Below are 57,671 nucleotides of genomic sequence, written 5' to 3' on the forward strand. Positions count from 1 at the left end.
ACGCTTCCAGCTCCGTGATGTAGCCATCGGCCAGCCGCACCACCGGCTGATAGTGCATCTGCAAGGCGTCGGTGGTGATCAGGCCGCGCCAGCGCTCGCGCACGAAAAACGGCAGCAGCTCGGCGCCGGGCCGCGGCGGGGCAAGGCGTGACAAGACCAGATCGAGCACGGTCTTGATCTGCTCGACAAAGGCCTGCTGATCCTCGCTCTGAAAGCCGCCGGGAAAGGCACCATAGATGGCCAGCACGGCCGCGGGCTTTCGCGGCGACGGGCACAGCGGAATCGCAACGCTGGAAACCAGGCCCATGGTCATGCCCAGGTCGCGCCAGCTCGTCATGCTGGGGTCGGTGGCGTAGTGCGTGCAGCGCTGCACGGTAGCGGTGCGCCACGCCCGGCCGCTGGGGCCGTTGCCTTCAGGGCGATCCGCGCTGACCAGAACCGGCGCCACTTTGCCGTTTTCCAGCGCCTGCAGATAGCGCGCAAAAACGTCACCGCACACCGCCTCATAGGTGAGTTTGCCGTTGGCATCCGGCCGGCCCACCGCGCTGGCAAGAATCTCCTCGTGCGCGGCCAGCGTGTGCACCACGCCTTCGATCAAATCCAGATAACTTTCCGCCGACCATGCCAGCGCATTGAGCTTGGCCAGCACGGCCACGCGGCGGCGCTGCAAGGTGCGCATGCTTTCCAGCTGCCACTGACGCTCCAGTCCCAGCCGCTGCAGCACGATGCTCAGCGGCCTCGCATCGCGTTCCACTCCGCCACCGAGCGTGGCAAGCAGAACCTCGCGCAGCCGGTCGATAACCTCCAGCAGCCACACCTCCTCGGCACCGCAGGCGGCATAGGTCAGGCCGGCACGTGTAGCGTTGGCGCGGTGTGCTTCCCACGTCAGCTCCGGCTGAAACAGCATGCGCACGTGGTCGGTCACGCGCCGCTTGAACTCGTTCAACTCATCGGGCGGCAGCACGACGAGCATGCCGGCCATGCCTTCGTGCAGCTGCAGTTCGGCATGGAAGTGCTCCATGACGCGCGGCAGCTTCGCTTCCACGGCGTCAACGCCGATCTTCAGCAGTTCCGCCGCCCCGGGCCCATAGGGCGATATGCCGTGCGCATCGAGCTCGGCCGGCAACACGGTAACCCGTTCGGATGACGTCGGTAACGACCACCAGCGGCTGCGTCCGCGCTTGTGCGCCTTGACCTGATACATCGCCTGATCGGCGCGCCGCAGCAGCTGTTCACCGTTGGCGTCGGCGTGCAGCGGAAACAGCGCCATGCCCAGGCTGGCCGACAGTTGAAACGCATTGCCGTCGATCACCATGGGCTGCTGCAGCGCGTCGCCCACGCGGTCGAGCAGGGCGTCGAGATCTTCCTCGTAGTCGAGCTGGTCGAACAGCAGCACAAACTCGTCACCGCCCAGGCGTGCCACGTAATCCTCGCTGCGCAGGGCGTGACGCAGGCGCGCGGCGATCCCGACCAGAATACGATCGCCGATGGCGTGACCGTAGCGGTCGTTGATCGGCTTCAGGTCGTCCATGTCGAGCAGGCCGAGCGCCACCAGATTGACCTCGCGCTTGGCCTTGGCCAGCACTTTTTCAAGCCGAAGGTCCAGCGCGCGGCGATTGGGCAAACCGGTGAGCGCGTCATGCAGGGCCAGATACGTCTGCCGCTGCTGCTCCTGATACAGCGAGCGCCGTTGGCTGTGCTGGCGCAGTGCGAGGCCCGCGGCGTCGGCGATCTCGTCCAGCAGCCGGCGCATCTCGTCGTCAAACGCATCGGCCTCCATAGTGACCAGAGCAATAACCGCCACCGGCACTGGTGCGCCGTGGACGTCGGACGCGGCCAACACCGGCCAGCAGCCGACCGCGCCTGTCTGCGAAAGCGGTGATTGTCGCCAGGGCGGCGACGCGCCGGGATAGTCGGACGGCCGAATCAGCACGACCGGCTGACCGTGCATGAACACGCGCGTGCGCGACGGCGCATCGGGATCAATGCTGTAGCGATCCGGCATCGGCAGCGCACGCATCGCCTCGGCCATCGGGCCTACCAGAGCCACGCGCTGCAGCGTGTCCTTCCCCTCTTCCGCTGCGTAGACATCCACCGCGGCGGCGCCGGCGATCTCGGCGAGCGCGTGCGCCAGCGTGTCATACACCGCATCGGGGCCGGGCTGATCCAGCAGCGCGCGCTGGATCGTGCGCTGCGCGTCGCGGTAGCGGCTCATGCGCATATTGCGCTCAAGCAGGCCCTGATGATCCCAGAACCGCGCCAGCTCCTCGACCAGTCGCTGGGCCCAGTCCAGCAGCTCGTCATTCAGCGCCGGGCCGTCGTTGCGGGAATACGCCGAAAGACTGATCTGGCCGCCGTCGCGGGTACTCGACACCGCCGTGATGACCGAGCCGAAACAACGACGCCGAGCGGCCTCGCGCCACGGCGCGAAGGCAGGCTCGTCAATGGACGTGATGCGCGCACCGCCCTGGCGATACGCCAAGGCGAGAGGACCGTTGCCGCCAGGATGGTTTTCGTCGGTACTGAGCCGAAGGTCGGACGCGTAATCGGCCTCTGGACCCGCCGCCGCCAGCATGTCGATGGTCAAACGGTCCGGCTCACGTCGCCCGATCCACACCAGTGGCAGGTCGATGATGGAGGAGAGGATGCGCGTGATCTCGACCATGGCCAGGCGGCGATCGTAACCAGGCGCGGTATGCAACAGCGTCAGGGTCTCCGCCACGCTTTGATAAAAGCGCTCGCGCAGCTCACCCCGTGCCTGTTCCAGACTCGACATCGCCTACCCCGAAACCACGTATGAGCCCATCGTGCCTGAATCGTGTCGCGAACGTCAGTGGCAGCGTCGTGAATAGTGCTCTGCGACCTCTTCCCGAGCGAGGCCGTCACATCGGCGTGTGAATTGCGGCCAACCGTTGACCCCGTATCGCCGATTGAGACCGAGATACCTTAGTCTTTGCCGATGACTTCGAACGCTGGCGGCTTGATCGTGCACCGCGGCAGCCGCACCGAGCGGCTGGCCGACACCCTGGCCGTGCTGCTCGAAGGGGAGCGGCCGGCCAATCCGCTGACAGCGCAAACCGTGGTGGTGGCGCATCCGGGCCTGAAACGCTGGCTGCTGGGCCGTTTCGCGCATCGACCCAGCCGGAACGGTGGCCACGGCATCGCGGCGAATATCGAGATGATTTTGCCGTGGCAGTGGTTCGAGCGCGTGGCGCGCCGCACGCTGGGGGACGAGGCGCTGATCGGTGGCGCGTACCGCAGCGACGTGCTGCGCTGGCGGCTGCTGATGGCGCTGCCGACGCTGGGATCAGCCGAAGTCAATGCGTACCTGGCCGGCGATGATTCCGCACGCCGCCGCTTTCAGCTCGCCGAATACCTGGCTGGCGTCTACACGCAATACCTCACCTACCGGCCCGACTGGATTCTCGACTGGGAGCAGCACCCCGGCCAGCACGCGCGCGACTGGCAGGCGGCGCTGTGGCGGCAGGTACAGCACGCCATCAACCGACCGCATCGCGCCCAGCGCAGCAGTGCCTTGCTCGATGCGCTGCAGGCCGAGCGCGCCCAGGACAGCACGCCGCTGCATGTGTTCGGCATCAGCCATCTGCCGCCGGACGTGCTTGCCGCACTGCAGGCCTGCGCGCTGCATCGCCCGGTGCATCTGTATTTCCCCGACCCGTGCCGCGAGCACTGGGTCTATCTGCGCCGGCAGCGTTTTCTGCTGGAGCGGCAGGACGATCCCGACGCGCTGTATTTCGAGGTCGGCCATCCCCTGCTGGTGGCGCTCGGTCGCATCGCCCAGGATTTCTGCCTCACCCTGGACGACTGCGACGCCGTCGACGAACGCGACCCGCTCGACGAGGCCGAACCGCTGCCCGGCGAAACCTCGCTGCTCGCCCAGCTGCAGTCCAGCATCCGCTGCCTGCAGCCGGAGCTGGTTGGTGAAGCGGTGCGCGAGTCGATAGACAGCGGCGAACGCGCCGAAGACGTGCTGCCCGCCCTGCGCGACGACGCCAGCCTGCGCGTACACGCCTGCCACACACGGCTGCGCGAACTGGAGGTGCTGAAAAACACCCTGCTGCGCGCGCTGGCCGACGAGCCGAGCCTGCAGCATCGCGACATCGTGGTGATGGCGCCGGACATCAGCGCCTACGCGCCTTACCTCGCCGCCGTGTTCGGCGAGCAGGCGCAGTACCGCAGCGACCCTACGCATATTCCCTGGCATCTGGCCGATGTCGGGCTGGCGCGCGCACATCCGTTGATGAGCGCCTTTGCACAGGCGTTCGATCTGGCCGAAAGTCGTTTCGCGGTTAGCGAGGTGATGGACTTTCTCGACGTGCCCGCCGTAGCCCGCCGCTTCGGCATCGACCGCGGCAGCCGCGACGCGTTGGAGCGCTGGCTGCAGCGCGCGCACGTGGCGTGGGGCCTGAATGCCGAGATGAAAGCCGAGGTGGGCGCAGCGGCCACCGACGCCAACTCCTGGCAGTTCGGACTGGACCGCCTGTATGCCGGACTGATCGTGGGACGCGACACCGACGTTTCGAATGACGCATTGGATAGCCGTCCAGACTGTCACATGTCGGACACGATTCTGCTGGACGACATCCTGCCACTGGACGGCGTGGCCGGCGGCGCGGTTGAGGCGATCGGCCAGCTCGACCGATTGCTCGGCGAACTGCGCGCCATGCGCCAGGCCTTCGGCTCGACGCGCTCACTGGCCGCATGGAGCCAGTGGCTGCTGGAACGCATCGACGCGCTGTTTCTCGCCGACATGCGCGACGAGTCCGAAAACAGCGCACTGGACACGCTGCGCCGCGTGGCTGCCAGCCTCGGCAGCCAGGCCAGCGAAACCGGCCTCGGCACGCCGCTGCCGTGGAGCGTGGTGCGCGAGGCAGTCGCCGGCGCGCTCGACGCCGTGCCCGAACGCCAGGCCTTTCTGCTGGGCGGCGTGACCTTCTGCGGACTCGTGCCGCAGCGCTCGATTCCCTTTCGCGTGGTCTGCCTGCTCGGCATGAATGAGGGCGAATTCCCGCGACCGAGCAAGGATGCCGGGCTCAACAAGATCATCCAGCAGCCGCGCCGCGGCGATCGCGACACGCGCAGCGAAGATCGCTACCTGTTTCTCGAAGCGATGATGTCAGCGCGCGACATGCTGCACATCAGCTACATTGGCGAGGGCGTGCGCGACGGCAAGCCGCGCAACCCGGCCGCTCCGCTGGCCGAGCTGCTGCAGTTTCTGGACGAGCAGCACGGCATCGCCGACGACGAGAAAGTGGATCGGCCCTGGCGCATCCGCCATCCGCTGCAGCCGTTCGACGCGCGCTACTACGAGCGCGATGCGCAGGGGCGACCACTGCACGATCCGCGGCTGTTCTCCTACGACGCGGCCTATCTCGCCGTGCAACCAGCTTCGAGCATGCCGCGCTTTTTGCAGGCATTCGACTTCATGGCGACGCCAGACGACCGAGAGCACGCAAGCAGCGCCGACGCTGTTCGCCGCGACGTTTCTTTAAGTTCGCTCAAGCGCTACTGGCGCGATCCGGTGAAAGACGCCCTGCTGCGCGGGCACGGCATCAGCCTGCAGGCACTGGAAAGCGCCAGCTGGCCCGATCGGGAGCCACTCGAAGCCGGGCTGGCCCGGATCGAGCGCATCGAACATCGGCTGCTGTTCGATGCACTGACCGCAGGCGCCGCGGAACTGCCCGCCGAGCCGCCGGCATGGCTATCGAGTTCCGGCATCCTGGCCAGCGGCGCGATCGGCGCCGAGGCCTATCAGCGGCAGCGCGCATCGCTGCAGCCCATGCTGCGACACGCGCAAGACAAATTCGCCGACGGCATGGCCAGGGCAGCAACGCAGGCGATCGATCTGGATCTCGGCGACGGCGTGCGCCTGATCGGTACGATCGACCGCGTGTTTCACGCGGCAGCCGGTGGGCTGATGCTGTTCGACGCCAAGCCCGTCGGCAGCGTCGGGCTGCGCGAGGCGCTGGCGATGTATATCGATTGGGCCGCATTGCGGTTGAGCTCGAACGAGCCGCTGCACGCCGTTCTGCTGACGAACACATCCAGTGGCAAGATCAACGAATCCACCCTGCTCGATCCCTTCGTCGCCAACGACACAAACACACTTCGGCAAGGGCTTCGACGCTTGATCGAACTCGCGCAATCGGCCGAGCATCGGCCCTTGCTGTTTTTCCCCAAGACGGCTCTCGCCTACGCCATCAGCGCGCCTGACGAACGAAACTACAGAGCCGCCATGGCCTGGGAAGGCAACGATTTTTCCGGCGCGGGCGAGCGCGACTATGCGCCCGGCTATGCGGCACTGATCAGCCGCGGTGTGGATCTGTTTGACGAAAGTGGTCCGGCATATCAGGCCTTCGTCGACGCCACGCGGGCCGTCTGCGAGGTGCTCGACCCTTCGCACAAGCTGTTGTTCAAATCTGTCGACGCCGTCAGCGGAGGCGATGTATGAGCCGCGTCGACGACGTAAGGATCAACGTGATGCCGGCGCTCGAATGGCAGCGCATGCCGCTGCACGGGCGTATGCTGATCGAAGCCAGCGCGGGCACCGGCAAGACCTGGAATATCGGCGTGATCTATCTGCGCCTGCTGCTGGAGCGCGATCTGCGGGTGGAACAGATTCTGGTCACCACGTTTACCGACGCGGCGGCACAGGAACTGCGCGAACGGCTGCGCCGACGGCTTATCGAGGCCGAGCGCTGGCTGCTCGGCACGGCATCGACCAACGCCGAGTCGACCGACGAACACTCGCTGGAAAGCTATCTTGCGTCGCTCTGTGTTGACGACGACAGCCAGCGTCGCGCGCTGCGCAAGATCCAGCTGGCCCGCGCCGATCTGGATCGTGCACCGATCTCGACCATCCACGCGCTGTGCCAGCGCATTCAGCGCGACTTTCCGCTGGAAAGCGGCGCGTCGTTCGCCAGCGACAAGCTGTTCGACGAAAAGCAGCTGCTGCGCGAATGCGTCGAGGACTTCTGGCGCCGCCGCTATCTGATGGACGACGTCGACCCGCGCGAGGCCTCACTGCTGCTGAAGGACGGCCCGGAAAAACTGCTGTGGGATCTTTCCGTCGTCGCCAACAGTCCGGATGCACGCATCGAATCCGGCGGGCTGCACGATCTGCAGGAGCGTATCGCCGCGCTACGCACGGAAGCAACCATCACCGAGCTGCAGCGACTGGCCGGCGACAAGAAACTTTACGGCCCACGCAAGACGGCGCTGTCCAAGCGGCTCGAACGCGTTGCCGCCGCGTTGCGCGACGAGTCCGGCATCGCGCTGGAAGAAGCGCTGAAAAAAGAGCTAGACAACAAATTCGATCCGGAGAGCGTGCTCGAACAAGAGGCTGCTCACTCCAGCGGCACATTCAACGCGCATCCGCTGATCCGCCAACTGCAGACCCTGCGCACGCTGCTGCCCCTGCGCACGATCTTCACCCGCGGCGCCGTGCTGGCGGATGCCGCGCTGGCCTGTCGCGATGAGCTCCCGCGTCGCGCGCAGCAACGGCACGTGCTGACCTTCTCCATGCTGATCGATGCGGTGTATCGGCGGCTGTGCGCCGAGCCGTCGGACAACATCCTTGCCGACCGCCTGTTCGAAGCGTTCCCCGTCGCCTTGATTGACGAATTCCAGGACACCGACCAGCGCCAGTTTGCAATCTTTGACCGCATCTATCGCGAACGCGGCACGCTGGTGATGATCGGCGACCCCAAGCAGGCGATCTACAGTTTTCGCGGCGGCGATATAGCCGCCTACCTGCGCGCCAGCGCGCAGGCTAGCCAGCGCTTCTCGCTGGCGACGAACTACCGCTCCAGCCCCGCCCTGGTCGAGGCGATGAACGCGCTGTATGGCCACACCGACGGCGGCTTCGATCATCCAGAGATTCACTATCAACCGGTGAGCGCGGCGGGCAGGACGGATAAAAAGCCGTACACGGTAAACGGCGCACGGATCGCGCGACCGCTGGTGATTCACGACTTTCGCGGCGACGCTGTCGACAGCAAAGGTCAGCCGCTGAGCAGTGTTACCGCACTCGAGGCACTCGCCCTTGACGACTGCGCTAACCGCATCGTCGAGTTGCTCAACGATCCGCAGCGGCAGATCGGTGGCGGGCGCGTGACACCGGGCGATATCGCCGTACTACTGTCGTTCAATACGCAAATTGTGGCGGTGCGCGCTCGGCTGATTGCGCGCGGCGTGCCGTGCGTGGGCAGCGGGCGCGGCAATATTTTTGCGGGTGACGTGGCGCGCGATCTCGAACTGATCCTCTACGCCGTGCTGCACGCCGACGACGATACCGCCGTGCGCGGCGCCCTGGCGACCAGCCTGCTCGGCGCCACGCTGGAGCAGTTCAACGCATGGCGGATCGATGCACCGGCGTTTGAACGCGAGCTCGAGCGCTTCGAAGCCTGGCGCGCGCTGGTGCGCAGCCGCGGCGTGTTGGCACTCATCGAAGCGCTGTTGGCCCAACGCGGCACCGCGCTGCTGGCCTTGCCCGAGGGCGAACGGGTGGTCACCGACCTGCGTCATCTCGGCGAACTGCTGGCCGCAGAAGAAAGTGCCCTGCAGGGGCTGGACGGACTTTACGCATGGCTGGTCGAGATGCGCCAGGAAGGCAGCGACGGCGATGCCGAGGCTGCCGACGAGCGCCAGCTGCGCATCGAAAGCGACGCCCGACGCGTGCAGCTGCTGACCATCCACGCCAGCAAGGGGCTGGAATTCCCCATCGTCTTCCTGCCGCTGATCTGGCGCGTCGGCGATCGCAGCGGCGCGCGCGCGCCGGGCGTGTTGCGCTATCACGATGCCGAAGGCGGTCGCTGTACCGACCTGGGTTCGCCCGACTTTATCGATCACCTGGGCCTGCACTTTCGCGAAGATCTGCAGGAGCGATTGCGCCTGCTCTACGTGGCCCTGACTCGCGCCGTCCACGCCGTGCACGTGTACTGGGTCGATCGCGGCCGCCGGCCCAGCACGGATCAGCTGGCGTGGCAGGTCGCCGCCATCGATCCGCTGATCGCGCAGGCGCAGCGCCAGCTCGGACTGGACGAGGGCGAGACGTCGCTGCCGCTTATGTCCGACAGGCTGTCCGGTATCGCGCTGATGCCGCGGTTCGACGGCACGCCTCGGCGCTATCAAAAGCCCGCCGAGCCGAACGCTGCGCGCGCCACGCAGGCGCCTCTGCCATACATGCGGGCGTTCCAGTGGCTGCACAGCTTCAGCGGCCTCACCCGCTACGCCGCGGCGGCCGTCACCATCGACGACAGCGGCGCGGCCGACGAAGCCGGCGCGGATATCGTCGATGCAGAAGAGACTTCGCTGATCGAGTTGGCCGACGATGCGCGCCTGCTGGCTTTGTATCCGCTGCGCGGACCGCGCTTCGGTGACGCCGTGCATCAGGTGCTGGAGCTCGCACGGCACGGTCCGGTCTGGCCGGAGCAGCGTGCGTTACTGAATACCCAGCTCACCGCGCAGGCCATCAAGGTCGACAGCCTGTCCGCCGATGAGGCGCTGGAGCGCGTGGGCCGCATGGTCGATCGCGTGCGCCAGAGCGATCTCGGCGATGGGCTGCGGCTCGGCGATATTGCAGCGGACCAGCGCATCGTGGAATTCGAATTCCAGTTTCCGGTGCAGCGTGTGGCTGTCGCGCAGCTGAGGCAGCTGTGCATCGCGCACGGCCAGCCCGATTTCGTACCGGCCAGCCTCGATGCCACCACGCTCAACGGCATGCTGACCGGCTTCGCCGATTTGATCGTGCAGTGGGACGGCCGGTTCCACGTGCTCGATTACAAGACCAACTGGCTGGGCGCACGCCTGCGCGATTACACCGGCGCTTCGCTGGAGGCGGCCATGGCCGAGCACCATTACCCACTGCAGGCCCTGCTCTACACGGTCGCCCTGCACCGCTATCTTCGCCAGCGAATGGACGGCTATACGGCCGAAATTCATCTGGGCGACAGCTGGTACCTCTTTGTTCGCGCCATCGGCCTGGATGCGGTCGAAAAGCCGGGCCTCGGCGTATGGCGTCACCGCTGGCCGACCGCATTGATCGAAGCGTTGGACGATGCTTTTGCCGGCGCCCCATTCACTGATGTGCAAGGGGCCGGCGTATGAACGCTTACGCGATGGACGATAACTCAGCCGAAGAGCGCGTTATCGACCAGACCTTGTCGCAGTGGGTGTTGGCTCGCACCGGCTCAGCCTTGCTGGCGAGTGCCGTGCGCGCCGCCAGCACCGCCGAAGGCCAGGGTCATTCGTGCGCATGGCTGGTCGATCCGGTCACCGATGTCGGCTTCGATGCCGAGGCGCTGAGCGCACTGCGCGATCAGCCGTGGGTGGGCGATGGCCAGCGATTCACGCCGTTCGTGCTCGATGCGCAAAACCGGTTCTATCTCTGGCGCAACTGGCAGCACGAATCGAAGCTGGCCGCCGCCATTCTGCAGCGATGCCGCGGCCGCAGCCTGCCGATTCCCGCCGAAAACCTGGCCGCCGATTTAGCCACGCTGTTTGCCGGCGCGCCATCGGGCGCCGACGACTGGCAGCGCGCCGCCGTAGCCGCCGTGGCCGGCACGCGCTTCTTTGTACTTACCGGCGGACCCGGCACGGGCAAGACGACGACGGTGATGCGCATGCTGCTGATGCTGCTGCGTCATGCCAAGGCCGCCGGGCTGCCCGCCCATCCATCGATTGCGCTGGCCGCGCCGACAGGCAAGGCCGCGCAGCGACTGGTGCAGTCGGTCGCCAGGAGCAAGGCGGATCTGCAGACGGCATGGAGTCCGGCCGAACAGAATCCGTTCCGCGAACTGCTCCAGGCTATTCCCCATGCCGATGCGCGCACCCTGCACCGCTTGCTCGGCTATCGGCCGCTGGACAACACGTTCAGCCACGATCATCAGCATCCGCTCGCCGAGGATATTGTCGTCGTCGACGAGGCGTCGATGGTCGATCTGGCGATGATGCGCCAGCTGCTGGAGGCGCTGCGTCCCGATGCCGTACTGATCCTGCTCGGCGATCCCAACCAGCTCGCCTCGGTCGATGCCGGTTCGGTGCTGGCCGATATCGTCGCCAGCGCGCCGACCAACCAGTTTCCGCCGGCCATGACGCGTCTGCTTGCACCGCTGCTAATGACGGCCCCGGACACGACAAGCAGCGAAACATCGCTTGCCGGAAACATAGTGACGCTCACCCACACCTGGCGCGCCGGCAGCGGCCTGCAACGCGGCATCGAGTCGCTGCGCACCGCGCCGGACCCGGCATGGCTGGAAAACCTGCTGACACAGCGCCGCGACGGCGACCTGCATTTGCGTCGCTGCGATAGCGGTGATGCGCTGCGCGCGCACGTCGATGCATGGATCGAGCGTCACGCCGACGTCCTGCAAACGCTACTCAGCGAAAACGCCACACCAGAAACGGCGCTGCGAGGTTTGCATCAGCTGCAAATTCTCTGCGCGCTTCGCGATGGCGCCTTCGGCGCGCAAGGCATCAACGCGCTGATGACGCGCCGGCTTGGCGTACGCTTCGATCTCGACGTGACCCACGCCTGGCATCACGGCCGCCCCGTTATCATCACCCGCAACGATTACGCCCGCGGCCTGTTCAACGGTGACGTGGGCATTGCACTCAACGGTGCGGACGGGCTGCGCGTGTGGTTCGAACTCAGCGACCGCGACGGCAACAGCGGCCTGCGCAGCTTCTCCCCCCGCGCCCTGCCCGCCCACGAAAGCGCCTGGGCCATCACCATCCACCGCAGCCAGGGCTCCGAATACCGCAGCGTCGCCGTCGTACTTCCCCCCGACGAAACCAACCGCATCCTCACCCGCGAACTCGTCTACACCGCCATATCGCGCGCCCGCGATCACGCGGAAATCTGGGCAACCGACGATGCGCTGCTGGTGTCACTTGCACGTCCTGTGCACAGGATTGGGGGTTTGCTGGACAAGCTTTCAGCAAATAACCCTAAGGTCTGACGCTCTTATCGTCAAAACCGTCGACTAGTTGGCCCAACACTGCGAAACGCCGCCGGTTCCAGAGGCATTCCGATTGCCTGCCTGATTCAGCGACAAGGTCCCGCACTTGGCATCGCGAGTGGCCTGCACGCTAATTGGCGCGGCCTGAACCGAATATGCGGCAGAAGTTGCCGAAGCCAACGTATAGGAATAATAAGAGCCGGTTTGCTGGGTTGACGCGCAATCAAAATTAAGAGTGTTGCCTGCCGTCAAAAATGGATTCGCGGCGCCGGCGCCATCGGTTTTATAACTAAGACCCGATGTGTAGAACCGCTCCATGTAATTGGCGTACTGCGACAGACAACCCTCGGCCGCAACGCGGCGCGACTTCGTGATGTAGGTGACGTAAGACGGATAGGCAATCGCCGTGAGGATCGCGACGATTGCCACCACGATCATCAGCTCAATCAGCGTGAAACCGGCTGCCCCAGCCCTGTGCCTCGGTGTGCCGCCTGAAGATTTTTGCATGGGATGTATTGCTCCATCATTTGCCCGCTGACACAAGCTCGCGCCGGTTGAGTACTCGAATAATCTTGCGGCTTGGTAAAACCGCGCCGACAGCGGCGCGGAATCAACCAGCCTATCAATACCTGATTTCCTTCCAGGATACGCGTGACTTTGCCCCGTTGGGCGGATAAACCTTGCTAAGCGCTGGGGTGCCGTTGACGGTCTGGCTCACCAGATAAGTCTGCCCGTTATACGAGATTGATGACGGACTACCTACACCATTGAGCTGAATACCGCCTACGGTTGAGCCATTGACCGTGCCGGTACTACCGTCTGGGTTCGGGAAAAAGCTCTGAACGATACCGCCGCCTGAAGCCGGATCAAAAGACATGGTCCAGCCGCTCTGCAAGCCGGCGTTGCAGGTAGAAGCTGAAACCGTCGGCGGTATGGCGGTATTGACCGTTACGGCTCCTCCGATGAGAGTCGGACTGTAGATAATCTGCTCGTTGGTGGTCGGCAAATCGAATAGCCAGCCGTATTGATTGTTGTTGGAAGAACAGGCCGAGCTGCCTTGCCAACAAACCACAGTACCGACATTCAGATATCGATAGCCCAAGACCTGGCTATTAGTTCCGGAGCCTGTCGATGTCGAAGCCAATGTCTGCTGCAGAAGCACAGACCGATTGACGGTTTGCTTGCCTGTCAAACTCGCATACTGAGCGTTGGCAATGGCTGCCGCGTTCCAAGCACTCATGTCCCAGTCCCAGATGCCGTAGAAGGTCTGGCTGCCGGTGGCGTATACGTCACCGCTCGTACTGTTGAAAGGCGTTTTCTGTCCTGTTCCAAACATCACCATCACGCGGTTGCCGCCGCCCACCGTTACCGACGCGACAACCGGCGCGGTGGTAATTGGCTGCAGCAGGGGCGTGCTTGCGCCGCTCTTGGCAACATATAGCGGAGTAGCCGTTGTGTTGCCGAACTTGGAGTACGACCAGTTGCTGGCTGTATTGGAAGTCACGTCCAGGCGCCACAGATTTCCCTGCTGATCGCCGGCATAGATGTAATCCGTAATCTGGTCGCCGTCGAGATCGGCTGTAGCGACGTAGGCAATGCCATTGGGCACCGACGCCGAACCGACGCCGGTACTATAAAACGTGAACGTGACCGCTCCGCTCGTTGAATTGACCAAGCCGATGTAGATGCCAGCTGCCTTTCCGCTTCCCAGTCCATTGCCGAAGATGATGGCCCAGTTGCCATTGTGCAGGCGGGTAATGACCGGAGTACCAACGGTCTGCCCAAGATTGGACAAACCGGCAGTCGCGCTGGTCCAGTCACCCATAACAACACTGGAAGCAGTGGCCTCGGTAAACTGGGTCGGGTCGGTAATATCAAGCGCATAAATTTCCGACCCGCCGGATCCAACCCCGCCAACCAACCACGTGTGCCACTTGCTCCCATAGAAAAGGTCGCCCGCTACGGGCGTAGCGTCCACATAATAATTGTGGACATAGTTGGGGCTGGTGAGATTCACAAGATTGGTGCTGTTTGTCGAATTGGCCAGCAAGCCTGCAGGCATGAATCCAAGAAGTTCGGATCCATTGTTCGTCGACGCGTTGTAGGTACCGTTGGCACTGGCGGGGCCTGCAGCGAAAGCGTGCAGAAAACCATCGTTGCTTCCGGCATAGACAATATTCTGCCGACCGGCGTTAGCAGTTACAAAAGCGCTGTATGTCTGGGCGCCTGAAGCATTTTCAGGCTTGGTAGCAGAGGTACCAACGAGGCTGTCGGTGAAAGCGTCGGGATACGTATTTGCCGCTGGCGCGGCGACAAAGGTAGGGCTTGAATCGATGATGTCCCCGAGCACCTGATTGCGAGCACGCAGCGTACCGGGAACAGGACTGTAGAGCTGCTCCGTCGAACGATCGCCGCGCAGCCAGCTGACGCGAGTGGACCCAGCGCCATCCGTACCGTTTAAATTCGTCGCCTGGGCGGTGGTGAGGTTTGCCCACTGGAAGGCGACTCCTGCACTGCCGTTCCAGGTCAAAAGATTGCGCGACGTCTGCGCAGTGACCGTCTTGGTCTTGCCACTGGAATCCAGGCCTAAGGAAGCGCAAGAACCCCCAGTGATATCGCAGTTGGCATCCCAGTTCGCCACAGAAGACACGCTCAGCGAACCATCTGATGCAGCCAAAACTGAATTCGACGTCACGGACCCCCACCAGTTGTCTGACGTATACGTCGCCAGATAAACCGCAGCCCCTGCGTTGAACTGTCCGGACTGCACTGTGTTGGCGCCCGCGCTCGTATTGGACTGCAGCGGCGAGGCCTGGAAGCAGGTTATTTCGTGAATATTCCAACTGCCGCCGGTGCCTGACGAAAAGCCGAATCGCAAAGAGGCAGGTAAAGGACCATTGGTGCTTGTAATGGAGTTGTTGACCAGCACCGGCTGGAAAACGCCGTTGTTATAGCTATAGGCAAAGTTCAGTAAGCCGCTCGCCGAAATTTGCAGCTTGTAAGTGATGGGGGTTGCCTGGGCCCGCGTCGTCGCCGACTCGTTGGCGATCTTTGTGTTGTTCGGGAGCACGGCGTAGCCGCCGGCAATGGCGTTGTAGTTGTATGGAATGTTGGCATACGTATTGGTGGTAGTCGTTACTTTATTCCTTCCAAAACCCGTGGTGGTTGTAATCGTTCCTGAAACATATTGCCCTGAGCTACATGCCGCCTTGGTTTTCGTGATATCCACGTTTCCGGAATAATAAGTGGGGTTTTTGGCATTCAACCAAGTCCAAGTCAAATTACCCGCGCCGCGCAAGCCAATTCTCTCTGGCTGATATTGGTCCTGCCCATTTGTATACGTATTGGTGCCGTTGGTAGTAATACCCGAATAATTAGTATTCTCAATACCTGTGTTAGTGTTATCTGCGTTATTTAAGAAATTGCCGTACTCGTCAATGCCAAGACCTAAGTAAGCATTAGCCAAGCCCTCATATTGGCTATTGGTATTAGAGCAGCTATAGCCAAGACTACCGCCGAGGCCACCTGCGACGGTGGGTACCGCCTGCGTTCCGTCCGTGAGAAAGAAAGTGATGCCGTCAGCACCGTTACCTGCTGTGCCTCCCGAGTTGCCACCGTAGGTATAGGTGGTAAACGTTACCTGCAGGCCTTGGGTTAGAGGAAAAGGAGCGAAATTCGACAGGATCGCGCCAGCTTGGTTGCCTGCCGCTGGCGTCAGCCGAAGCGCACCCGACCCATTCGCATCAAACGCGGGTGAACAGGCGGGAATGACGCCGGCCGCTCCACTAGCCCCGGTACCCGCCGTGAGGCACGCGTAGTTAAGCGCATTCCAGGACAGCGTGCTGGCGTTGCCGGAGAAATTGTCGGTATACGTCACGGCACTGGCGGAGCCGGCAAAGAGCATGGCCGCCGCTATCGCAATCAATCTCAGATATTTGAATGACATAAAGCTTCCCCTTGACTGTTGGATGCGACCAACCGGCGTTCGGCCACGTGAATAAGACGCGTCCTTATCACGTACCAGAGATAATGTGTCTTGAAAGAAACACTGTGCTTGAACGTTTCAACCTGCCCGGCGTTCCACTTGAAAATCAACCACCCATAAAATCCAAGCCGAAAACACCTAATGACCGATCTTGTAAATGGACTGCAGCGTCACCGAAGCTCGATCCTGCACAGTCGCCGGACCGCTGAGCGCAGTAATTCGATAAAAATAGGCCGACGATTGGGGATTGGCACCATAACCATTCGCGCCAGACAACTGTTTTACCTTCGGCGCGGGAATAGTGAAGATGCCAAGATACTCCACGATATATTGCGGCTGACCGGCTGCGTTCGTACCGGGATTGAACGATGTACCGGGCACCTGCTGCACGAAGCCGGCGACGGCCGCGCTCGTATCTGTAAAAGGATCAGCAAGACACACGTTCGTTGCCGCCGACGAGCAGTCCCGAATTTTGCTACCTATCCCTGGCGGCGTGGTTGCCTGCACAAAAGCTTCCGCTTGACGCAGCGCAGCTTCGCTCGCCTGAAAAGCGATCTCCCGGTCATAAAAGTTCGAGGTCATTTTTTGTTGCATGATCGTGCCGCGAACTGCTGCAAGTCCCACGAGGGTAATGACGATGAGCAGAATGAGTGCCACTACCAGAGCCACACCCCTTTGCCCGGATGGACGGGCGCGAATGCATCGCTGGCCCGCATTCCATCGACACCAGGATAAGTGGTAAAAGACGCCTGACGCTACGTCATTGACGTGAATCATTGGACGCGCCGCAATATCTGGCTTCATCTGCCTAGTCATTTCAATTCAGCCTGTTCCGCAAGGTACTTGTCGCGGAGAATGTTCGCGAAATAGCCGTCTGTGTGGTGCTGGCGCGCTGGTTGCTGCTTTGCACGGTCATTGTCACCTGGACTGAGTCAACCGCCGCCCAGTTGCTGACGAGAGATGCATCTACAAAGCTTGCGTTCGGGGCCTGGTGATAAAGGAATTTGAGGCTTGTCACGTTAGGCACCATTTCCTCGGCGACCATCATGGCTTTGCCGCCACTAGTTTCCAGATCAGAACGAAAAAGTGACGTCCCCACGGTCGAGTTGGGGCTTTTACCGATAAACCAGTCGGCAACCGTGAGCTTTGCAATCGGCGAGTTGGCGGCGTAGGTGTAACTGGTGCCCGCCGCTGTGCATACGGTTGGGAAGGCAAGTCCGGCCGAGCAATTGCCTGGATTTGCACCGCTGGCGGCGGTCTGAAAAGAAAGCGGTGTACCGGTTACATTCGACGTTATCTGAGCGATCACGGCATGATTGGGATCACAAACCATGATGACATCCCCATTTGCGAGGGTTGATGTCGTTTCGTTCAACGTAAACGTTGACGAAGCGGGCGTGTGACTTGCCACACTCACGCTGGTGTCCGCTGCACCTATAAGCTCGATCGACTGCGTCTGGTCGGCGCCCGTCGCTTGCAAAACCGTTGATGAACCAGCGCCAGGGTCAGCTGAGCTGTATCCGTGGATGGCGTTGCTCCAGTTAGCCCACCAATCCTGGGTGCTACTTCCATTAGGTCCATTCTTCAAAACGTTGGCAACGCTACCCCCGTTGCTGTAGCAGCCCGTCAGCCCGGCATCGCGAATATCGCGGGACATCAGATCGAACGCAATGCGAGAACCGTCCTGAACATCACCCAATGCTTGATTGGTTCGATACGTCTGCTGAGTCGCTAGAAAGACACTGACGACGCCGCCGATGACAATGGCCCCGAGCAGGAGGGCGATCATCAGCTCAATCAATGTAAATCCAGAAACACCAAATAATCCGTGTAGCTTGAATCTGCTTTGCGCCCGATGGGGGCGGGTTGAGGGCCGACCAGTCATAGCGACGCTACCGTGACTACTTTTTGCACGTTCGACCCACCGGATCCGGATCGGCTGTCGTCGAACTGCACCGTCACCGTGCAATTACCATTGGCTTGGCAGCTGATCATGCCGATGGTGTTCGACGATGTGCCAAGGTTGGCAGCGAGCTGTTGGCACCACTGCCCAATCTGTGCATTGGCCAGTGTATCGACAGTTGTCGGACAACTGTTGGTACTCATACCGGCCTCATTGTATTTACCGGCTTCTGCATTCGCAGTATCGGCCCGCATGGCATCCAAAATTGAGTAGCTCGCTATGGTCGCCATGCTCCGCGCCATAGCGCTATTGCTCGTGGACAACGAAACCGCTTGGAGTGCGGCGACTCCCAAAAATGCGATGGACAGCACCAGCACGGCCACCAAAACCTCGATCAAACCTACTCCCGACTGCCGCATGTTCAATCTGCCGGAGTGACGACAACGCGCTCCGGCAGGAAGTCCCGGCGCCGCCATGGCAAGGGCGCAAGGGACCGAATTGCCAGACCCTTGGGCAAGCGAAGAGTTAATAACGTTGTTCATAGGCCTACGGACAAGTTCCTGATGACGTGGACGTTTGCAGGATCGAACCGGCAGTCATTTTTATCGTGACGTGGTTGTTGATGCTCATCGAGCTGGTGCAAATATCCGCAACTGTGGTGTTAAAAAGAGTGCTAGTGCCTGGCGCCTGAGCCAATCCCGATCCGTTGAAACGCAGCGCAGCCGCCCCGGCGCTACTGACCTGGATTGAACCCGTCAAACCACTTACCGGAGCCAGCACGGTGGTAGCGGTAGCCGGGGAAGTTCCGGTAAGCAACAAATAAACGGCCCCCGTCTGCGTTCCGCAAGCCGTACCGAGGGTATCCGTCGTGTTCAGTGCCGTGCTGCTGCCGCAGAACTGCGTCGCCGCATTGCGTTTGACTGCTTCCATCCGAGCAGAATTGATTGCGCCAACCATGTCGTTAGCGGTGGTCGTGAGCCTGTTCGAGAGAATCAACCGGCTGAAACTCGGTATCGCGATAGCCACAAGAATAACAAGCACCGTGAGCGTGACCATCAGCTCGGTCAGGGTAAATCCACGCACGAACCGTGCTGTGCCGGCCCTCCCAATCTCAAACCTAAGCTGCATCGACAGTGCGCGATGTTCCTGCTCCAAACATTTTTCAACCACGGCCCGTCTCTTCGGCCGTGTTATACGGCTGGATGACAGCAACCGGTCTTCTCCTAATATGGTCTGCATACTTTCCCCTATTGCCTTCGGAAGGTATTCGATCACGAGATTTTGGCAAGCTTCCGGCTGACTAGCGGTAGAAAACGCCCGACAAGCGGCAGCTTGACCGCAAGGAACCGAAAATGTGCGCAAAAAAAACCGCGTCAACGGACGCGGGTTTTCAATACTGAAGTGGTGCCGGAAATAGGAATCGAACCTACGACCTACGCATTACGAATGCGCCGCTCTACCAACTGAGCTATTCCGGCAAGCAGCCGCAAATTCTACGGTGTGAGGTCTTATGGTGCAAGCCGATCGACGTGATTGCCTGCGCGCCCGGCTTGAAAATCTGCGCCAGCGCTGCTGGCGGAAGCCGCAGCTGGATAACGGTGGATCCCGGGCAAGCCCTTTGGATCAAAGATTGCCCAGCGCGCTCCCGCCGACCACACGAAGCTCCTTCGGCAGCGCGAAGGTGATGTTTTCCGGATCGCCGTCCAGCTCGCGAACTTCACCGACGCCCCAGGACTGCAGGCGGGCGATGACGTCGCGAACGAGTTTGTCCGGTGCCGAGGCGCCAGCGGTGAGGCCAATGTGTTGCACGCCGTCGAGCCAGCGGCGGTCGATGTTTTCCGCGCCGTCGATCAGGAACGACCGCACGCCCTGCTTTTCGGCCAGCTCGCGCAGTCGGTTGGAGTTGGAGCTGTTGACCGACCCCACCACGAGCATCAGATCGACCGCGTCGGCGAGGCGGCGCACGGCGTCCTGGCGGTTCTGCGTGGCGTAGCAGATGTCGTCCTTACGCGGACCTTCGATGTCGGGAAACTTTTCGCGCAGGCCGGCAATGATGGCTTTGGTGTCGTCCACCGACAGCGTGGTCTGGGTGACGTACGAAAGCTCGTGCGGGAATTTGGGCGAGAGGCTGCTGACGTTTTCCAGCGATTCGACCAACAGAATTTCGCCGACGTTGGCCGGGTTCCACTGCCCCATCGTGCCCTCGACTTCCGGGTGGCCAGCGTGACCGACCAGCACCACGCTGCGACCGATGCGGCCCAGGCGCGCCACTTCCATATGCACCTTGGTCACCAGTGGGCAGGTGGCGTCGAAGACTTTCAGGCCGCGCTGCTCTGCCTCTTCGCGCACCGCCTGCGAGACGCCGTGGGCGCTGAAAATCACCGTGGCACCGTCGGGCACCTCATGCAGCTCTTCGACGAAAACCGCACCGTCCTTGCGCAGCTTTTCGACCACGTAACGGTTGTGCACCACTTCGTGGCGCACGTAGATCGGCGCACCCCAGGACTCCAGCGCGCGCTCGACGATGGCGATGGCGCGATCGACGCCGGCACAAAATCCGCGGGGATTGGCGAGCAGGATGTCCAAGGGAGGCCTCGCATGGGTTGCAACGTGGGGCGGCGAATCATCTCGCGGCTTTCGATCCGATTCTTCGTGCATGTCGATAAAACGTCCGCTGCGGGAATCGAATTCAGTATTGAATTATCGCACGCCGCCCGATGGCTTGCCGGCGAACAGCCCGAACGCCACCAGCATCACCGCGCCTACCGTGATGCCGCAGTCAGCGATATTGAATACGGGGTAGCTCCACTGATGGAAATACACCTGGATGAAATCGGTCACCTGCGCTGCATGCAAACGGTCGATCAGATTACCCAGCGCGCCCCCGACGATAAAACCCAGCGGTGCAGCCGTGCGCCAGTCGCGACGCGGGGTGCGCGCGAGCCACACGATGAGCACGGCGCTGATGATCAACGCCAGCACCACGAAAAACCAGCGCTGCCAGCCACCGCCATCGGTCAGAAAACTGAAGGCCGCGCCTTTATTGAAGATCAGCGTCCAGTTCAAAAACCCGGGAATCACCGGATGCGGCAGACCCACCGGCTGCAGCGCCCGCACGGCCCACAGCTTGCTCAGCTGATCGATCGCAATAACGACGACAGACAACAGCAGCCAGACGAGTGCGTTGGGTTTCTTGCTCAAGGATGTGATCTCGTTTGGCCTGGAAAAAATACGGAACGCGATGGAGGAAGAGCGAAGATCATCAGAACCAGCGGCGATTTTCGCCCGGGCCTTCGATATTGCCGATGCAACGACCGCACAGCTCCGGATGCTCGGCATGACTGCCAACGTCATCGCGGCGATGCCAGCAGCGGACGCATTTCTCGGCCGGGCTGACCTCGGCTGAAATCCAGACGTCGGCGCCCTCCAGCTCCACTTTCACCGCACCTGCCGGACGCGGCTCTAGCGGCGCCAGCGTCAATTCCGAGGTGATGAAGAAGAAGCGCAGCTCGGCCGAGGCTTCGGTCAAACGCGCGTGCAGGGCGTCATCGGCATAGATGATCAGCTTCGCCTCCAGCGCGGCGCCGATCTGGTCGGCCTTGCGCATGCCTTCGAGCACGCGCGAGGCGCTGTCGCGAAGCGTCATCAGGTCGGCCCAGTAACGGCGCTGCTCCGGTGAGTTCTGCGTGGCCGTGAGACCGTCGTACCAGGTCTCAAACAGCACACTGTCGCTGTGCTTGCCCGGCAGCTGTTGCCAGATCTCCTCCGCCGTAAAGCTGAGTACCGGCGCCAGCCAGCGCACCAGCGCCTCGGCGATGCGGTACATCGCGCTTTGCGCGCTGCGTCGACCGTGGCTGTCCGTCGGCATGGTGTAGAGCCGATCCTTGGTGATGTCCAGATACAGCGCGCCGAGCTCGTTGGTGCAGTAGTTCTGCACGCGCTGCACGATCTCGGGAAAGTCGTAGCGCTCGTACGCGGCGACCACGCCCTGCTGCACGTCGCAGGCCTGCTGCACGGCCCACTGATCCAGCAGCAGGCTGTCTTCCACCGGCAGCAGATGTTTTTCGGGATCGAAGCCGTCGAGGTTGCCGAGCAGGAAGCGCGCGGTATTGCGGATGCGCCGATACGTGTCGGCGACACGCTTGAGAATCTCCTCCGACAGCGACATCTCGTTGCGGTAGTCGGTGGACGAGACCCAAAGGCGCAAAATGTCGGCGCCCATGCGATTCATGATGTCCTGCGGCTCGATGCCGTTGCCCAATGATTTGGACATCTTGCGGCCGTTCGCATCGACGCTGAAGCCGTGCGTCAGCAGCTGCTTGTACGGCGGCTGGCCGTCCAGCATCGACGCGGTGAGCAACGAGGAGTGGAACCAGCCCCGATGCTGGTCCGAGCCTTCCAGATAAAGATCGGCCGGGAAACGCAGCACGCCGGCGTGCGAGCCGCGCAGCACGTGCCAGTGCGTGGTGCCCGAATCGAACCACACGTCCAGCGTGTCGCGATTTTTCTCGTACTGATCGGCTTCGTCGCCCAGCAATTCGCGTGGATCGAGGCTCTGCCACACCTCGATGCCGCCCTCGGCGACGCGATCGGCCACCTGGTCGAGCAGTTCCGCGCTGCGCGGATGCAGCGCGCCGGTTTCCTTGTGCAGGAAAAACGCCATTGGCACGCCCCACTGGCGCTGACGCGACAGCGTCCAGTCCGGGCGCTCGGCAATCATCTTCTGCAGGCGCTGCTTGCCCCAGGCCGGGAAAAACTGGGTTTGCTCGATGCCGGCCAACGCGGTTTCGCGCAGGGTCTTACCGCCGTCGTTCGGCACGATATCCATGCCGGCAAACCACTGCGAGGTGGCACGGTAGATGATCGGCGTCTTGTGTCGCCAGCAGTGCATGTAGCTGTGCGTGTACTTGTGCTGATGCAGCAGCGAGCCGGCCTGCTCCAGCACTTCGACAATCTGCGGATTGGCCTTCCACAAAAACTGGCCGCCGAACAGCGGCAGCGACGAGGCGTAAACACCGTTGCCCATTACCGGGCTGATGATGTCGTCATCCGCCATGCCGTGGGCCTTGCAGGAAATGAAATCCTCCACGCCATACGCCGGCGCTGAATGCACCACACCGGTACCGGTGTCGAGCGTCACGTAATCGGCGAAGTACACCGGCGCCGTGCGCGCATAGCCCGGATCCACCGCATACAGCGGGTGACGGAAGCGCAGATCGGCCAGCGCCTGCCCCGGCACCGAGGCGACGATTTGGCCGTCCAGACCGTAGGTCTTCAGACATTCCTCGACGCGTTCGGTGGCGAGTATCAGCAAGCCGCGCGCGGTATCGACCAGGCTGTAGCTGAATTCCGGATGCAGGTTCAGCGCCTGGTTGGACGGAATGGTCCACGGCGTTGTGGTCCAGATCACGATCTGGCCGGTGGGCCTGGGCAGCGCATCGAGCCCGAACGCCTTGGCCACGGCGGACGGATCGTCGAACGCAAAACCCACGTCGATCGCGATATCGGTCTTGTCCTCGTATTCCACCTCGGCTTCGGCCAGCGCCGAGCCGCAGTCGAAGCACCAGTTGACCGGCTTCAGGCCGCGGTAGATGTAGCCCTTGCGCAGCATTTCGGCGAGCGCGCGGATTTCACCGGCCTCGTTGCCGTGATCCATGGTGAGGTACGGCCGATCCCACTCGCCGAGCACGCCCAGACGCTTGAAATCGGCCTTCTGCTTGTCGATCTGCACGGTCGCATAGGCACGCGCCTTGGCCTGCACCTCGGCCGGGGGCAGGCCCTTGCCGAACTGCTTCTCGATCTGGATTTCGATCGGCATGCCGTGGCAATCCCAGCCCGGCACATACGGCGCATGAAAGCCGGCCAGCAGCTTGGACTTGACGACGATGTCCTTGAGGATCTTGTTGATCGCGTGACCGAGATGGATCACGCCGTTGGCGTACGGCGGGCCATCGTGCAGCACGAACATCGGCCGACCGGCGGTGACCTTCTGAATCTGCGCATAGCGGTCCACCTTCTCCCACTCGGCCAGCCAGCCGGGCTCGCGCTTGGGCAGATCGCCGCGCATCGGGAAATCCGTCTGCGGCAGGTTGATGGTGCTTTTGTAGTCGTGGGTCATTGCGTAGTGATCGTCAGGTGGCGTAGTTAGCGTGCCGGTCGGAGGCACATCGGCAGGAGTACATGCCTTCATCCCCTGGTGCGGAATGAAAGCGTGTCATAGGGGTTTATCAGGCGGATGCAAGAAACGGATTGCAGATCTGCAGCGTTTCGTCCATCACGAGTCCATGCTTCATGTCTTCCGAATAAAGTCGATCGCAGCCGGCCAGCAGCGCCGAGGAAGCAATCATCGCGTCATACACCGACAGCCCGTAACGCTCGGCCAGGCGCCGGCCGGTATCGTGGGTTTGTGTCGTCAGTGGTTCCACCGGGCAAGCTGCGCGCAAGCCTGCAAGCACTTCGTTGGTTTCGTCCCACGACATGCCCAGCTTGCGGCGCGTCACGCTGGTTATTTCATTCAACACCTGCACGCTGATCACTCCGCCGGCAGCGATCACCGCCTCGGCGCGATCAGCCTTGGCGGTATCGGCCGAAAGCAGATAGAGGGCGACGTTGCTGTCGATAAACGCCTTATCGTGACTCATGCGTCGCGTCACGATCGAACACGAAATCGGCAGGCAGCCGGCCGCGAAACTTGTGCAGCCGCTGCAGCAGCTCCTGTTTGCCGGGCGTCTTTTTCAGTTCGAACACGCGCTCGCCGGCGACGTGAACCTCGACATCGTCGCCGTCCTTGAGCTTGAGCGCCTCTACCACCACGGCAGGCAGCCGGATGGCAAGACTGTTGCCCCATTTGGAAACCTGCATGAGAAGTCCTCGCATGGATATACTTCGATGATTGTATATCTTCGGAAAATGGGCGGCAAACCGATGGACGGTCATTGGCGCGGGAAAATTCAAGCCTGAGCCAGTCGCGGATTCATGCCCAGCAGTTCGCGCGCCATGCGGGCGTCGTGATCCATCTGCGCTTTCAGCGGCTCGAGTCCGTCGAATTTCATCTCGTCGCGCAGCTTGCCGACAAACTCCACCGACATGCGCTGGCCATAGAGATCGCCGTCGAAGTCGAACAGATGCACTTCCAGCAACGGCTCGCTGACCTCGTTCACGGTCGGGCGCACGCCAAGGCTGGCGACGCCGGGCCAGCTGCATTCGCCCTCACCCAGACCCACGCGCACGGCGAAGATGCCGTGCACGGGACTCACGCGCTGCTGCAGATGGATATTGGCCGTGGGATAACCCAGCGTGCGGCCGAGCTGATTGCCGTATTCCACCTTGCCGTCGATAACGAACGGCCGCCCGAGCAGCGGCTCGGCGCCGGCAAACTCGCCGGCCGCCAGCAACATGCGCACGCGGCTGGCCGACACGCGCGCGCCGTCGAGCTGCACCGCCGGCATCACGCACGCCGAAAATCCCAGCTGCTCGCCAAGATTCGCCAGTAAGGCCACATCACCCTCGCGCTTGTGGCCGAAGCGGAAATCGTTGCCGACCCAGACTTCACGCGCCGCCAGGCGATCCACTATCACCCGGCGCACGAAATCTTCCGCCGACATGGCCGCCAGTTCCGCATTGAATCGCAGCAGCAGGGTGTCGGACATGCCCGCGGCCGCGAAACCACGCAGCTTTTCCCGCACGCTCGACAACCGCGCCAGCGGCTCGCGCGAAAAATACGCGCGCGGCAGCGGCTCGAAGCTCACCACGATCGGCTTGCCGCCGAGCGCCTTCGCCCTCTCGCGCACCTGCAGCAGCAGCGCCTGATGCCCCCGATGAATGCCGTCGAAGGCACCTATCGCGATCACGCTGCCGTTCGGCGCCAGACAAGGCCCCGCCACATTCCTGGAAAGTTTCATCATCGCCTGAGTATAACGGCTGCACGGTGACGTCTCGACGATTGACCGCTGCCGTTGCGCAGCACACACAACAGGCCTGCTAGACGCCACGTAGCTCGCGCGCACGAAAACCGCTTGCGAACAGAGCCATGGCGTAAGCCGCTCCGCCAGCCATCACCAGCACGCCCAGATGCCAGATGCGTGCAAACACCGACACATGCGTCCAGTCCGGCCACAGTAACCGACCCGCGACAAGGATCAGGACCATCGCGCCAGTGGACACGGCCAGACGCAGCCAGTGTTTCAACCAGCCCGGCTGGCGCTGATACACGCCCGCCCGCTTCAGCCAGCGCCACAGCAGCAGGAAATTCAGATAGCTCGACAAGGTGCTGGCAATGGCCAGACCGACATGCAGACCGGGAACCTTCGCGATGCCGTCCAGCAGACTGCCCTGCTTGAGTTCGGGCGTTGCCCACAGCTGGTAAAGCAGAAGGATGAAAATGGCGTTGAACACCATATTGGCGATCAGGGCGACCACACCGGCGCGCACCGGCGTGCGCGTGTCCTGCCGCGCGTAAAACGCGGGCAAGACCACCTTGACCAGCGCGAAGGCCGGCAACCCGCAGCTCAGGGCGATAATCGATAATGTCGACATGTGCGCATCGAACGCGGTGTAGTGGCCATTCTCGAACAAGGTCGCCACCAGCGGCTGCGCCAGCAGCACCAGTGCAAACGTGGCCGGCACCGCAATCAGCAAGGTAAGGCGCAGCCCCCAGTCCAGCGCCCTGGAAAATCCGGCGGTATCCGTGCCCACGTGATGGCGCGACAGGGCTGGCAGGATCACCGTACCCAGCGCCACGCCGAACACGCCCAGCGGAAGCTCCAGAAAGCGGGTCGACTGCCAAAGCCAGGTCTGTGAGCCGACGACCAGTAGCGAAATGACTGCCGTGTCCAACAACAGGTTGAGCTGCGATACCGACGAGCCGAACAGCGTCGGCACCATCAACCGCATGATGCGTCGCACGCCCGGATCGCGCCAACCCCAGCGTGGCAGGCTCAGCAGATCCAGTCTGCGAACCTCTGGCAGCAAAAACAACAGCTGCAGCACGCCCGCCACCAGCACGGCCCAGCCCATCGCCATAATCGGCGTATGCAGTCGAGGCGCCAGCCACAGCGCACCGGCGATCATGCATACGTTGAGGATTACCGGCGCCAGCGCAGGCATCGCAAACCGGTGAAAACTGTTCAACGCGCCAGCCGCCAGGGCGGTCAGCGAAACAAAAAAGATGAAGGGAAAGGTCAGCCGGACCAGATTGGTGGTGAGATCGAACTTCTGCGGGTGATCCAGCGCACCCGGCGCAAACGTGCCCGCCACCTGCGGCGCAAATATCAAACCAAGCGCGGTAATGATGAGCACCACGCCGCCCAGCGTGCCCGATACGCGCGACATCAGCTGCTTCAGGTCTGCATGGGTGCCTTTCTCTTTGACCTCGGTAAATACCGGCACAAACGCAGTGGAAAACGAGCCCTCGGCGAACAGCCGCCGCATGAAATTGGGGATACGGAACGCGATGACGAAGGCATCCGTGGCGGCATTGGCGCCGAACACGTGACTCATCGATACGTCGCGAAGCAGCCCGAACACGCGCGAAACCATCGTCATGCTGCTGAACGAGAGCAGCCCACGGAACATGCTGGGGGACTTCATGCGTCTGCTGTTACCTTGTGAATCGGCGAGGTGGAATGTCCTGCCTTGGCGGACATCGGCGCATAGTCTGACAGCCGCTGCGGGACGGACAACAGCCCGGATATGGCAAAATGCTGACGTGGCGTCGTCTGGCGTGAAAACATCTACGCGCCTATTGCGTGCCGTACCGCCTAAACGATTGACGCAGCGGCAAATCGACCGCATAATTGGCGTCTTTTTCCACACCTCTACACCGATTCCGGAGTTCTACCTTGGCCAACATCAAGTCCGCTAAGAAGCGCGCGCGCCAGTCCGAGCAGCGCCGTTTGCGCAATATCAGCGCACGTTCCATGGTCCGCACCGCCCTGAAAAAGGTCGTCAAGGCCATCGAGGCCAAGGACAAGGCAGGCGCGATCGCCGCGTTCACGGTTGCCCAGCCGGTGATGGATCGTTACGCCGCCCGCGGCCTGATCCACAAGAACAAGGCCGCCCGCCACAAGAGCCGTCTCAACGCGAAGATCCGCGAACTGGCGTAAGCCCGACGCGCTGCTCGCGACGCCAAGAAGCCGGCGAAAGCCGGCTTTTTCGTGGCAAGTCTTTGAATTCCAGCGACAACCTACTTCGCTGCCATGCCGACCGCCCTACTTTGCGCGTGGCCGAAACTCCAGCGGCATCGCTTCCGTTTTGGCTGACGCTGGCGGCTTTGCTCCACACGCCCCGCAGGTGCTGCACCCGTCGCTGCAGTCGCCGGTGGCCTGCTTGGGCTGCAGTCGCCGGCCCACCCTTCGCAACCAGCCGGCGCGATCCGGCCGGCTCAGGCTGATGGAGGCAGCCGCCAGCCAGCGATTGCTGACTTTCGGCGCAAGCTTGCGAAACACCACCATTACGCTAATCAGCAGCACCACGCCGATCACCGCGTACTGCACGAGCAGGCTCATACCAACAGGGTTCGCGCTCATGCGAAAAGCCTCGCGATCTGGTACGTCAGCAGCGACGCCACGTAAGCCACGACAAACATGTAGCCGAAGGAGATCCCCACGTTGCGCCATGAATGGGTTTCGCGGCGGATCACCGCCAGCGTCGACATGCACTGCGGCGCAAAGGCAAACCAGACCATCAGCGACAGCGCGCTGGCAACGGAAAAGTTGGCTGCCAGGGCGTGCGCCAGCCCGACCGAATTGGCATCTCCGCCCACGGCATACACCGTCGCCAGCGCAGCCACGGCCGTTTCTCGTGCGGCGAACGCGGGAATCAGCGACAGGCTGATCTGCCAGTTGAATCCCAGCGGCGCAAAAATGTACTGCAGGTAGCGGCCCATGTAGCCGGCGATGCTGTAATTGATTGCCGGCCCGGTCGCCCCTGCCGGCGGCCCCGGGAAGGTCGATATCGCCCACATGATGACGGTCAGCGCCAGGATCACGCCGGTCAGCCGCTTCAGGAAGATCGAGGCGCGTTCCCACAGGCCGATGGCGATATCGCGCGGCTTGGGCATGCGGTACGACGGCAGCTCCATCAGCAGCGCATGCTCGCTCTTATCGCGGCGGATGCGCTTGATTACCCAGCCCACCGCCATGGCACCCAGAATGCCGGCCGCGTACAGCGCAAACAGCACCAGCCCCTGCAGATTGAAAACACCCAGCACGCGGTGCATCGGTATGAACGCGCCGATCAACAGCGCATACACCGGCAGCCGCGCCGAACACGTCATCAGCGGCGCCACCAGAATCGTGGCCAGGCGGTCGCGCGGATCCTGGATACTGCGCGTGCCCATGATGCCCGGGATGGCGCAGGCGAAGCTCGACAGCAGCGGAATGAACGAGCGCCCGGTCAGCCCCACCGACATCATCACCCGATCGAGCAGGAAGGCGGCCCGCGGAAGGTAGCCGGACTCTTCCAGCATCAGGATGAAAAAGAACAGCACCAGGATTTCCGGCAGAAAGCCGATCACCGTGCCGATACCGCCGAACAGGCCATCGACGATCAGGCTCTTGAGCGGGCCGAGCGGCAGGCTGGCCGCCGCGTAGTCACCGAGCCAGCCAAAGCCGTCACCAATCAGATCCGTCATCGGCTTGCCAGCGGCGTACACGGCCTGGAAGACCAGAAACATCACCACGCCGAGAATCAGCAGGCCAAACACCGGGTGCAGCGTCCAGCGATCGAGCGCATCGTCGAGCTCGGCCGTCGGCCGCGGCATGGAAACCGTTGCCGCGAGCAGTTCACGCACCTGCACGTGCAAGTTGGCGCGGCTAGGACCGCCGTCGGCCGAAGCCGCTGCTGCGGCCGGCATGTCACCATCCACGCGCTCGACCAGCGCGGCAGCGCCGCCGCGCTTCACGGCCACCGTTTCCACGACGGGAATACCCAGCCGGCGCTGGAGTTCAGGCACATCGATGACGATGCCGCGGCGGCGCGCCGCATCCATCATGTTCAGGGCGAGCACCACGGGCCGGCCCAGGCGCTTCACTTCCAGCACGAAGCGCAGATGCAGACGCAGGTTGGTGGCATCGGCCACGCAGACGATCAGGTCGGGGGCCGCTTCGCCGGGGTAGTTTCCCTCCAGCACATCGCGGGTGATCTGCTCATCGGGGCTGTTGGCGTCGAAACTGTAGGTGCCCGGCAGGTCGAGTATCTGCAGCACGCGGCCGGACGGCGTGGTGAACCGCCCTTCCTTGCGCTCGATGGTGACACCCGCGTAATTGGCCACCTTCTGCCGGCCGCCCGTCAGCAGGTTGAACAGCGCGGTCTTGCCGCAGTTGGGGTTGCCGACGAGGGCGATACGCAGGGCAGCGGCGCTCATGCGGCTTCCTGGCGCACGGTGACGCGGGCCGCTTCGGTACGGCGCAGCGCGAAGCGCGTCGAGCCGATCTGGATCAGCAGCGGATCGGCTCCCATCGGGCCAACGGCCACCACGCGCACCGGTTCGCCATCGACGAAACCGAGATCGCGCAAACGTTGCGCAATCGGATCCGCCGCGTGGGCATCGTCGACGCGATCAACCACTGCGGGCGCACCTTTGGGTAGATCAGACAAACGCACGGGCGCTGCTCAAATAAGAATTGTTCGCATTGTAATCCTTTGTGCGCTTTGCTGCAGCATGCCGGCAATGCAGCGATGCCGACCGTTTATGATGGCGGTCTTTGCCGGGGTAACCCATGACCGATTCCGTTCTGTGCGAGCGCCGCGGCGCCACCGCGTGGCTGATCCTCAATCGCCCGCAGGTGCACAACGCGTTCAACGACACGCTGATCGCCTCGCTTACCGATGCGCTGGAGGGCGTGGATGCCGATCCAGCCGTGCACCGCGTCGTGCTCACCGGAAACGGCAGCTGCTTCTCCGCCGGCGCCGATCTGAACTGGATGCGCGGCATGGCCAGCGCCAGCGCGCAGGAAAACCTCGACGACTCGCTGCGCCTGGCGCGGCTGATGCGCACCCTGCAGTTTTTATCCAAGCCCACCGTGGCGCGCGTCAACGGCGCAGCCTATGGCGGCGGCGTGGGCCTGGTCGCCTGCTGTGATATCGCCATTGGCGTAGACACGGCCAAGTTCGCCCTGTCGGAGGTCAAGCTGGGCCTGGTGCCGGCGGTGATCTCGCCGTATGTCATTGCGGCGATCGGCCTGCGCGAGGCGCGCCGGCTATTCATCACCGGCGAAGTCTTTGAAGCGGATACGGCCGCGCGCATCGGCCTGCTGCACGCCGTGGTCGGCGGCAGCGAGCTGGACGAGGCGATCGAACGCCAGCTCTACCTGCTCGCCAAGGCCGGGCCGCAGGCGCAGCGCGAAGCGAAGCAGCTGGCCCTGCGCGTGGGCGGCAGCGACGTGGCGCAGGCCGAACGTATCGATAGCGCCAACGCCGAACTGATCGCGCGCCTGCGCACCTCCGAAGAGGGCCAGCACGGCCTAAGCGCCTTTCTCGACAAGCGCGCGCCGCGCTGGGTCGCCCAGCAATAATCACCGCATCACTATGCAAGCCGCCTGCTGTATGCCGGGGACGCAAGCCTGACGCTTCCCAAGGAGCCACGCCTGGAGCGCCCTGCCCCGTCGCCCTGCCCCGTCGCCCTGCCCCGTCGCCCTGCTGCGCCGCCATGCTGCGCCGCGCATCGGTTGCGGGCGCGTCATCTGATAACTTATCCGGCTTTGCAAGATCGCGCACACCCCAAGGATTCCGCATGTTCGAGCGCGTACTGATTGCCAACCGCGGCGAGATCGCCTGCCGCGTGATCCGCACCTGCCGGCGCCTCGGCATTCATACGATTGCCGTGTACTCCGAAGCGGACGCCGACGCGCAGCACGTGCGGCTGGCCGACGAGGCGTGGCCGATCGGCGGGCCGCGCCCGGGCGATTCGTATTTGCGCGGTGACGTGATTCTGGACGTGGCAAAAAAATCCGGTGCACAGGCGATCCACCCTGGCTACGGGTTTCTGTCCGAGAACACCGCCTTCGCCCGCGCGTGCGCCGCGGCCGGTGTCGTGTTCATCGGCCCCAAGCCGGAGAGCATCGATGCCATGGGCTCCAAGGCCGCGGCCAAGGCCCTGATGGAAAGCCACGCCGTACCGCTGGTACCGGGTTACCACGGCGACAACCAGGACAACGCCCACCTCGCCGGGCAGGCCCGCAAAACCGGCTTTCCGCTGATGATCAAGGCCGCATCGGGCGGCGGCGGCAAGGGCATGCGCATTGTGCGCGAGGAAAAGGAATTTGCCGACGCGCTGGCCTCGGCCCAGCGCGAGGCGGCCAGCGCCTTTGGCGACACGCGTGTCATTCTGGAGCGCTACGTCGAGCATCCGCGCCATATCGAGTTCCAGGTGTTTGGCGACACCCACGGCAACGTGATCCACCTCAACGAGCGCGAGTGCTCGGCGCAGCGGCGTTATCAGAAAGTGCTGGAAGAGACGCCCTCACCTTTCCTCGACGAGGCTCGCCGCAAGGCCATGGGTGAGGCGGCGGTCGCCGCGGCCAAGGCGGTCGACTACGTCGGCGCCGGCACCATCGAATTCATCGTCGCCACCAGCGGCGAATTCTTTTTCATGGAAATGAACACGCGCCTGCAGGTCGAGCACCCGGTCACCGAGATGACGCTCGGCCTCGATCTGGTCGAATGGCAGCTGCGCGTGGCCGCCGGTCAGCCGCTGCCGCTGCGGCAGGAGCAGATTCACGCCCTCGGCCACGCGATCGAAGTGCGGCTCTACGCCGAGGATCCCGACCAGAACTTCCTGCCCGGCTCGGGCAAGTTGCAGACCTTGCGCCTGCCCACGCCGTCCGACCATGTGCGCCTCGACGGCGGCGTGATCGAAGGCGATACGGTCACGATTTTCTACGACCCGATGATCGCCAAGCTGATCGTTTACGACGTCAACCGTACCCAGGCGCTACAGCGTTTGCGCGAGGCGCTGGCCAGCTGCGAAATCATCGGTCCGAAGTCGAATATCGGTTTTCTCGAGCGGCTCGCGCGGCATCCCGTCGTGGTCGAGGGACGCATCGATACGGGTTATCTCGATCGTCATCTGGAGGAATTTCTGGTCGGCGATATCGCACCGACGGATGCGGTGCTGTTCGCCGCGGCGACTGCCGCGCTGCTGCAGGACGAGGCAGATATCGTCGCCACGCCGGCCGATCCCCATTCGCCCTGGGCTCGCGCCGACGCCTGGCGTATCGGCCACGCCGGCAAGCGTGCGATCGCGCTGACCCTGCGCGACCAGCGCTACGATATCGAGGCCCAGGGCTACGACGGCCACTACCTGCTCCAGCACGGCGACGCGCGATGCAAGGTCGATGGCGCGCGCCTGCAGGCCAACACGCTGAGCGCACGCTTCGACGGCGAGTCGCTGCGCCTGCCGCTGCGCGTCGACGAGGATCACGTGCTGTTGCACGACGCTGCCGGCCAGCGCTACAGCTTTACCCGCGCCGTCGCCTTCGCGTGGACGGCCAAGGACGCCGCCGGCGGCAATCAGGTTATTGCGCCGATGCCGGGCCGCATCGTGCTGGTGAAGGCCAGGGCCGGCGACAGCGTCGAGCAGGGCGACGAGCTGCTGGTGATGGAAGCGATGAAGATGGAACTCGCCTTGAAGGCCCCGCGCGCCGGTATCATTGACAGCATTCTGGCGACCCAGGGTGAGTTCGTCGACGCCGACACCGTACTGGTGCGCTTCGCCGACTGATCCTGCCCGCTACCCGCATGGCACGCCACCAAGACACGTCCGGATAACGCATGAACTTCTCTGATAACGTCCGTCCCGAAGGCGTCCGGACCAACCACGTCCACATCGTCGAAGTCGGCCCGCGCGACGGCCTGCAGAACGAGAAGGCGTTGCTGCCGGCGGCGGTAAAAATTGAACTGATCGACCGACTCTCGGCAACCGGGCTGAAAACGATCGAGGCGACCAGCTTCGTCAGCCCGAAATGGATACCGCAGCTGGCCGATGCTGCGGACGTCTTTACCGCCATACGCAAAGCAGAGGGCATCAGCTATCCGGTGCTGGTGCCAAACGAACAGGGATATGAGCGCGCGCGAGCGGTCGGGGTGCGCGAGATCGCCATTTTCACCGCGGCCTCGGAAACCTTCAGCCGCAAAAATACCAATGCCTCGATCGACGAATCCATGGCGCGCTTCGTGCCGGTGATCGAGCAGGCGCAGGCCGATGACGTTACCGTGCGCGGCTATATCTCCACCGTATTGGGCTGCCCGTACGAAGGCGACATCGCGGTGAGCGAGGTGGTGCGCGTCGCCGTAAGGCTTTACCAGCTGGGCTGCCGCGAAATTTCGCTGGGCGACACCATTGGCGTCGGCACTCCAGCCAAGGCGCGCGCGATGCTTCGCGCGGTCGCTCAAGAAGTACCGATGGACGCGCTGGCGGTGCATTTCCACGACACCTATGGCCAGGCGCTGGCGAACATTCTGGCGTGTCTGGACGAAGGCGTGCGCGTGGTCGACAGCGCCGTCTCCGGTACCGGCGGTTGCCCGTACGCGAAGGGCGCTACCGGCAACGTGGCCAGCGAGGACGTGATCTACATGCTGCACGGCATGGGTATGACCACCGGCGTCGATCTCGACAAGATGATTGCCACCGGTGCCTGGCTGGCCCACCAGTTGGGCAAGCAGACCGCGAGCCGGGTCACCCGCGCGCGCACGGCAAGCTGACCCAACCCTCCCACCGAAAGATCGTTTTCATGACCTCTCCGTTCTTGATCCGACCGATCAGCGCTGGCGACAACGCCGCCATGGCCGCCGTCATCCGCACCGTCATGCCCGAGTTCGGCGCCGACGGTCCGGGCTTCGCCATTCACGACACGGAAGTGGACCACTTGTACGAGGCTTACACCCAGCCGCACAGCGCCTATTTTGTCGTCGAGCGCGACGGTGCGGTGCTCGGCGGTGCAGGCATCGCGCCCCTGCAAAACGGCGAGCCCGATGTGTGCGAGCTGCGCAAGATGTATTTCCTGCCGCAGGCACGCGGCACCGGCGCGGGCGCCACGATGATGCAGACCTGTCTTGAGGCTGCGCGGGCACGCGGCTTCCGCCGCTGCTATCTGGAAACGCTCACCGGCATGGATGGCGCGCAGGCACTTTATGCGCGCAGCGGCTTCCGCCAGATCGACAAGCCCATGGGTGGCACTGGCCATTTCAGCTGCGACCGTTTTTTTCTTCTCGACCTCTGAGGTAAAGAAGCATGGCTGGCGTGAATCGGAAAAGGCCGAACGCCCTGGGCAAGACGCCATCACGGCTTGAAAACGTCGTGCAGATACGCTGCCGATGCCGAGAACGCAGCGATCATGATCCGCGTTGCCCGCAATGCTGACGCTGCAGCTATCCATGCGATCTATGCGCCCACGCTTCTCGACGGCGCAGTACGTTCGAAACCGCGCTGCCCGGCGTATATGCCATGAGCGAGCGCATCCGCACGCAACTGCGTCATCATCCGTGGCTGGTGTGGGACGAGGGAGATCGCATCCTGGCCTACGCCTATGCGAGACGCTTCCGCGACCGCGCTGCATATGACTGGATCGCCGAAACATCGATTTATGTACACGCCGATGCATGGCGCCGCGGCATCGCGCGCCGGATTTACGGCGCCCTGCTCGGCACCCTGAGACGGCAGGGCATCAATCAGGCCGTCGGCGCCATTACCCTGCCCGGCGTCGCCAGCGTCGCGATGCATGAGGCCATGGGCTTCAGCAACGCCGGCGTATGGCGCCAATGCGGTTACAAGCTGGGACGATGGTGGGATGTCGGGGTCTGGCAGAAAGAACTGCAAACGATGCAGAACGTGCCTGAGCCGGTGATACCTTTCGCAGGGCTTGGCTCATGCCTGGATTGCCGCACGCCGGATCAATAAGTCCTCGGCGTTTCTCCCGCAGAGAAGATGCCTGCCGCTCAACGGAAAAAAACCCCGCTTTCGAAGCGGGGTCTTTTTCACTTCTTCCGCGACACGCATCGCGCATCAATGACCTGCAATGATGCTCGCAATGACGCCGGTGGTAACGGCGACGAGCAGGAAGTCACCGTTGTCGCTGCGCACGTAATGGTAGCCGCGCGGCGGCGGGCGCAGATGGTCGCGGTGCCAGTCGCTGACGACATACCCACCGCGGCGGTATTCCTCGGGTACACGTCCGCCGGTGCGATACCAGCCCTCGCGATGTCCGCGGTCGTAGAAGGCGTGGCCGCGATGATCGCCATGACCATGATCATGGTCGTAACGTTGATCGCCATGGTCGTGGTCGTGCCCGTAGTCCTGGGCAAAAACCGCACCGCTGACCAACAGCATGGCCCCGCATAGCATCAGGCTACCCAAACGCTTTTTCATAGTTTACTCCCGGCAATATTGTGGAATCCCGTGAAGGATGTTGGCCTCAGTGGCCGGCAATGATGCTCGCGATCACACCCGTGGTAACCGCTACCAGAAGAAAATCGCCGTTGTCGCTGCGCACGTAGTGATAGCCGCGCGGCGGCTGGCGAAGGTGGTTCGCGCGCCAGTCGGCGACCTCATAGCTGCCGCGGTTGTATTCGGCCGGAACATGGCCCCCTTTTCTGTACCAGCCCTCGCTATGGCCTCGGTCATACATAGGATGCGCGGCCGCGTGCGGATCGTGGCGGTCCTGATCATGGCGGTCCCGATCGTGGTGATCCTGCGGCTGCGCCATGGCCGCGGTGGCGCACGACAAGGCCAGCGCCCCGCAGACCACCATGATACTGAGCGTATTTTTCATGAATTTTCCCTTGAAGTGCCAGCTGAAAGCTGGCCGCGAACGGTGGATACCGCGGTGAGATCGCCGTTGAAGCGAATGTGCGCTGAAAGAGTTTGCGAGCACGGCATGAACTTTCGCGGTTCCACACCCAACACGATGTGAATATTTCAGTGAAGGTGGTTTCACATTCGTGCGTCACGCTGCTGCGATGGACCTTCGCCCCGCCCTGCCGGTCAGCTAACATGCGCGTTTTGATTGCGGGGATTCCAGCATGCGGCTCGATCAGGTCAGGGCGATCATTACCGGCGGCGCTTCCGGACTTGGCTACGCGGTAGCGCAACACCTCGTGGCGCATGGCGGCCAGGTGTCGCTGTTCGACGTCGACAACGACAAGGGCCAGGCCGCGCTGGCTACGCTGGGCGAGAGCGCGCGATTTTTTCGTACCGATGTCACTTCCGAAGACGGCGTCGTCATCAATGTGGCCGCCGCGCACGAATCGATGGGCGGCTTGAATGTGCTGGTCAATTGCGCAGGCATCCTCGGTTCGGGGCGCATGCTGGGCCGCGAGGGTGCGCTCCCACTGAGCAGCTTCACCAGCACGGTGATGGTGAATCTGGTGGGCAGCTTCAATGTTGCCAAGGCGGTCGCTGTGCTGATGCAGGGCAATGAGGCGGGTGAAGACGGCGAGCGCGGCGTTATCATCAACACCGCCAGCGTGGCCGCTTATGAAGGCCAGATCGGCCAGGCTGCCTATGCAGCGTCGAAGGGCGGCGTGGTGGCGATGACGCTGCCGCTGGCGCGTGAGCTGGCGCGTGTCGGCATCCGCGTCAATACCATCGCGCCGGGTGCTTTCTGGACGCCTATGGTGGACGGCATGTCGCCGCAGCTGCAGGAATCGCTGTCTGCGTCCATTCCGTTTCCATCCCGTCTGGGCAAACCCGACGAGTATGCCGATACCGTCGGCTTCATCCTTGGCAACCGCTATCTCAACGGCGAGACGATCCGCCTCGATGGCGCGGTGCGGCTGCAGCCTAAGTGACTATCGGGGAACGGGGAACGGGGAACGGGGAACGGGGAACGGACAAAGCGTCGCTCATTCCTCCTAGTTTCCATATGCCCCGGGCGCCGCATGAACTCTCCGATTCATCGTCCTGTTCGCCACCGCGAGACGCTGCACGTTCCCTGTTCCCCGTTCCCGCCCCCATTAGCCCATTCCATTAATCCAAGAGCCCCGCAATGAAAGCTTCCGACGTCAAGAAAGGCAACGTGGTCGAACACGACGGCACCGTCTATCAGGTGCGCGATATCGAGCGCAGCTCGCCCAGCGCGCGTGGTGGCAACGTCACGTTCCGCTTTACGCTGTATTCGATTCCCGGCGGCCGCAAGTTCGACCTCAGCCTGCGCGCCGATGACGAGCTGCGCGAAATGGACCTGGTTCGCCGCGCGGCAAATTTCTCGTACATGGACGACGGCGCCTTCGTCTTCATGGATGCCGAGGATTACACCCAGTACCCGCTGTCGCCCGAGCTGGTCGGCGACAACGCCGGCTACATCGTCGAAGGCATCGAGGGCTACTACGTGCAGCTGATCGATGACGCACCGGTCGGCCTGCAGGTGCCCAGCAGCGTAATCCTTACCGTGGTAGACACCGCACCCGAAATGAAGGGCTCCAGCGCGACCAAGCGCAACAAGCCAGCCAAGCTCAGTACCGGTATCGAGCTGCAGGTACCCGAGTACATCAGCAACGACGAGAAGGTCTGGGTCAACACGATCACAGGCGAATTCGCCGGCCGCGCCTGATCGCCTGCCATGCCTGAAGAAAGCGGCGTCGGGCCCTGTCCGGCGCCGTTTCTGTTTGGCCCGATCGGCCATGTTTGCCGACAGGCATCGCACACGTATTGATGCGTCATCGCATCAACTTCAGCCCGCGTGATGCAGAATCAGCGCTCGGCCATCTGAGTCACCATTCCATGCCCACCACCGGCTACTCGCTGAGCAGAAAAGCGCTGGAGAGCCTGACCACGGCCAAACGGCCGGACGTACCGCTGTGGGTGCTGTTGCGCAATACGGGGGCAGTGATCCTGCCAATGGGCATCGGCCTGGCGACCGGCCATATCGAAGTGGGCATCGGCATCGCCGCCGGTGCGCTCAACACGATGTTTTCCGATCAGCCCGGGCCATACCGGCAGCGCATGCAGCAGCTGGTGCTGGCGTCGCTCGCGGCGGCCGTGGCCTCGCTGTGCGGATTTCTGATCGGCGGCCAGCTGGTGCCGCTGCTGTTTGCCACCATGGTCTTCGGATTTTTTGGCGGCCTGCTGGTGGTGTTCGGCGTGGATATCGCGCGGGTGGGCATGACCAGCATGATTCTGCTGGTGGTCACCGCGTACACGCCGACCACGCTGCCGCATGCGCTGATCGGCGCCGGGCTGCTGCTCAGCGGCGGCCTGCTGCTCACCGCGTTTTCCATCGCCGCCTGGCCGCTGCAGCGCTACCGGCCGGAGCGACAGGCGCTGGCTGCCGTCTACCGCGGGCTGGCCACGCTGGCGCGCCAGCAAACCTATGACGATGCCGACGTGCCGGCGCTGTCCGGCGCGATGACGACCTTGCAGCAGACCCTGCTCGGCCGTCATCACGCGCGCGGTCGCGCGATGGAAGCCTTCGGCGTCCTGCTGGAGCTGGCCGAGCGGATCAGGCTGGAGCTCACCGCGATGGCCGAACTGCGCGCCAACCCGACGATCCACGCGATGTTCCGCGACGATGCGGCGCGCGTGCTCGCCGCTATCGCCGACGCGCTCGACGAGGGCGAGCCGCCAAAGCAAGCCGAGCGCATGCTGCAGACGCTTCAGGCCAGCGAGACCGCCCTGCTCGGTGCCGATGCGCCGCCGGACGCGCTGGCGCGGCACATCCATGCGCTCTCCGGCCAGCTTGCCGCTGCCGTGCGCAACGCCAACTGGGCCGGCAGCAAGGGTGAGATGCGCGCCGCCGCCGCCGAGACGCCGCTGCCGGCCGCACTGCGCAGCAGCTCCGCCCTCGCCACCCTGCGCGCCAGCCTGACGCCTCACTCCGTCGCGTTTCGCCACGCGGTGCGCAGCGCGGTCTGCCTGAGTCTGGCCATGTTCCTCTCGCGCCAGCTGCACCTGCCGCATGGATACTGGCTGCCGATGACGGCGGCCATCGTGCTGCGTCCGGACTTTGCCGCCACGTTCAACTTTGGCCTGCTGCGCGTGGTCGGCACGATCCTCGGGCTGGTGCTCACCACCGTGCTGCTGCACATCACCCCGGCCGAGCCATGGACCCATCTGGCGCTGATGGCGGTGCTGTGCATGGTCTTTCGCTATCTAGCCACGGCGCATTACGGCGCAGCAGTGGCCGCACTCACCGGCACCGTGGTGATTTTGCTGTCCTACGAAGGCGTGAACTCGGGTGCGGCCGTGCACGATCGCGTGATAAATACGGTGCTTGGCAGCGGCATGGCCCTGCTGGCGTACGTGCTGTGGCCAACCTGGGAAAAAGGCCGCGTGCGCGCCGCGCTGTCGGACATGCTGGACGCTTACGCCAACTACCTGCGCGCGCTGGCGCGGCCGGAGCTCCGCGACGCCCATCGCGAAGCGCGTACGGCGGCGCGCACGGCGCGCACCAATGCCCAGGCCTCGCTGGACCGCATGCGCGCCGAACCGGGCACACCGGTGGTGCTGCTGGATCTGGCCAGCGCGCTGTTCGCCAACGGCAACCGCCTGGCGCGCACTGCGATGACGCTGGAAGCGGTGATCGACAACGACGAAGCGCTGCCGGAGTCCAGCGAGATCAGCGGCTTTGTCGACCATGTGGCGATCGCGCTGCAGGAAATCGGCAACGCGCTGTGCGAGGACCGCGCGCCACGACCACCGTCGGATCTGCGCACGCTGCAGCGAAGCCTCGCCAGCCTGCTGACCATGTCCGACAACAGACACAGCGCCGATCTGCTCAAGCGCATCAGCGACCGGCTGGTCGACAACGTCGACACGCTCGCCCACGTGCTGGCCCGCGGCGAGCAGCAGTCATCGCTGGACGCCGTTGCCAACACCCGTCTGGCCTGAATGCGTCAGCCGCCAGAACCGGAGCAAAGCGGCGATGGCGTGCGCCGATGCGATCAAGATTGAGCAGAACAGCCGGCGTAGCGTTTATCCTTGCAGCATGGGGATCTCTTCTGAAGAGCGCGGCGCGCGGCGTCTGCAGGATTCAGACAGCGCCCGATCGTTTTACGGCGCGGCGGTATCATGGCGCGAGTCACCGGACAGTGCTTCGCCATCGGCCGCTCTTTTCGTCCCACTCTCAGGAGTCAGCATGAGTTTTCTGCGCACCGCCTCATCCAGTCTTGTTGCCATCGCAACAACGCTGCTGCTGGCCAGCACGCTTCACGCCGCCGACGTCAGCATGGCCAACGGCGCCGTGCAGTTCCGCACGCCGGACGACTGGGTGGATATCCTCGATACCCAGGGCGATCCCGAGGTGCACGTGTTCCAGGTGCCCGACAGCTCGCCCACCGGCAAGGTCAGCCTGTCGCGCGTCACCGTCACCGTGAAGCAGGTCGGCGACATGAGCGCTTTTCAGCAGTATGTGGGTACGACCTCGGCCAAGGCATTGACGCTGCCCGGTTACAAGGCAGCAGCGGTGGCGCCCGGCGCCAACACGTTCGTCTACACGGCGCAGGAAAGCGGCGTGCCCTACAGCTACAGCGAGCGCTACTGGTTCAGGAACGGCCTGGCGATCTCGCTGCGTTGCCTGCGACCGTCGCAGAGCGACGCCGGCGCGGCATGGAAAACCGCCTTTGAAAAAGGCTGCGACGCCGTCGCGGCCAAGCTCAAGTAAGGCTCGGTAACCACCTTGCGCCGATCCCGCCGCGGCACGCCCGCGGCGACAGGCATGCGACATCGCCAGCGCCCGCTTTCACTGTCGAGAAGACCCTGTCACAGGTAAAGTCGCCGCTGCACGAAGCGAGCGTCCGTTCGCGCTCCCGCCCACTCACAGGACCATCGAGATGCACGACGTCAGCCACTACCAGGCCACCGCCGAATGGGCGCAGCAGCGCGACGCGGCCGACCCGCTGCGCGCGTTTCGCGACGAGTTTCTGATCCCGCCGCACGAAGGCGCGGACGGCAAAAAGGTGGACAGCGTCTACTTCTGCGGCAACTCGCTCGGCCTGCAGGCGCGCGGCGTGCGCGAGGCGGTGACGGCGGAGCTCGACTATTGGGCCGAGCTGGGCGTGGAGGGCCATTTCAAGGGCCGCGCGCCATGGCTCAACTACGAGGATTATCTGCGCGACGATCTCGCGCTGGTCGTCGGCGCCAAGCCGGCCGAAGTGGTCGCGATGAATACCCTCGGGGTCAACCTGCATCTGCTGATGGTGAGCTTTTATCGACCCACGCCGGAACGGCCCGCGATCCTGATCGAGGCCGGCGCTTTTCCCACAGACCGCTACGCGGTGGAATCGCAGGTGCGCTTTCACGGCTTCGATCCGGCCACCGCGCTGATCGAGCTGGAAGCCGACGAACCGAACGGCCTCATCTCCATGGCCGCGATCGAGCGCGCGCTGGCCGAGCACGGCTCGCGCATCGCGCTGGTGATGCTGCCCGGCATCCAGTACCGCAACGGCCAGGCCTTCGATCTGAAAGCGATCACCACGCTGGCGCACGGCCACGGCTGCACGGTCGGCTTCGACCTTGCGCATGCCGTGGGCAACCTGCCGCTGCAGCTGCACGACAGCGGCGCCGATTTCGCCATCTGGTGCCATTACAAATACCTCAACGCCGGCCCGGGTGCGGTCGGCGGTGCGTTCGTGCACGAGCGTCATGCCGATGCGGTGCTGCCACGCTTCGCCGGCTGGTGGGGCCACGACAAGGCCACGCGTTTTCAGATGGGCCCGGAGTTCATGCCGATCCACGGTGTCGAAGGCTGGCAGCTGTCCAACCCGCCGATCCTGTCGCTGGCGCCGCTGCGCGTCTCGCTCGACATGTTTCGCCGCGCCGGCATGCGCCAGCTGCGCGAGAAATCGCTGCAGCTGACCGGCTACCTCGAGTGGCTGGTGCAAACAACACTGGGCGGCGTGCTGGAAATCGTCACGCCCGGCGACCCCAACCGCCGCGGTGCGCAGCTTTCGATCCGTGTCGTCGGCGGCCGCGATCGCGGTCGCGCGTTGTTCGAGTATCTGATGGATCGCGGCATCATCGGCGATTGGCGCGAGCCGGACGTCATCCGCATTTCGCCTGCTCCGCTTTACAACCGGTTCGCGGACTGCCTGGCATTTGCGGAAGCGGTGCATCACTGGACGAAGATTTGATGGCGTGTCTGGTGACTGCAGCCGACACCGGCTGTCATCGTGCATCGACCGTCAACGAATGAGCGCCTCCATGACCGACGCCATCAAACATTCCTTTTCTCACGAAGAGCTGCTGGCCATTGTGTTGAAGAGTGCGGGCATCCACGAAGGGCTGTGGATGCTGTCGATCAACTTCGGTTTGTCGGCGACGAACATGAGCAACTCGAACAACGGCGAGGAAAATCTTCGCCCGTGCGTGATGGCCTTTGTCGAGAATTTTGGCTTGATGCGCGTCGAGCGCCCTTTGCAGGGGCTGACGCTGGACGCGGCCATCGCCAATCCGATGGCGGCAGCGAATACGACTAGAAAACCGGCGCCAAAAAAGAAGGCTGCACTGAGGTAATGCGTTTTGCCGTTTGACCAGCGAAACGCGTGAGCGGCAGGTTCACTCGTTTGTCCGTCTGGCTTGTCCAAAGAAGCTGAGGGCCATCGATGGAAGCGCGCAAGTCACGGCTAACGCGCCACGATCTGCCCGTTTTTCCCCGATCGGTACACGCCCTTGAGCCGCTGATAGACGGTCATCACGGCGGTGCCGTAATCGCGCGCCAGCTGCTGCGTGTGGCTGTGGTAGTAGCCCACGCCCAGCACAGGATCGCGCGTTTCGTGCATGCCGTCGTGCAGGATCTTGGCGGCAACGGAAATATTGGTTTTCGGGTCCAGCAGGCTCAGCGGATCGCGGACCGCGCTGCGGTGCATCGGGTAGTACACCTGCATGATGCCGACGTCCTGCACCGTCGCATTGAGCTGGCTCGCGACCGCCATCTCCATCTGCACATGGTGACGTTCGCCGACCACCAGATGGTCGTTGACCCGGAACAGCCAGGGCGTCGGACCCACGTCGCCATCCGGGTGCAGGGAACGCGACTCCACCAGCGCGATGCTGTAAAGCAACAGCGGATCGACGCCATACTCCTTGCCCACCTGCGCCCACAGACTCTGGCGCGAGGCGATGTTCAGATCGGGCTCGGCGATCGGCATCATCAAATCCATCGTGCTGACATCCGACAGCAGCGCGATGGACGATGATGGTTCGGACCGCGCCGCTGGGACCGCCTTGGGCAGCATCGCCATCGATTCGATCTCGCGCGCTTTTTCAGCCGGGGCGGGAGGCGGCGGTATGGCGAAGGGCGCGGCCGCCAGCGTCTTTGCCGTCACCGGCCCACTCAGCGGCGCACGAGCGTCGAGCTCCGGCTGCGAGTGCGCCACGCCTGACACCAGCGGCACGGCAATGGCAACGAAAGCCACGCAGCACGAAAGCGCGGTGAGCGCACGGCGCTTGTTGGCCTGATCCAACGTGGCCCAGGAGCGCTGCAGCGCGTGTGCCCTGTCCACAATCAGGGCGTTGGCGCGGTAGAGACCGCGTCGGGCGCCACGCGTCGTCGCGGAAGAACGACCTGCAAGCGAGACGGCGAAAGTCCAGCCCTTGCTCCAATCCACGCGACGCCGCTGCGCGTTTGCGATCGAAGCGGCCTTCAGCGACTTGTCCGACCAGGCACAAGGGGCCGGCGCGAGGGTCGACCAGTCGATTGCTGCGCACGACCGGGCGGACTTCCAACGCGCCGGCGGCACGAGGTAGACGCGCCGCTGGCGTCGCGCGCGCGCCTTCATTGCGGCATCGGACCCAGCCGCGCCCGGCGAAATCCCCGGCGCCAACGCATCGGTAGTGCTTTCAATCAAACGATTCACGGCTTCACTTCGAAAGGAACAGGTTTGACCACATCCCTGAGCTTGATTCGCGCCTTCCAAGCGGTCTTGGGGCCTGTCGAGGAGGCCGCCCGGCCGGCCATCATAATGGACTGGCGCCTTGGGCGAGTTATGTGGCCCGGCAGGCAGGCCCTGAGCCCCTCGGACGCCCGCTACACTGAGGCACCGGAAGATCCGCGCGGCGGGCCAAAGCCAGCCGTTCCACCGCCAAAAGCATGCCCAGGACAGGAATTTCTCGTGATCACAGCACCCGCGCCCTCTGCCAAAAAGCACGAGGATTTCCAGGTTCTCTGGGTGTTCGGGGCTATCTCGGCGCCGCTGCGGCAGCAGATCGTGGCGTTCTGGCTGCGGGAAGGAGCGATAGCAAATGCGGATGAGGCGTGGCGCCGCTGCGCGGAAGTGGCCTGCCTGCTGCGCGAGGCGGAGAGTGGCCGCATCGCGGGAGTCTGCACGGTGGCCATACGCCTGGACGACGAGGGCCACTCTTACGGATACATCCGCATCTTCATCCGCCCGGCCAGCCGGCTCGCCGGCCTCAATGTCCGGTTGATGCAGAAGATGATCGAGGGTTTTGAAGACCTCGCACGCGAACCGGGTGCACCTGGCCGCCTGCTTGCCACCATCGAAAATCGCAAGCTCGAACGCCGCGCCATCCAGAAAATTCTCGCCAGGCTCGGGTTCGTCCATGCGGGAAGAACGGCGGACGGAGAGCTGGTGATTCATCGTCCGCTGCGTTAACCAAGGCAACGCGACGCGACGACTGACAAGTACGACAGCGTCAATACGTCTGGGCGAATGGCCGGCCGTCCGCGCACCGGACGAATAACGGATCGTCCGCCATGGCCCCCTTCCGGCGTGTTTGCCTTCGCGACGCGACGCGTCACCGCATAAAAAAACCACCCCGATTCGCACCGGGGTGGCTCGATCACGTCAGAACCAGAACACCTTGCCTCAGAAGGCCACGTTGAGCGCCATGCGGGCGCCCTGATCCTTGGCGTCGCTGGCGAACTGGCCGTGATAGCTGGTGTCCACGCTCACGCTCTTGCTCAGCTGCAGGCGCATGCCAAAGTCCAGTACGCCGGAGCTCTTGGCCACCGGCACGCCGGCCACCGTGAAGCTGGTCGTGCCGCCGTTGGCGAAGCTCTGCTGATCGATCGAGCGCAGATCGCCCCACGCCTGCTGGAAGCCCACGCTGGCATGCAGCTGCACGACCGGTGACGGGTTGTAGACGCCACGCAAGCCCACCGTGCCGTAGTTCACCGCCGTGCCGTTGGCCTGCACGTTCAGTGCGGCGGCCTCGGTCGAACCTTCGTTGATCGCGTTCTGATGCACCCAGACGCGTGCCACGTCGGCATACGGGGTCAGGCTGCCCTGACTGAAGGTGAACCGATAGCCGCCGTCGACATACGCCTGCGTCACGCCCGTGTGGTAGTTGGCCGTGGCACGGCCTTGGAGACCGGTGACATCGATCTGGCGATGGCTGCTGACGTCATACCAGCTGTGCGCCCCGCCGCCCTGAAACTGCCAGGCGCCCACATCCACACCAGTGTAAAGGCCGAACACCGTATCAGTGCTGTGCGCGTCGCCCGAACCGTAGGTCGTGTTGTTGGACAACTGGCCGGAGCCAGCCACCGCACCCACGCGCCACGCATCCAGATTGCGATCGGCACCGACCAGCAGCCCGCTGCCGTTGCTGCCCATGCGGGGCGCATTGCCGTCGCTGTCGTTGTTGCCACCATGACCCCAGATGCTGGCCCACACGCTGCCCTGATCGTCCGCTTGGGTCGTCTCGCCGGTGCCCTGCGCACCCTGCAGGTGGTTGTTGATCGCGTCACGCACGTAGCGGCTGTCGTCGACGATCGCCGTGCGCGTGCTGGCCAGGCTGTCGCCGGCCAGTTCCGCGAACGCCGCACGTGCCGGACCCACCGCCAGCGGCAGCACGGCGTTGTACACCGCGTTGCCGGCGCCGAGCGCTTCGATCGCCGCACCCGTGTGGATCTCGTTCGGCGTCACGCCGACGGTCGGGAACGCCACCGCGTTGCGCGCCAGGGTCAGGTACACATCATTGGCGTCGTAGCTCAGTGTCGGGGTCAGGAACGCGAAGTTGTTGCTGACCGAACCGAACGTGCCGCCGACGCCGCTCGCCGCCGTGAGGATGGTGTACTTCGTGGTGGCGTTCCAGTTGCTGCCCGCCTCCGTCGAGACCACCGAACCGCCGCCCAGCGTCGCGGCCCCGGTGGCGCGGATCAGGTCGCTGCTGCCGGCATCGGTCGCATCGAGCTGATAGGTCGAACCGGCGGCGATGCTGAGGTTGCCGTTGACCGTCAGCGTGCCGACGCTGTTGCTACCCGGCGACACCGTGCCGCCGCTGGCGATGGTCATACCACCGACGCTGCCGCTACCGATTAGGGTGGCACCGCTGGCCACACCCACCGCGCTGGCGAGGCTGCCCTGGACATCCAGCGTGCCCGCCTCAACCGACGTGGCGCCGGCATAGGTGTCCGCGCCAGTAAGGGCGAGCGTTCCGGCACCCTGTTTGGTAAGGCTGCCTGAGCCGGAGATAGTGCTCCCAAGCGTGACGTCATCGGAGCGGTCAACCACAAGCACACCGTTATCAGCGATATCGCCAGCGACCGAACCGCTAGTGCCGCCGTTACCCAGCTGCAGCGTTGCGTCTGTGATCGTGGTGCCCCCGGTGTATGTGTTGCTTCCGGTCAGAATTTCATGGCCGCCGTCGACAATCAGACCGCCGCTGCCACTGATTCCGCCGCCGAACGTGTCAGCGGCGTTGGACAGCGTCAACGATTGTGCACCCAGATTGACCGTGCCCGCACCGGCGAGTGACGCGATCGATACGGGAGCAGTCGCGCCGCTGATATCGAACGTGCCGCTGTCGAGCAGGCCGCTGGAGGCGGCGATGCTGCCGTTACCGATCAGCGCCAGCGTGCCGCTGCCGATCGTCGTGCTGCCGGTGAAACTGTTGGCCTGGGTCAGACTCAGCGTGCCGCTGCCGATCTGCGACAGGCTGCCGGTACCGCTGATGGTGCTGGCGAACGTCACCGCGTCGGAGCGATCGAATGCCAGCGCACCGTCATTCACAACATCCCCGACGATCGAGCCGGTCGTACCACCGTTGCCCAACTGCAGGATGCCCGTCGTGATGGTGGTGCCTCCGGTGTAGGTGTTACCGCCGGTGAGCACCAAGGTTCCGTAGTCGGACTTGTTCAGTCCGGCGGTACCGGCCAGCACGTTTCCGATCGTCGCGACATCGCTGGCGCCGCCGGTCGAACCGTCGCCAACGCGGATCGTCGGCGCCTGCCCGTTTGCATCGGCCACCAGAGTCAACGTGTCACCGGTCAGTATGTAGCCGCTGGTGGCGAACTGCATGCCCGTCGCGGTAACGGCACCGGCGCTGTTATCCACGGTGACCGTACCTGCCGCACCGCCGAAGATGCCAAAGCCAGGCTGCGGCTGCATCAATGTCGTCACGTCACCGTTCATGTCGGTCCAGTTCGGCGCCGTCACCGACCAGATGCCGCTGCCGCCACCCATTTGCGTCGGCGAAGCCAAACCATTGCCGTTCCAGATATTGAGCGTCATGCCGCTCGTGTTGAGCAAGTTGATCTGCTTGGCCGAGGCGAGCGTCCGGATCGCCAATGTGTCGCCCGCCGGCACGTTGCCCAAGGCAATGCCGCCGTTGGTTTCCGTCAGCGTGCCGCCGTAGCTGAAGATGTTGTACAAGCCGGCACCAAACCCAGGCTCGCCCGTTACGTTGAGCGTGACGCCATCGAGCGTGAGATCACCGCCGACTTTGACACTGTCGCCGATGCCGAAACTGCTGAATGACGTGGCCGGTGCGCCGAAAGCCTCATCGACGATGCCACCCTGCGCGATGCCGAGGTTGCCGCCGATGGTCAGGGTGCCGATATCACCAGCGCCCGGAGCCAGATGCGCGCCACCGGCAATGGTCACGTTGCCGCCGATGGATCCGTGCCCGCCCAACGTCGCGCCGCTGTCGACAGCCACGTCCCCTGCTATCGAGGCACTGGACGTCGCGCTATCGCCGACCAGCAACGAGCCGCTGGCGACGGTGGTGCCGCCGGTATACGTGTTGACGCCGTTCAAGGTGAGCGAACCACTGCCGATTTGCGACAGCGTGCCCGCGCCACTGACGACACCGCCGAAGACCACGGCATCGGAGCGATCGAACGCCAGTGCAGCGTTGTCAGTGATGTCGCCCGTGATCGAACCGGTATTTCCGCCATTGCCGATCTGCAGCGTGCCTGCCGTAATCGTTGTGCCGCCGGTGTAGGTATTGGCGTTGCCCAACACGAGGGTCGCGGCTCCGGTCTTCTCAAACGAACCGTTGCCGGAAACCGTGCCCAGGTAGCTGCCGTCCTGCGTCTGGTCGAATACTACCGCAGCGGTATCGCCGATGGCCGGCGCAAAGGTCACGTTGCCGACCAGGCTGGTGCTGCTGCCCACCAGCGTGCCGTCCCTGATAATCCACGCTTCGCTGGCATTACCCGATCCCTGCAATGTCCACGTGCTGCTGCCGGTTTTGGCGTACTGCGCAAAGCCCTGATAGGCCAGGCCGCTGCCCAGTCCACCGACGTTACTTACATCGAAGCTGTCATTCGTGGCACCGCCCAACGCGAGAGTGTCGCCACCCTGCGTTGTGCCGCTGCTGCTGATCACGTTGCCGGTGAACGAGTAACCGGCGTCGATCTCCAGCGTGTTGTTGCCACCGCTGAAGTCGACCGCATCGGCCTGCGTACCGTCCGCGCCCAGACCACCGGCAATGCTGCCGCTGTTGACCACGATCGAGTTGCCCGTCGATGCCACGCCCACGCCGCCGATACCGCCAACACCGTCAGCGCCTGCGATCGCCGTGCCACCGCCAGCCGCTCCGCCAGCGCCACCCTTGCCGCCCACACCGCCAACAATGCTGCCACTGTTGATCACCGTGAACGACGAACCGCTGACGCCTGCGCCGCCCTTGCCACCCGAGCCGCCGTTGCTCCCATTGCCGTAGGACCCGCCATAAGAAGCACCCGTTTTACCGTCAGCGCCAGCACCGCCCACACCACCGGTCACGGTGCCCGCGTTGGTCAAGGTAAAGGATGAGCCGGTCACACCGGCACCACCCGCGCCGCCCGCGCCCGCTGCACCGCCCGGCGAAAGCATGGCCGTGTCGTTGCCATCGCTGGCGCCGTAGTGACCGTAACCACCGACGCCGCCGTTAATGGCACCGGCATTGGATATCAGCATCTGCACGGCGCTGATACCTGCACCACCGGTACCGCCATTGCCGCCCGCACCGGAAGCCGCGCCAGCAGCATTGCTGTAACTGCCGTAGCCCCCTTTCCCGCCCTTGCCGCCCGTGATGCTGCCCGTCGCGCTATTGGTCACATTCGCATAGCTGCCGCCGATGCCCGCGCCACCGACCCCTCCAGTGCCACCGGCTGCCGCCGTGGCCGTCGTGAAGTTATCGCCGGGTTCGCCGCCCTGACCGCCGTAGCCGCCGCTGATAATCCCGTTGTTGACTACCTGAAAGTTGGTACCCGTGATACCCGCGCCACCAACGCCAGCGACGCTGACAGCCCCTGGCGCACCAGCGTTGCCTGTGATCTGGTTGCTGTTGTTGTAGCCGCCGGGACCGCCTTCGCGGCTGTAGCCACCATAGCCGCCACTGCCACCCACGATTACACCTGTAGCTTCATTGGTCACGTTGAAATAGCTGCCCGCGACGCCAGCGCCGCCCACACCGCCGACACCCGCCACGCCGCCCGTGCCACCCGTGCCGGCTACTCCAGCGCCGTTAGGACTGCTGCCGCTGCCACCATTGCCGCCCAAGCCTGCCGAGCCGCCGGCGCCACCGATAACGAGCCCGCTGTTATCCACACTGAACTGGGTACCGCTGACGCCGGCGCCGCCGGCACCGCCGTTACCGCCTTTGCCGCCCGCACCGCTGGTCTGGCTTGTGTTATAGACACCACTATTACCGGCACCGCCCGTACCACCGGAACTGCCGCTGCCACCAGCAACGACACCGCTATTGTTCAAGGTGAAACCCGATCCCGTGACGCCCGCGCCGCCATCGCCTCCGGCACCGCCGCTGTAACCTGCGCCCCCTACTGTCTGGCTCGCGCTGTAGATACCACCGCCGCCGTAACCGCCGCGGCCGCCATAACCGCCAGCCACCACACCGGTATTGGTCAGGGTAGCGGTGCTGACGTTCACGCCCGCGCCGCCAGCGGCTCCTGCCCCGCCGCTACCGCTTACACCGCTGCCGTATTTGCCCGAGCCGCCGCTGCCGCCCGTGCCTCCGTTAATCTGGCTGTTGTTGGTCAAGCTGAAGCCATTTCCGCTGACTCCCGCGCCGCCAGCCGAACCATTGCCGCCCGGACCACCGGTGATGGAATACTTGCCCGGACCGCCGGTCGGGGGGCCAATGACAAAACCGGCGGAGCCTTGCACGCCGCTAGCCCCGGTCACGCTTACGCCGGCACCTGCCCCACCGACCAGCAGCGTGCTGCCGCTGCCCAGGGTAAACCCGCCGGTGAAATTGCTGCCGTTGCCATCCAGATCGAGCTCGCCGCCAGTCACGGACGAAGCGCCGCTGATGGTGGTCTGACCCGAGAGAATGAGCGTGCCGTAGTCGGACTTGACCAGGCCGTCCGTGCCGGTGACGGCGTTCGAGATGGTGGCAACGTCCATGGCGCTGGCGGCCGTGCCGTCACCCACGCGAATCACCGGTGCGTCGCCGTTGGCGTCGGCCACCAGGGTCAAGGTGTCGCCGGTCATTACATAACCGGTGGTGGCGAACTGCATGCCCGTCGCACTGACATTGCCGGCGCTGTTGTCGATTGTGACCGTACCCGCGGCGCCGCCAAAGATCGCAAAGCCCGGCTGCGGGTACATCGCCGCGGTGACGCTGCCGTTGGCATCGGTCCAGTTGGGCGACGTTACCGACCAGGTGCCGCTGCCGCCGCCCATCTGGGTGGGCGAGGCCAGACCGTTGGCATTCCAGAAGTTCAGCGTCTGGCTGCCGGCATTGATGAGATTGATCTGCTTGTCGGCCGTGAGATTCTGGATCACCACGTTGCTGTTCGCCGGCACCGTGCCCAACGCGATGCCGCCGTTGGTCTCGGTCAGCGTACCGTCATAGGTGAACAGGCTGTACAGGCCCGCGCCGAAGCCGCCCGCGTCGCTGACGTTGAGTACGGTGCCATTGAGTGTCAAGTCGCCTTTCACCTGCACGCTGTCACCGTAACCGAAAGTGCTGGCATTCACGCCGCGAGCGCCAAAGGCGAAGTCCAGCGCGCTGCCCTGATCCAGCGTCAGATTGCCCCCCACCATCAAGGTACCGAGCGCACTGCCGTTGCCTGGCGCAAGATGCGCGCCGGTTGCCACGTTCAGATCACCCATGACCGTACCGAAGCCACCGAGCGTCGCGCCGCTGTCAACCTGTGCACTGCCCTTGATCGATGCCGAGCTGCCCGTCGTGTCACCACCGATCAGGAGCGTGCCACCCTGGACATCCGTGAGGCCGGTATAGGTATTGCCGCCGCTGAGAATCTCCTGACCTGCGGTCAGCACGAGACCGCCGCTGCCACCGATCACACCGGCGAATGCGTCATTCGCATTGGTCAGGGTGAGCGTTTGCGCACCTAAATTGACGCTGCCTGTACCGCCCAGCGAGACGATTGATGCGCCGCTATTGGTAGCGCTGATGTCGAAGGTATCGTTGTCTATCACATCGCTGGAGTTAGCGATGCTGCCATTTCCGCTCAACGCCAACGTGCCGCCGCTGATGGTGGTCGCGCCGGTATAGGTATTGACGCCAGTGAACGTGACCGAATTATTCGCGTCGTTGATGATCACCTGCCCACCCGAACCGCCACCAATACCGCCATCGGCGATAACGCCATCGAAGGTGAAGATCGTATTGGTGTTCGTCAGGTCGAGCGCCTGTGCACCGAGGTTGATGGTGCCGCTGCCCTGAAATTCCTGAGTCGTCAAACCAGCCGACTGCGAAATGTCCAGCACGGCACCGCTGGCGATGCTCACGGGAGCACCTCCCAGCGTGCCGCCGCCGGCCAGCGCGAGCGTACCGGCATCGACGATGGTGCCTCCGTTGTAGGTATTGGCGCCGGTCAGGGTGAGCGTGCCAAGGCCTTCCTTGAAGAGCGCGCCATAACCCACCGCGTCCAGGCCAATCTGGCCGTTGAGCGCCACGTCAAAACCGTTGGTATCGATATAGGCATAGTTGCCGAGCGCGACGGCGCGATTGGACGTGAACGAACCGCTGGCCTGCAAAGTGCCGGAATCAATCGTCACCCCCCCGCTGGCGTCGCCGAGATTGTCGTCATTGGCGATCTGCAGCGTGCCGCCAAGGATCGATGTGCCGCCCGTATAGGTGTTGGTGCCTGAAAGCGCGAGCAAGCCGGCGCCACTCTTGATCAGTTCGCCACTGCCGTCCATCACGCCACTGACTGAGTCCGACTGACCCGCGTCGACGGAGACCGTGCCGCCCGCGCTGCCCAGCGACAAAGCCCGATTGAAGTCGATACCAGACGCCGTGAGTTCAAGCGCACCGCCGTTCAACGCAAGGTCACCGGTACCCAGATTATTAAGGGCGGAAATAGCCAAGGTGCCGGCGGTGACCGTGGTGCCACCGCTGTAGGTGTTGGCACCGGAAAGTGTCGTCGTGCCGCTGCCGATCTGGCTGATCGAACCGCCACCGCTGATGACGCCCGCTAGCGTCAACGCATCCCTTCGATCAAACACGAGAGCGCCGTTGTCGGTCACATCCCCCGTGATCGAACCCGTCGTGCCGCCGTTGCCGATCTGCAGCGTACCGGCGCTGATGGTCGTGCCGCCGGTATAGGTGTCGTCCGCGGTAAAAATGGTTGTACCGGCCAGCAGATCGACCGTGCCGCTGCCGCTGATCGTGGGATTGAAGATGTAACCAGGATCCAAGTGGTTGAAGACCAGCGAACCGGTACCCGCCCCAAACGTGACGCTGGCGGTATCGAGCGTGCCCGCCGCGGTTGCGGCGCTGCCTGCATCTGCACCGATGGTCAGCACGCCGGTCGAACCGGGATCGGCGGCAACCACTACGCTATCGGCGGTTACCGTCGCGCCGTCGCCAATGGTCAGCGCGCCGTTGCCACCATGATTGCCAACGACAACTTGGCCACCTGTCGCTACTGTCACTGAAGAACCGGCGCCCGTCACGCTCACCGTCCCCGTAGAGCCCAACTGGTCGGCGATCGAAAAGAAGCTGCTGTCAAACGAGCCGCCATCGGACACCGTCAGCGTACCGCTGCCGGATTTGCCAATGTTGGTGCTCGCCGCCGCGGCGAAATGGGCACCACTGGTGATGGTCACCGTGCCGTTGTCACCCGCGTTCTGGCCGATGTTGAGTTCACCCAAGCTATTGGCCGACGCGCCATTGCTCACCGTGAAGTTACCGACGCCGTTGCTGCCCACCTGGAACGGCGTGCCGTTGCCAGTCGATCCGGTCGCCGTGATACTCGAACCTGCGCCGTCCACGATCAACGTGCCGTTGTCGACGACATTGGCGCTGCTCGTTACGCTGCCGCCGCCGTTGATCGACAGCGTGCCGCCGTTGATCGTCGTGTCGCCCGTGTAGCTGTTCGCGCCGGTCAGTGTTTCGTTGCCCGCCGAGAGCGTTACGCCGCCGGCGCCGCCGATCGCTCCACCAAAGGTATCGTTGGCGTTGGACAGGGTCAGCGACTGGCCACCGAGCGTTACCGCGCCGCTTCCGCTCAGTGAAGCAATGGTCGCTCCGTTGTTGATCTGGCTGATATCGAGCGTGCCGTTATCGAGCACGCTGCTGGAACCGGCAATGCTGGCAGCTCCGCTGAGGGCGAGCGTGCCGGCCGCGATGTTGGTCAGTCCACTGTAATTGCTGTTGCCATTGCTCACGGTCAGCACGCCGGTGCCGGACTGCGTAAGGCCGCCGGTGCCGCTGATTGCCCCTCCGAACGTCACGTCATCGGAATGATCAAAAGCCAGCACGCCGTTATCGGTCACGTCACCGATGATCGAGCCGGTCGTGCCGCCGTTGCCAATCTGCATGCTGCCCGACTGGATCACGCTGCCGCCGGTGTTGGTGCTGGCACCCGTGAGGATCAGCGCAGCCGATCCATTCTGATAGAGCGAACCGCTGCCACTGACGGCACCGGCATAAGTCACGTCGTCGCCGCGGTTGAAGATCAGTGCGCCGTTGTCCAGTACGTCACCGGCAATCGAACCGGAGGTGCCGCCGTTGCCGATCTGCATGACGCCGGACTGGATGACGTTGCCACCGGTATTGGTGTTGGCGCCCGTGAGCGTCAGGGCACCGGCACCATTCTGGTAAAGCAAACCAGTGCCACTCACGGCACCGGCATAAATTACGTCATCGCTGCGATTGAATACGAGCGCACCGCTGTCGCTGACGTTTCCGGTAATCGAGCCAGTTGTGCCGCCGCTGCCCACCTGCAGGGTGCCGGCGGTGATGGTCGTACCGCCGCTGTAGGTGTTATCGCCCGCAAGCGTGAGCAAACCATTGCCACTCTTGGTCAGCGCGCCGCTGCCGCCGATCACGCCATTTTCTGCCAAGGACGCGGTGGAATCGATCAGGAGCGTGCCGCCTGCGGCACCCAGCGTGACTAAACGGGTTGAAGTCACGGCCGCGGTGGCTTCGAGCGTGCCGCCATTGAGCGTAAGTGCGCCAGCAGAACTACCCAAGCTCGCGTCGTCGGAAATCGCCAGCGTGCCGGCGCTGATCGTCCAGGGGGTGACTGCCGTCGTAGTGCCCGTCAGCGTCCAGGTGCTGGTGTTTTGTTTTAGGTAAGCATCGAAGCCCCCTGCGAGATTGGAGGCGTTAAAGCTGCCATAGGCGCTGCCGTCCAGATCTAACGTATTACCGTTACCGGCGACCGCGGTAATGCTGCCTGTGAATGTGGCGCCACCTAAAATCTCCAGCGTGTTGTTGCTTCCGGTGATATCCACAGCAAAGTTCGGATTGGCGCCATTGCCGTCCAAGCCACCGCTGATGGTGCCACTGGAGATCACCGTGTTGTCGTTGCCGGAAATGCCAACGCCAACGCCACCCGTGCCAACACCGAGGGGACTGCTTCCGCCCTGCCCACCCGTAATGCTGCCAATATTAGTAAAAGTATTAACATTGCCGGTTATGCTCACGCCGGCACCACCGCTGCCGCCAATACCTCTGTAGGCGACGTTCCCTGCGTTCGATCCGGAGGCAGAACCACCGTTGCCGCCACTCATGCTGCCGCTGTTGGTAACTGTGTTGCCACTGCCACTGAGGCTCACGGCCATGCCGCCACCGCCTCCGCCTCCGCTGTAATAGCCTCCACCACCGTTACCACCGTTACCACCCCTGATGGTGTTGCTATTACCAATGCTGCCGTTGGTCAGCGAACCATTGGAGATGCCGAAGCTGACGCCTGCTGCGCCGCCGCCGCCGCCGCTACCATAAGAAAAACTGCCATTGTTGCTTTGCACACCATCGCCGCCGTTTCCTCCCGCGACAGCCGCGTTAATCGTCAGACTTCCAGTGGCGATAAGACCGGGATTGCCACCACCACCACCAATGCCACCGCCGCCGTTACCGCCGCCGCCGCCGCCATAAACGCCGCCGCCGCCACCACCGCCCGTGCCGTAATATGGCGGATTTACGAAGCCGCCAGCTCCGCCGTTACCACCAAAGGCACCACCAATCCCACCCGCTGAACCATTATTGTTACCCGAGCCTCCCCCAGTCCCGCTGCCAGCTACGCTGGGACTTCCGCCAGAACCGTTGGTGCTGCCGCCATTGATCGCCGTGGAGCCGGTACATGAGGTTGTCACGGTGCCAGTCGTCTGAACGCACTGCGCCCAAGCCGGCAGCGCTACCGTCGTCAACGCCAGGCCGAGAGCCGCCGCCAGCGCGCGCACGCGCACCCGCTTGACCGACGGAACGGCACCGACCGCGACACCACCAGGCGCACTGGCCAGTTCCGAAACCACTTGCGGCACGCCGAGCGTGCGGTTGAAGACAATGCGGTAGATGCGATTCATGGTGGAGCCCCCAGTGGTGTTGCTAGATGAAAGGATTTGCTGGCTATTCGAATGATCCGATGGGCGCATGGCGCCACCCGGACAGAAAGCTATGGAAAGCTTTGTGGCTTGGCCGCGTTGCGCGGCCGCATGGCGCTCAGACCACCTTCACCCCGCGCAGGTTGAGGCTGGGGTCGCGCCAGAAGGCGTCGTTCTCGAAGCGCCTGAAAACGTCCGGTGGCAGTACGCTGGTGCGCTCGCGCGCCTCGATCTTTTTTCGCACCGTATGCAGACCCGGCGTGCCGGCACGCAGGTCGAACTCGTTGGCGTCATAGCTGACGTTGTCGAAGTCGTGCGGGAATGCCTTCTCGCCCGTGAACTCGTAGATGGCCTGCATGGCCCGGCCCGGTTCATTCACCAGCGTCTCGTACTGCAGCAGCATCAGGTTGGCGGTGTCTTCGCTGTAGTACGCCTCTTTCAACGCGTTATAGGCAAAGCCGACCATGCCGTCGCCGTTGGCGAGGCCTTCGGCGCGCGAATACACCGTACCGCCGGGCTGGTAGTTGAAGATGGACGACGGCTGGAACGCGTTCTTGCGCACCAGTTGCTCGATGCTGTCGATGATCCACGGCATATGCCGCACGCAGGCGATCACCTTGGCGGTCGGGAACAGCTCTTTCAGCAGGCGCAGCTTGCTGCACCAGATGCGGTTGGTGTCGAAGATCACCTCGGCGGTAAATTCCTCGCCGTAATAATCCTCGAACAGGCCCTGCAGAAGGCGCCTGCGCTGGATGTCGGTGATAAATACCGAATACTCGTTGCGCCCGCTCATCTCACCTTGCAGAGTGTTGAAAAAGCCGCCGACGGGGCCGCTCATGCCTGCATGGAAGCGTGGGTTCTGGCGCAACAAGCCGGCCAG

At 63.5% G+C, this 57,671-nt stretch carries 38 protein-coding genes and 1 tRNA gene (2 of these 39 only partly in view); 16 read left to right on the top strand and 23 right to left on the bottom strand.

Going from position 1 to position 57,671, the window contains the following annotated elements; genetic code table 11:
• Positions 1 to 2,776, bottom strand: the 5' portion of a protein-coding gene (locus ACDK93_RS13160) for a diguanylate cyclase domain-containing protein (RefSeq protein ID WP_458069212.1). 992 nt of this gene lie to the left of the window's left edge; only the first 2,776 of its 3,768 coding nucleotides appear in the window; its start codon is at positions 2,774 to 2,776; the stop codon falls past the left edge of the window.
• A 183-nt stretch (positions 2,777 to 2,959) separates the two neighbouring features.
• On the opposite strand from ACDK93_RS13160, the gene recC reads away from it, so the two are divergent.
• From recC to recD, 3 genes are read left to right on the top strand one after another with little or no spacing between them, the layout of a single operon-like run.
• The gene (gene recC, locus ACDK93_RS13165; RefSeq protein WP_458069214.1) at positions 2,960 to 6,472 is read left to right on the top strand and encodes an exodeoxyribonuclease V subunit gamma; all 3,513 of its coding nucleotides are present in this window, start codon (positions 2,960 to 2,962) and stop codon (positions 6,470 to 6,472) included.
• Positions 6,469 to 10,128, top strand: coding sequence for a UvrD-helicase domain-containing protein (locus ACDK93_RS13170; protein ID WP_458069216.1), 3,660 nt, complete (start codon positions 6,469 to 6,471; stop codon positions 10,126 to 10,128). Before recC ends, ACDK93_RS13170 begins: the two co-directional genes overlap by 4 nt.
• Positions 10,129 to 10,139: 11 nt before the next feature.
• Positions 10,140 to 11,981 (top strand): exodeoxyribonuclease V subunit alpha, encoded by a 1,842-nt coding sequence (gene recD, locus ACDK93_RS13175; protein WP_458069217.1) that lies wholly within the window; start codon positions 10,140 to 10,142, stop codon positions 11,979 to 11,981.
• A 24-nt stretch (positions 11,982 to 12,005) separates the two neighbouring features.
• Here the strand turns inward: recD and ACDK93_RS13180 are convergent, their stop codons facing one another.
• The 14 genes from ACDK93_RS13180 to murJ form a co-directional block, all read right to left on the bottom strand.
• Positions 12,006 to 12,488 carry a type IV pilin protein gene (locus ACDK93_RS13180; RefSeq protein ID WP_458069219.1) on the bottom strand — a complete coding sequence of 161 codons (483 nt, stop codon included), beginning with the start codon at positions 12,486 to 12,488 and terminating at the stop codon, positions 12,006 to 12,008.
• 115 nt (positions 12,489 to 12,603) lie between these two features.
• The gene (locus tag ACDK93_RS13185) at positions 12,604 to 15,927 is read right to left on the bottom strand and encodes a PilC/PilY family type IV pilus protein (RefSeq protein WP_458069221.1); all 3,324 of its coding nucleotides are present in this window, start codon (positions 15,925 to 15,927) and stop codon (positions 12,604 to 12,606) included.
• A 177-nt stretch (positions 15,928 to 16,104) separates the two neighbouring features.
• Complete coding sequence (locus ACDK93_RS13190; protein ID WP_458072459.1) at positions 16,105 to 16,665, bottom strand: pilus assembly PilX family protein; 561 nt, start codon at positions 16,663 to 16,665, stop codon at positions 16,105 to 16,107.
• A gap of 118 nt (positions 16,666 to 16,783) precedes the next feature.
• A complete protein-coding gene (locus ACDK93_RS13195) occupies positions 16,784 to 17,851 on the bottom strand; it encodes a prepilin-type N-terminal cleavage/methylation domain-containing protein (protein ID WP_458069223.1) in 1,068 nt (355 codons plus the stop codon).
• Positions 17,848 to 18,345, bottom strand: a complete 498-nt coding sequence (gene pilV / locus ACDK93_RS13200; protein WP_458072461.1) for a type IV pilus modification protein PilV — start codon at positions 18,343 to 18,345, stop codon at positions 17,848 to 17,850. Before pilV ends, ACDK93_RS13195 begins: the two co-directional genes overlap by 4 nt.
• 70 nt (positions 18,346 to 18,415) lie before the next feature.
• Positions 18,416 to 19,039, bottom strand: a complete 624-nt coding sequence (locus tag ACDK93_RS13205) for a GspH/FimT family pseudopilin (RefSeq protein ID WP_458069224.1) — start codon at positions 19,037 to 19,039, stop codon at positions 18,416 to 18,418.
• A gap of 232 nt (positions 19,040 to 19,271) precedes the next feature.
• Positions 19,272 to 19,347: transfer RNA gene (locus ACDK93_RS13210), tRNA-Thr, on the bottom strand.
• Positions 19,348 to 19,492: 145 nt separating this feature from the next.
• Positions 19,493 to 20,455, bottom strand: coding sequence for a 4-hydroxy-3-methylbut-2-enyl diphosphate reductase (gene ispH, locus ACDK93_RS13215; protein ID WP_458069226.1), 963 nt, complete (start codon positions 20,453 to 20,455; stop codon positions 19,493 to 19,495).
• Positions 20,456 to 20,569: 114 nt separating this feature from the next.
• Positions 20,570 to 21,070, bottom strand: coding sequence for a signal peptidase II (gene lspA, locus ACDK93_RS13220; RefSeq protein WP_458069228.1), 501 nt, complete (start codon positions 21,068 to 21,070; stop codon positions 20,570 to 20,572).
• Positions 21,071 to 21,131: 61 nt separating this feature from the next.
• Positions 21,132 to 23,987 (bottom strand): isoleucine--tRNA ligase, encoded by a 2,856-nt coding sequence (gene ileS, locus ACDK93_RS13225; RefSeq protein ID WP_458069230.1) that lies wholly within the window; start codon positions 23,985 to 23,987, stop codon positions 21,132 to 21,134.
• A 109-nt stretch (positions 23,988 to 24,096) separates the two neighbouring features.
• Positions 24,097 to 24,510, bottom strand: a complete 414-nt coding sequence (locus ACDK93_RS13230) for a PIN domain-containing protein (protein WP_458069231.1) — start codon at positions 24,508 to 24,510, stop codon at positions 24,097 to 24,099.
• Positions 24,497 to 24,730 (bottom strand): AbrB/MazE/SpoVT family DNA-binding domain-containing protein, encoded by a 234-nt coding sequence (locus tag ACDK93_RS13235; RefSeq protein ID WP_458069232.1) that lies wholly within the window; start codon positions 24,728 to 24,730, stop codon positions 24,497 to 24,499. Before ACDK93_RS13235 ends, ACDK93_RS13230 begins: the two co-directional genes overlap by 14 nt.
• An 89-nt stretch (positions 24,731 to 24,819) precedes the next feature.
• Positions 24,820 to 25,773, bottom strand: a complete 954-nt coding sequence (locus ACDK93_RS13240; protein WP_458069233.1) for a bifunctional riboflavin kinase/FAD synthetase — start codon at positions 25,771 to 25,773, stop codon at positions 24,820 to 24,822.
• 76 nt (positions 25,774 to 25,849) lie between these two features.
• Positions 25,850 to 27,457: a murein biosynthesis integral membrane protein MurJ gene (gene murJ, locus ACDK93_RS13245; RefSeq protein WP_458069234.1), complete on the bottom strand. Its 1,608-nt coding sequence runs from the start codon at positions 27,455 to 27,457 to the stop codon at positions 25,850 to 25,852.
• A 251-nt stretch (positions 27,458 to 27,708) separates the two neighbouring features.
• Between murJ and rpsT the strand changes: the two genes are divergently transcribed.
• The gene (rpsT, locus tag ACDK93_RS13250) at positions 27,709 to 27,972 is read left to right on the top strand and encodes a 30S ribosomal protein S20 (protein WP_072760571.1); all 264 of its coding nucleotides are present in this window, start codon (positions 27,709 to 27,711) and stop codon (positions 27,970 to 27,972) included.
• A 105-nt stretch (positions 27,973 to 28,077) separates the two neighbouring features.
• On the opposite strand, the gene ACDK93_RS13255 is transcribed toward rpsT, so the two are convergent.
• Genes ACDK93_RS13255 through ACDK93_RS13265 form a run of 3 tightly spaced genes read right to left on the bottom strand, consistent with a single transcriptional unit; the run spans position 28,078 to position 30,472 of the window.
• On the bottom strand, positions 28,078 to 28,395 hold the full coding sequence (locus ACDK93_RS13255; RefSeq protein WP_458069236.1) for a DUF6587 family protein: 318 nt from the start codon (positions 28,393 to 28,395) through the stop codon (positions 28,078 to 28,080).
• Positions 28,392 to 30,233: a ferrous iron transporter B gene (gene feoB, locus ACDK93_RS13260; RefSeq protein WP_458069238.1), complete on the bottom strand. Its 1,842-nt coding sequence runs from the start codon at positions 30,231 to 30,233 to the stop codon at positions 28,392 to 28,394. Before feoB ends, ACDK93_RS13255 begins: the two co-directional genes overlap by 4 nt.
• Entirely contained in the window at positions 30,230 to 30,472 is a 243-nt protein-coding gene (locus ACDK93_RS13265) for a FeoA family protein (RefSeq protein ID WP_458069239.1), read from the bottom strand. Before ACDK93_RS13265 ends, feoB begins: the two co-directional genes overlap by 4 nt.
• A 116-nt stretch (positions 30,473 to 30,588) precedes the next feature.
• Between ACDK93_RS13265 and ACDK93_RS13270 the strand changes: the two genes are divergently transcribed.
• The 5 genes from ACDK93_RS13270 (at position 30,589) to ACDK93_RS13290 (ending at position 35,765) form a co-directional block, all read left to right on the top strand.
• Positions 30,589 to 31,383, top strand: coding sequence for an enoyl-CoA hydratase/isomerase family protein (locus ACDK93_RS13270; protein ID WP_458069241.1), 795 nt, complete (start codon positions 30,589 to 30,591; stop codon positions 31,381 to 31,383).
• 218 nt (positions 31,384 to 31,601) lie between these two features.
• Positions 31,602 to 33,590, top strand: a complete 1,989-nt coding sequence (locus tag ACDK93_RS13275) for an ATP-binding protein (RefSeq protein ID WP_458069243.1) — start codon at positions 31,602 to 31,604, stop codon at positions 33,588 to 33,590.
• A gap of 50 nt (positions 33,591 to 33,640) precedes the next feature.
• Positions 33,641 to 34,570: a hydroxymethylglutaryl-CoA lyase gene (locus ACDK93_RS13280; protein ID WP_458069245.1), complete on the top strand. Its 930-nt coding sequence runs from the start codon at positions 33,641 to 33,643 to the stop codon at positions 34,568 to 34,570.
• A 29-nt stretch (positions 34,571 to 34,599) separates the two neighbouring features.
• Positions 34,600 to 35,088: a GNAT family N-acetyltransferase gene (locus ACDK93_RS13285; RefSeq protein ID WP_458069246.1), complete on the top strand. Its 489-nt coding sequence runs from the start codon at positions 34,600 to 34,602 to the stop codon at positions 35,086 to 35,088.
• Between the two features lie 224 nt (positions 35,089 to 35,312).
• Complete coding sequence (locus ACDK93_RS13290) at positions 35,313 to 35,765, top strand: N-acetyltransferase family protein (RefSeq protein ID WP_458069248.1); 453 nt, start codon at positions 35,313 to 35,315, stop codon at positions 35,763 to 35,765.
• Positions 35,766 to 35,870: 105 nt separating this feature from the next.
• Here ACDK93_RS13290 and ACDK93_RS13295 read toward each other — a convergent pair whose 3' ends face one another.
• Both ACDK93_RS13295 and ACDK93_RS13300 read right to left on the bottom strand, forming a co-directional pair.
• Positions 35,871 to 36,233 (bottom strand): RcnB family protein, encoded by a 363-nt coding sequence (locus ACDK93_RS13295; RefSeq protein ID WP_458069249.1) that lies wholly within the window; start codon positions 36,231 to 36,233, stop codon positions 35,871 to 35,873.
• A gap of 46 nt (positions 36,234 to 36,279) precedes the next feature.
• The gene (locus ACDK93_RS13300) at positions 36,280 to 36,636 is read right to left on the bottom strand and encodes an RcnB family protein (protein ID WP_458069251.1); all 357 of its coding nucleotides are present in this window, start codon (positions 36,634 to 36,636) and stop codon (positions 36,280 to 36,282) included.
• A gap of 250 nt (positions 36,637 to 36,886) precedes the next feature.
• Between ACDK93_RS13300 and ACDK93_RS13305 the strand changes: the two genes are divergently transcribed.
• The 6 genes from ACDK93_RS13305 to ACDK93_RS13330 all read left to right on the top strand — a co-directional run bounded on the left by ACDK93_RS13305 (position 36,887) and on the right by ACDK93_RS13330 (position 43,313).
• Positions 36,887 to 37,654: an SDR family NAD(P)-dependent oxidoreductase gene (locus tag ACDK93_RS13305; RefSeq protein ID WP_458069253.1), complete on the top strand. Its 768-nt coding sequence runs from the start codon at positions 36,887 to 36,889 to the stop codon at positions 37,652 to 37,654.
• Between the two features lie 197 nt (positions 37,655 to 37,851).
• Positions 37,852 to 38,415 carry an elongation factor P-like protein EfpL gene (efpL, locus tag ACDK93_RS13310; protein ID WP_179481824.1) on the top strand — a complete coding sequence of 188 codons (564 nt, stop codon included), beginning with the start codon at positions 37,852 to 37,854 and terminating at the stop codon, positions 38,413 to 38,415.
• A 170-nt stretch (positions 38,416 to 38,585) separates the two neighbouring features.
• Positions 38,586 to 40,691: an FUSC family protein gene (locus tag ACDK93_RS13315; protein WP_458069254.1), complete on the top strand. Its 2,106-nt coding sequence runs from the start codon at positions 38,586 to 38,588 to the stop codon at positions 40,689 to 40,691.
• Between the two features lie 247 nt (positions 40,692 to 40,938).
• Positions 40,939 to 41,463, top strand: a complete 525-nt coding sequence (locus tag ACDK93_RS13320; RefSeq protein WP_458069255.1) for a hypothetical protein — start codon at positions 40,939 to 40,941, stop codon at positions 41,461 to 41,463.
• A gap of 169 nt (positions 41,464 to 41,632) precedes the next feature.
• The gene (kynU, locus tag ACDK93_RS13325) at positions 41,633 to 42,931 is read left to right on the top strand and encodes a kynureninase (protein WP_458069257.1); all 1,299 of its coding nucleotides are present in this window, start codon (positions 41,633 to 41,635) and stop codon (positions 42,929 to 42,931) included.
• A 70-nt stretch (positions 42,932 to 43,001) separates the two neighbouring features.
• Positions 43,002 to 43,313 (top strand): hypothetical protein, encoded by a 312-nt coding sequence (locus ACDK93_RS13330; protein WP_458069258.1) that lies wholly within the window; start codon positions 43,002 to 43,004, stop codon positions 43,311 to 43,313.
• 110 nt (positions 43,314 to 43,423) lie between these two features.
• Here the strand turns inward: ACDK93_RS13330 and ACDK93_RS13335 are convergent, their stop codons facing one another.
• Positions 43,424 to 44,656, bottom strand: coding sequence for a hypothetical protein (locus ACDK93_RS13335; protein WP_458069260.1), 1,233 nt, complete (start codon positions 44,654 to 44,656; stop codon positions 43,424 to 43,426).
• A 24-nt stretch (positions 44,657 to 44,680) separates the two neighbouring features.
• Between ACDK93_RS13335 and ACDK93_RS13340 the strand changes: the two genes are divergently transcribed.
• Positions 44,681 to 45,412: a hypothetical protein gene (locus ACDK93_RS13340; protein ID WP_458069262.1), complete on the top strand. Its 732-nt coding sequence runs from the start codon at positions 44,681 to 44,683 to the stop codon at positions 45,410 to 45,412.
• Between the two features lie 213 nt (positions 45,413 to 45,625).
• Here ACDK93_RS13340 and ACDK93_RS13345 read toward each other — a convergent pair whose 3' ends face one another.
• Positions 45,626 to 56,773: an autotransporter-associated beta strand repeat-containing protein gene (locus ACDK93_RS13345; protein WP_458069264.1), complete on the bottom strand. Its 11,148-nt coding sequence runs from the start codon at positions 56,771 to 56,773 to the stop codon at positions 45,626 to 45,628.
• A 136-nt stretch (positions 56,774 to 56,909) separates the two neighbouring features.
• Positions 56,910 to 57,671, bottom strand: the 3' portion of a protein-coding gene (locus ACDK93_RS13350) for a sulfotransferase family protein (RefSeq protein ID WP_458069265.1). Its footprint extends 111 nt past the window's final position; only the last 762 of its 873 coding nucleotides appear in the window; its start codon lies off the right edge, out of view — the gene reads right to left on this strand; it ends in the stop codon at positions 56,910 to 56,912.

Source organism: Rhodanobacter sp. BL-MT-08, from assembly GCF_054161255.1.

What these genes read in the sequence shown, in the direction of transcription:
- ACDK93_RS13235 (WP_458069232.1), bottom strand. Translation starts at nt 24,730, where the DNA reads ATGCAGGTTTCCAAATGGGGCAACAGTCTTGCCATCCGGCTGCCTGCC.
- ACDK93_RS13305 (WP_458069253.1), top strand. Translation starts at nt 36,887, where the DNA reads ATGCGGCTCGATCAGGTCAGGGCGATCATTACCGGCGGCGCTTCCGGA.
- ACDK93_RS13240 (WP_458069233.1), bottom strand. Translation starts at nt 25,773, where the DNA reads ATGATGAAACTTTCCAGGAATGTGGCGGGGCCTTGTCTGGCGCCGAAC.
- ACDK93_RS13280 (WP_458069245.1), top strand. Translation starts at nt 33,641, where the DNA reads ATGAACTTCTCTGATAACGTCCGTCCCGAAGGCGTCCGGACCAACCAC.
- efpL (WP_179481824.1), top strand. Translation starts at nt 37,852, where the DNA reads ATGAAAGCTTCCGACGTCAAGAAAGGCAACGTGGTCGAACACGACGGC.
- ACDK93_RS13300 (WP_458069251.1), bottom strand. Translation starts at nt 36,636, where the DNA reads ATGAAAAATACGCTCAGTATCATGGTGGTCTGCGGGGCGCTGGCCTTG.
- ACDK93_RS13320 (WP_458069255.1), top strand. Translation starts at nt 40,939, where the DNA reads ATGAGTTTTCTGCGCACCGCCTCATCCAGTCTTGTTGCCATCGCAACA.
- ACDK93_RS13170 (WP_458069216.1), top strand. Translation starts at nt 6,469, where the DNA reads ATGAGCCGCGTCGACGACGTAAGGATCAACGTGATGCCGGCGCTCGAA.
- ACDK93_RS13290 (WP_458069248.1), top strand. Translation starts at nt 35,313, where the DNA reads ATGAGCGAGCGCATCCGCACGCAACTGCGTCATCATCCGTGGCTGGTG.
- pilV (WP_458072461.1), bottom strand. Translation starts at nt 18,345, where the DNA reads ATGGCGGCGCCGGGACTTCCTGCCGGAGCGCGTTGTCGTCACTCCGGC.
- ACDK93_RS13330 (WP_458069258.1), top strand. Translation starts at nt 43,002, where the DNA reads ATGACCGACGCCATCAAACATTCCTTTTCTCACGAAGAGCTGCTGGCC.
- ACDK93_RS13315 (WP_458069254.1), top strand. Translation starts at nt 38,586, where the DNA reads ATGCCCACCACCGGCTACTCGCTGAGCAGAAAAGCGCTGGAGAGCCTG.
- ACDK93_RS13185 (WP_458069221.1), bottom strand. Translation starts at nt 15,927, where the DNA reads ATGTCATTCAAATATCTGAGATTGATTGCGATAGCGGCGGCCATGCTC.
- ACDK93_RS13270 (WP_458069241.1), top strand. Translation starts at nt 30,589, where the DNA reads ATGACCGATTCCGTTCTGTGCGAGCGCCGCGGCGCCACCGCGTGGCTG.
- ACDK93_RS13295 (WP_458069249.1), bottom strand. Translation starts at nt 36,233, where the DNA reads ATGAAAAAGCGTTTGGGTAGCCTGATGCTATGCGGGGCCATGCTGTTG.
- ileS (WP_458069230.1), bottom strand. Translation starts at nt 23,987, where the DNA reads ATGACCCACGACTACAAAAGCACCATCAACCTGCCGCAGACGGATTTC.
- feoB (WP_458069238.1), bottom strand. Translation starts at nt 30,233, where the DNA reads ATGAGCGCCGCTGCCCTGCGTATCGCCCTCGTCGGCAACCCCAACTGC.
- ACDK93_RS13275 (WP_458069243.1), top strand. Translation starts at nt 31,602, where the DNA reads ATGTTCGAGCGCGTACTGATTGCCAACCGCGGCGAGATCGCCTGCCGC.
- ACDK93_RS13195 (WP_458069223.1), bottom strand. Translation starts at nt 17,851, where the DNA reads ATGACTGGTCGGCCCTCAACCCGCCCCCATCGGGCGCAAAGCAGATTC.
- ACDK93_RS13345 (WP_458069264.1), bottom strand. Translation starts at nt 56,773, where the DNA reads ATGAATCGCATCTACCGCATTGTCTTCAACCGCACGCTCGGCGTGCCG.
- ACDK93_RS13285 (WP_458069246.1), top strand. Translation starts at nt 34,600, where the DNA reads ATGACCTCTCCGTTCTTGATCCGACCGATCAGCGCTGGCGACAACGCC.
- ACDK93_RS13230 (WP_458069231.1), bottom strand. Translation starts at nt 24,510, where the DNA reads ATGAGTCACGATAAGGCGTTTATCGACAGCAACGTCGCCCTCTATCTG.
- ACDK93_RS13255 (WP_458069236.1), bottom strand. Translation starts at nt 28,395, where the DNA reads ATGAGCGCGAACCCTGTTGGTATGAGCCTGCTCGTGCAGTACGCGGTG.
- murJ (WP_458069234.1), bottom strand. Translation starts at nt 27,457, where the DNA reads ATGAAGTCCCCCAGCATGTTCCGTGGGCTGCTCTCGTTCAGCAGCATG.
- recD (WP_458069217.1), top strand. Translation starts at nt 10,140, where the DNA reads ATGGACGATAACTCAGCCGAAGAGCGCGTTATCGACCAGACCTTGTCG.
- ACDK93_RS13180 (WP_458069219.1), bottom strand. Translation starts at nt 12,488, where the DNA reads ATGCAAAAATCTTCAGGCGGCACACCGAGGCACAGGGCTGGGGCAGCC.
- recC (WP_458069214.1), top strand. Translation starts at nt 2,960, where the DNA reads ATGACTTCGAACGCTGGCGGCTTGATCGTGCACCGCGGCAGCCGCACC.
- kynU (WP_458069257.1), top strand. Translation starts at nt 41,633, where the DNA reads ATGCACGACGTCAGCCACTACCAGGCCACCGCCGAATGGGCGCAGCAG.